Raw genomic sequence first — 56,449 nt, forward strand, 5'->3', positions numbered from 1 at the left:
CACTACCATCTATTGGAATTAATATTTTTTTCTTTTTCATAATTTTACACCCTCTCTTTTATATATTTTTCTATAATATATAGTATACATTAATAGTCTTAATTAAATATATACTAAATAATTTTATACTAACAATTAAAATTAATTTTAAAAAGTATTAATTTACATACTATTTCCTATATTATACATCTTATATTATTATTTATGTTTAATAGTATTATTATTTAATATATTGTTTAAAATACTAATTAAATAAATTAAATCTAAAAAAAAATCTCAAGGCAGATTATATATGCCTTGAGATTTTAATAATTTATATTTCTTATTTATCTTCCTTTGCAGCTGAAGTTGGAAGTATTACTTCAACTTCTGAATGTGGTCTTGGGATAACATGTACAGAAACTAATTCTCCAACTCTTTGTGCAGCAGCAGCTCCAGCATCTGTAGCAGCTTTAACAGCTCCAACATCTCCTCTAACCATAACAGTTACAAGACCTCCACCTACATATTCTTTTCCTATTAAATATACATTTGCAGCCTTAACCATTGCATCTGCAGCCTCTATTGATCCTACTAATCCTTTTGTTTCAATCATTCCTAAAGCATCATATTTCATTTTAAAATCCTCCTAAAATCTTTTTTATTTTTATTTATTAAATAATTTTTTGTTTTGCTATTTCATGTTTTACTATTTTAATTTTTGAATTTGAATTAAGTCCCATAGAATTTGCTTCTTCTATATCTAAGTGACATTCAAGGCTATAAGTATCATTTACTCTAATACTTACATTATTTAAGATTCCACCTCTTAATCCAAAAGCTTCTATTGAAACTAACTCTCCATCTACAACACCAAAATGTTTAGCATGTTTTGGTGCCATATGTATATGTCTTTGTGCAACTATTACTCCATCTTCAATTTGAACACTTCCTTTAGGTCCAATTAAAGTGATGCCTGAAGTTGCATTTAAATTTCCTGATAATCTTATATTTGGAGCTACACCTGTTTTAATACAATCACCTATTGATAATTCAACTTGTGTTTTACTTCTTATTGGTCCAAGAACTCTAACTTTTTCAATTGCACCTCTTGGTCCACATATTGTTATTGTTTCTTTACAAGCATATTGTCCTAACTGTGATAAATCCTTAAGCTTTGTTAATTCATATCCTTCTCCAAATAAAATGTTTACATGTTTTTGTGAAAGATGTATATGTCTATTTGAAATTCCAACTGGAATATCAAAAGATTCCTTAACTTCTTTTTTCTTTTCTTCATTTTCCTTAACTGCTTTTAATAACAGCTTTAATACTTCTTCTAAGTTTTCCATTAAAATCTACCTCTTTATAGTAGCTATTATCTGATTTACAAGATTTAATATTTCTTCATTATTTAAATTGTCTATTTTAGGCTCTTGTACTTCCTCATTATTTTTTGTAGCTGCTGCTTGAATTTCTGCTGGACTCATATTCATTGCTGATTTACAACTATCTTTAGTGCATTCTTTATGAGCTTCCTTTATAACATTATTTTTTCCTAATGTATCGCAGTCTACTAAGCCATAAGCAACTCTTTTTATATTTAAAAGATGCATTGGTGTAACATTTTCTGAAACTGAACTTCCACCCCAAGTTCCACAACCTAATGTGAATGATGGCATAAGTCCTGTACTAGCTCCAGTACCACCTTGAGCTCCTCCTGTATTAACTAAAATACGTGAAGCTGGCTTTCTTGCAAACTTTTTAACTATTTCAACATCTTCAGTATGAATACTCATTGTATGACCTATTCCATTTTGAAGTAATTCTATACTTAAATTACAAGCTTCATGCCAGTCATTTACTGTATAAAATGCAAGTACTGTAGTAAGCTTTTCAAATGATAATGGATTACCATTTCCAACTCCTTCTTGTCTTCCTATAAGTACCTTTGTTCCATCTGGTACATAAAATCCTGCTGCCTTTGCAATAACATCAGCTGATCTTCCAACAAAGTTAGCATTCATAGCATGACCTTGTTTGAAAAGTAACTTACAAACTTTATCTGTTTCTTCCTTTGTCATAAAGTATCCGCCTTGTTTTTTAAGCTCTTCTATTACTTTGGCTTCATTACAAGTTTCACAAATTATTGATTGTTCAGAAGCACAGATTGTACCATTATCGAAAGTTTTACTTGCAATAATATTTTTTACTGCCTTTTCAATGTTTGCTGTTTTTTCTATATAAGCTGGAGAGTTACCAGCACCAACTCCTAAAGCAGGTTTTCCTGAACTATATGCAGCCTTAACCATTCCTGGTCCTCCAGTTGCTATAATTAATGAAACTTCAGGTGATTTCATTAATTCATTTGTAGCTCCCATTGAAGTAAGTTCTATACAACCTACTATACCTTCTGGTGCTCCAGCTGCTACTGCTGCATCATGCATTAATTTTGCAGCTTTTGATGTACACTTAACAGCTGATGGATGTGGTGAAAATACTATTGCATTTCTTGATTTTATTGCAATTATTGATTTAAAAATTGCTGTTGATGTTGGGTTTGTAGAAGGTACAATTCCCATTACTAATCCAACTGGCTCTGCAATTTCTATTAGTTTATTTTCAGTATCTTCCTTTATAACACCAACAGTTTTCATATCCTTTATTGAATCATATAAAACTGTAGATGCTAAATGATTTTTAAAAGTTTTGTCACAAACTTTTCCAAATCCTGTTTCTTCCACTGCCATTTCTGCTAAACAAACTTCATGTTCACTTGCAACCTTAACCATATTTCTAATTATTTTATCAATTTGTTCTTCTGTATAATCAGCAATTATATTTGCTGCTATTTTTCCGCGTCTTGCTAAATTTCTTGCTTGTTGTATTGATTGTAAATCTCTATCGAAATTTTCCACTGTCATTTTCCTCCTTTTGCAAAAACTCTTTATTTATTTTTGTAATATTCTTTAAACTTTTTAATTAATGACTCTTTATCTAATTTTGAAATAGTTTTACTTGTAAGATCAAAGTCTTTAAATTCCTTAGCTAATTTTCTGATTCTTGATACTTTTAAATCTCTTAATAATTGAAGTGATTTTTCTATACCCTCTTCTTTTACTAGCTTATTTAATTTTTCTCTATCTAACTCAACTTCTATTTCAATATTTTCTATTTGGATTTCTTTATTAATATCCTCTTCATTGCTGTTTTCTAATGAAGTGTTAAGAGTTTCTTCAGTTATATCTTCCATAACTTCTAAAGTAGCTTCACAAGCTTCATCTTCTATAATTTCTTCCTCTATAGCTTTTTCTATAGCTTTCTCTACCTTTTCAACAGCTGGAGTAGTTTCTATTATGCTTTCTAAATCATAATGGGGTCTTGCGATTACATGACTAGAAATTAAGAAATTTTCTCCAAGTCTATTAACAGCTGATATACCAGCATCTATTGCTGACTTTACAGCACCAACATCACCTGTTATAGTTACTGAAACTAATCCACCACCAACATATACTTTCTCAAGGATATTAACATTTGCTGACTTTACCATTGCATCTGCAGCCTCTATGGTTGCTAATAATCCTTTAGTTTCTATTAATCCAAGTGCTTGCATAACAATTTAATCCTCCTTAAGTTAAAGTAAATCTGCCCAATTTGCTGGATATGTTGTATAAAATACCTTAGCCTTATTTGGTGATCCCCAAACTACTTTAGAACCTGATGGAACAAATAGTATATCTCCTTCATTTGCTGTATAAGTTTTACCATTTATTTCAATAGTTAAAGTTCCTTCAATAACATAATCAATTTCTTCATATGTTAGTTCCCACTCAAACTTTGAATCCTCTATAGTTAGTAATCCTGCACTCATTTTTGATTCATCTTTATTTACTAATTCTTGAAAATGAACATTAGCATCTGGATTTCCAGTATCAAATACATCCATCTTTACTGAGCTTCCTCTAACTACTTTAAGTCCACTTTTATCACATTCAGCATTAAACTTAGAAGAATTTGCATTTGTTAATGTCTTTAGTATTTCTTGAAGTAAACCTTCATTAATCATAGCTTTAAAAATATCAAGTATTTTTTCACCATCTAAATTTTCAATCTCTTTTTCATTAACCTTTTTAGTAGTAAATTCTATACCATTATTTTTTGCTATATCTTTTGCAGAAGGTGTTAATATAACATCCTCTTCTATAAAAAATGTCTTTTTACCACTATTTACAAAAGCCTCCATGTCATTTGCACAAACTAATCTTTTCATCAACTCACTTCCTTTCAAAACTAAATTTTTATAACTTATCCAAAATTACAGTCTTCATCAATTATTCCTATAACGGCTGCATCTATTGGAATATTATCATCTCCTAGCATTCTTCGAGCTGATGAGCCAGTACTTACAATAACCCTATCTCCTATGCCTGCTCCTATTATGTCAGCAACTATAAATCTTCTACCTTCTTCTTTGCCACCTAATTCTTCAGCAAGCATAAATTTTAACCCATTTAAAGTATCAGCTTTTCTAGTTGCCCAAACATTATCAATTAATTTTGCAGTTATCATAAGCACTTACCTTCTTTCATTTTCAATTTAATTTCTTCTATTGCAGATTCAACTGATGATGTATCTCCTAATATAGCTATTGATGTCATATGTTGTGGACAAATTCCTCTAATATCTTCAACAACTACATTTGCGGCTTTTTCTGCAATATCAATTGCACAAATCATATCTATAACTTTTCCTTGAACTAAACCAATTGCACCAGCTTCATTAAGAATATCTAATCCTTTTGGACTCATTCTCCTTTTAAGAGCTTCCTTTGTTCCTTTTGTTGGAGATTTTATTAATCTAAAATCCATATAATCATCTCCAATTATTCCATAATTTCTTGGGTACAACTAAGAGCTATACCTAATGGAGTTACAAACATAGGATTCTTTGGTTTGTGAGTATAGATTTTAACTTGTTTTTCTATAATTTCTTCTATTCCAGTTAAACAAGCAGTACCACCTACTAAAGATATTTCTTGTACATCATAATTTTTTATATGATTATTTATAATTGATCCAACCTTTTCAATAACAGGTTTTAAAACTGGTAATAGTTCTGCATGTTTTTTATTATCTCTTTTAAATTTATCTGCTTCATTAAAGCTCATACCATAAGCTCCTGAAATAACTAGTGAAAAATGTGTTCCCCCAGTTGGTTCATCTGCTACATATATAACTTTTCCATCTTTAATAATAGAAGTTCCTGTAGTTCCTCCACCAATATCTACAACTGCTCCATTTTGAATTTTTAAAACTTCATTTGCAGCTGTAGGCTCATCTAAAAGATTTGTTAATTCAAATCCAGCAGCTTGTACTACATTTTTAATTGCTCCTGAATCTAATGCATCTGTTCCTGGTGGAATTGCCGCTGCTGCATATAACAATTCAGTATTTAATTTTTCTTCTATTTCTTCTTTTAATTCTCTTACAATTTTAATTGCTCCTATATAGTCAACTACCATTCCATCACGAACTACATCAGCATATCTATATGCTCCAGCAACTGGTCTGTAATTTTCGTCAAGTACTGCTAGGACTACACAAGCAGTTCCTAAATCTACTCCTGTGTAATATACAGATGATTTTTCTAAAATAGGTTTTTCTATAACCTCTTCAAATTTTTGAACTAAGTTATCACAATATTCGAAAATCATTTTTTTATCTGACACTTCATACCTCCTGTTGCTTCACAAATCATTTCATATAATGTATTTATTATTGAATCTAAATTACTTAAAATCTTTTCTAAAAGCTCCCATTCTTCTTCAATGATTTCATATTTAAATTCTTTAAGTTTACAGAAAAGGTAATATAAATTAAAAATTTCTTTGCTATTTTCTAGGTGCATATAAATATCGGTAATCTCGAGGTCACATGATTTTAAATATTCTTTATTAATACATTCATTAATTACTTCTAATTCACATTTACCTTCTATAAACTTTCTAATATTTTTAATATTTCTTTCTATATCAACTACCTTTTGTGCTAGTATTAAATCTTCATTTAATAATTCATTAGCACAACTTAAAGTTAGTGACTCAATAGCTTTAAATTTATAGATAAGTTTTTTATTTACCTTATCTTCAGTTATAATTTTTTCTTCAGTCTTTTTTTCTGATTTTTTATTATCTGTAGGTAAGTTACTATTTATCTTTATTCCTTTATCTAATAAATATTGTCTCCCTCCAGGTGTAAGGCGCTCTCCAGTATTTAATTCATAAGTAGTAAAAGGTTCTTTTCTGTATGAATCTTTTAAATAATCTTCAGTTATAAATTTAGGCACTTTTCCATTCACCTACCTATTTAAGTAGATATTCTTTAAGTATTTTAATACCTACCTCATCATTTTTTTCAATTAAAAAGTAAGGTTCATTAACGCCTATCCTTTTTAATTGTTTTATACATTTCTCTTTATTTTTAGAATTTAAATCTAATTTTGTAATTACTCCAATAACAGGTTTAGAAAATAACTTTGCAAAACCTTCTGAATATACTTGTGTACAATTAGATCCATCTAATAATATTAAAATCTTTGAAGCATCTTGAGCTAAAGCGATTATATGTTTATACATCCAGGAATTTTCAATATATGAACTAGGGATGTCCATAGTGTTTTCACCATAAATAACATCTGCCGTTCTTCTTAAAGGGCCATTGTATCCGTTTAAATAATTAACTATTGTTGTTTTTCCACATCTACTTGGCCCAATAACCATTATTCTTTTCTTTCTCACGTTCTTGTTATAGGGGATACGGTGAATCCTAACATATTTTTTAAAGTTTCATTTACTGAACTTAATGCAGTTTCAACGCTATCTACATCTCCACTTATAAGTACTGATCCTGTGAAACGATCTAAAAATCCAATTTCAACATCTGCTACCTTAGTTGCAATATCTGCTGCAATAATTGCTGTTTCATAAGGTGTTAGAGTTAAAATTCCTATGGCTCCCCTTTCATCTATTCCTAATCTTTCATATATGTCTTTCATAGGTGAAGCAATAATATGTGATATTGTAATTTGTTTACCTGGCACTGATTCTTGAATTACCCTTTGAATATCTCTATTTTCAAAACTTTCCATCACTATCACCCTTTACATGTTTCTATTAGTGGCGAACTACTTTAACCTTTAAGTCATAATTTTTAATCCAAGATTCAATTTTATCTAAATCCTCATTAGTTAAACTTGGATCTCCTTCTATCTTATAATCAACACCTAATTGATTATATTTGTTTACACCCATTTTGTGATATGGCAGAAGATCTATTCCTTTAAAGTTTTTATAATCTTTATATGGCATTAAAAATTCCATAGTTTTTTCAATATACTCTCTCTTATCATTAACCCCTTTTAAAAGTGGCATACGAATTTGTACATTGTATTTATTTTGTAATAGCTTTTCAAGATTATATAATATTTGTTCATTTCTAACCCCAGTCCATTTAAAATGTTCCTCTGAGTTAATATGCTTAATATCAAAAAGAAATAAATCTGTAAATTCTGCAACCTTTAGTATATCCTCTACCTTTGCATAACCTGATGTTTCAATTGCAGTATTAATACCTGAATTTTTACATGCCATAAGCAAATTAGCTGCTGCCTCAGGTTGCATTAAAACTTCTCCACCACCTAAAGTAACTCCACCGCCAGAAAGCTCATAAAAAGTTCTATCTTCTTCTATAATTTCCATTAGTTCAGATATTGTTTTGGTTTCTCCAACAATAGTTATAGCTGAATTGCAGCATACATCTACACATTTTCCACAACCAATACATTCAATATTGTGATTAACTTCATGTTTATTAGTTATATTATTCATTGTATGAATTCCAACTGGGCAAACTTCTGCACACTGTCCACAATCTATACATAAATTACTTTTAAACATTACTCTGTTTTTCTTCATCATCCCTTCTGGATTAGCACACCATTTACAACGTAATGGACATCCTTGAAAAAAAATTATTGTTCTTACACCTGGTCCATCATACATATTATATTTTTGAACATTGAAGATCCTTGCCTTTCTTTCAATAATTCCATTTATGTTATTATTCATTTAAACTCTCCAGCTTTCTTATTAAAAATGTGTAAGTACTGTTCTACTTATAATTTCATCTTGAACATCTTTACATAATTCAACGAAGTATGCACTATATCCAGCAACACGAACTATTAAATCTCTATATGCTTCTGGATTCTTTTGAGCTTCAATTAATGTTTTGTTATCTAAATAGTTAAATTGTACTTCTCCTAATTGAAGTGCACATGCACTACGTAATAATGTAATTATTCCATTTTCTCCTTCTGGAGTATCAAGAAGTCCTGATATTAACTTAAAGTTATGAACCATACCTATATTCATATTGTCACAAGCCATTTTTGAAACTGATTTTATTATTGCTGTTGGTCCTTTATAGTCTGCTCCTTGTGTTGGACTAATACCATCTGATAATGGAGTCCAAGCTTTACGTCCATTTGCAGTTGCTCCTGTTAATTGTCCAAATGGAGTATTGTTTGATATTGATAAAGTACCATGACTTAAAACAGAATATAATGTTTTATATTTTCTGTGTTCCATTTCAGTGAAATTAATTAATTCAGCTGCAATGTAATCAACATAGTCATCATCATTACCATACTTAGGTGCTTCTAAACAATCTTTTCTTAATCTTTCATATCCTACAAAATCAGCTTTTAATGCTTCATTTAATTCTCTTAATGTATATTTCTTTTCTTCAAATACAAGCTTTTTAATAGCTGCCATTGAGTCAACATATGTTGCAAGTCCACTCCAAACAACTCCTGGTCCAAAGTTATACATTGCACCACCAGCTTCTACACCTCTACCTTTTTCCATACATCCTTCATACATAATTGACATAAGTGGCTTTGGTGCTAATTCTCTATGGACTCTTTGAGAAATTACTGTTGCAATACTTGTCCACTTAGTTATATATCTAATTTGCTCTTTAACTGCTTCTTCAAATTGCTCATATGTTTTGAAGCTATCTATATCTCCTAAGTCTGGACATACTTGTTTTCCATACCATTGTGGTACTCCATGATTTAATGCAAGTTCAATACATATTGGCCATTGAGTATATCCTGTTGAAGTCCATTGATAAAGTCTTCCTGACTTTTGTGGTTCAACACATCCCATTAAACAATAATCTCTAGCATCTTCTATTGAAACTCCCTTAGCTAACATCATCTTTATATGAACATCATCAAAGTGACATGCTGGGAATCCCATACCTGCTCTTATTACATCAACTATCTTCTTAAGATATTTTTGAGGTGATGCCTTATGTATACGACAAGCTAATGAAGGTTGATATATTTTTACATGTCTTACAGCATCCATTAATAAATAAGTTAAATCATTAGTGGCATCTCTTCCTTCTCTTGTAACTCCACCAACGCACATATTAACAAATGGTTGATAACCTGCAAAGAATTTAGATCCACCTTCACTTGTTATCCACATCATTTCTGACATTTTTATAAGCATACATCCTGCAAGTTCAAATGCTTCAAATTCAGTCATTCTACCTGATTCAATATCAGCTTTAAAGAATGGATACATATATTGGTCAACACGACCTATAGACATACCAGTTTGATTTTCTTCAACTACTAAAAGTGATTCTATTGTCCAAACTGCTTGAATTGCTTCCCAGAAAGTTTCTGGTTTATTTGCTGGAACTTTTGCATTTATTTCTGATATTTTTAATAATTCTGCTTTACGTTTAGGATTCGTTTCTTTGCTTGCAAGTTCAGCTGCATAATCTGACATACGCTTAGCATAAATCATTACACCTTCTGCTGTATCTATTACTGATTTATAGAAATAAATCTTTTCTATATCTTCTGGGTTTGCATAATTAAGTTCTTTTAACTTATCTTCTGCTTCCTTTTTAACGTCAAGCATACCTTTTTTCATTAAAATAACATCATATCCAGGATTTGAATCTCCACCACCATTTACTGCATGGTATGAACAATCTGAAACAAATGATTCCCCTGAAAGTTCCCAAACTCCAGCTTCTCTATATTGATCTTCACAATATTCATCAACTGATTTACCTTTCCAAAATGGGAATAATTCTTCTCTCATTACTCTTTTATCTTCTTCTGAAATATAAAATGGGTCTTGAGGTCTATTTGAAATTGTGTCAATTTCATCTTCCATCCATCTCCATGCTATATCTGGAGAAAATGCTCCTGCTCTTGGTGCACCATTTGGAGCTCCTACTATAAGTTCATTATCTTGAATTACAAGTGGTGCAGTTTCACAACAGTGTTTAAAACATTTTCCTCTTAAAATTGACTTTGGCATACCTGGATTTTCTTTAGCTATTTGTGTTATAGCTCTTGCTCTATGTGTTGTAATTGAAGGTACTTGTTTTAAATAATTTTCCTTTAATTTAGCTAAACGTTCAGTAATACCTTCTGGAACTTTTCCATCATTTTCACATACTACACAATCAACCTTTTGAGGCTTGTCTTCTGTTGTTATTTCATTTGAAACACTCTTAAACATTTTAATTAAAGCTTCACGCTCTTCTTGTGACATGTTTTGAGTAGCTTCCATAAATTTATTTGAAAATTCACGAATATCCATTTTATTTACTCCTTTTCTTTTTTTATTTTGATGAATCTAATATTTCCTTTAAAAGATTTTTTAGTAATTTAATATTTTCTATTGAAGCATCTTCTTCATTATCTTCTAAAGATAAATTTACATTCTCATTCATTCCTATACTTTTTAAAAGTTCTTCTTTACTTCTAACTTCATATCCAACTTTTCTTATATAAATTAAATTCATTGGAGATACATTGTCAGAGGTCATTCCTTTACCTACAGAACCACTTCCTAAAGTCATTGATGGAAAAAGGTTAGTAGTTGCACCTATACTTCCAAATACTCCAGAAGTATTTACAAGTATTCTTCCAACAGGTTTCTTTAAAGCAAACTGTCTTATTACCTCTTCATCCCTTGAATGTATAATTAATGTATGACCTTGTCTCTCACTTAATAAAAGCTCAATACATTTTTCACAGGCATGCATCCAATCATCTTCTATATAAAAGGAAAGTATTGGACAAAGTTTTTCTTTAGAATGAGGATTATCTAATGAAACATATTTTTGATTGCTTAATAAAACCTTTACATCAGATGAAATGTTAAATCCAGCTCTTTTAGCTAAAAATTGTGGGGATTTACCAATAAATTCTCTTTCAAAAATTCCATTTTTATCAAATAAAAGTTTTCCTAAAGCTTCTGATTCTTCATCAGTCATAAAATATCCACCATTTTTTACAAGCTCATTTTTAACCTCATTTGCAATTAAACTATCTACTACAATAGATTGTTCTGCTCCTGAAACAACACCATAATCAAAACTTTTGCTATCTATAATATCTTTTACTGCCTTTTTGATATCTGCTGTTCTTTCTATGAAGGCAGGTCCATTTCCAGCTCCTCCATAAATTATTGGCTTTCCTGATTTATAAGCTATTTCTAATATTTCTGAAATTCCTGTGTTCATAATAAGTGATGTATCTTTATGTCTCATTAATTCCTTTGAGCCACTAAGTGATATTGTACTTAAATAAGCTAATGCACCTTCTGGAAGTCCATATCCTTCTGCAGCCCTAATTAAAATATCCAAAGTTCTTTTCATTACTTTTTTTGCTCTTGGATGCAATGCAAATATTATTGCATTACCTGATTTAATAGCTATTGTTGCCTTATAAATTATTGTTGAAACAGGATTAGTTTCTGGACAAAATGCTGCTATTACTCCTATAGGTACACCAATATCCATAGTTTTCTTTGAATCATCTTTATTTATGATTCCTACACATTTCATTCCATTTAAATTATTCCTTAAATATGTACTTACAAATTTATCTTTTATTAATTTGTCTTCTACTTTACCGCAATCTGTTTCCTCAAAAGAAGTTCTTGCAAGTTCATTACTATATTTTTCAATTTCTTCAAGCATACGATAAACTATTTCATCAAGTTTTTCTTGTGAAAATGTTGCTAGCTTTTTTTGAGCTTCATGTGCATTTTCAACAAGAATTCTAGCTTCTTGCATGGAGAGTAAATCATTATCTATAATATTCATTTTCTTCTCCCCTTTTTGTTAAATTTTAAATAGATTCTATAGCATATTTATCTATTATTTTTTGAAGATCATTATGAGGTCTTGCAATAACTACTGAGCTATAAAGATTTCCATCTTCCATTTCATTAACTGCTCTAATTCCAGCATCCACTGCTGCTTTGCATGCCCCAACATCACCTGTTACTATAACTGAAATATATCCTGATGCTACATTTTCATAACCAACTAATTCAACATCTGCCGCCTTGCACATAGCATCTGCTGCTTCTAAAGCAAAAACTAATCCGAAAGTTTCAATTAATCCAATTGCTTCACGTCTAATCATAAATAATCATTTCCTTTCTTTATTCATCAATATCATGAACTGATACTATTTTTCCAACTTCTCTAATTGGTCTTGGCATAACATTTTTAGCTGTTAATTTTCCTATAGCCGCTGCTGCTTCTGCTCCAACTTCTACTGCTGATTTAACTGCTGCAACATCTCCCTTTACCATTACAGTAACAAGTGTTGATCCTATATTTTCATATGAAACTAATTCAACATCTGCTGCCTTTAACATTTTATCTGCTGCTTCAAGTGCTGGAACTAACCCTATTGTTTCTACTAATCCTAAAGCCTCATCTCCATAATATTTCATTTAAAATACCTCCTATTTTAAATCACATTAAAATTTATTAATCTTTTATAAAGCTATTTATTGTAGCCTTACTTTCTTCATTAGCATGATAATAAATAACTAATTCATCATTATGATCTAAATCAATTGCAGTCTCTTCAATTAATCCGTTTGCCTCTGCTGTCATTAAGGCATTAATAATAGACTTTTTAGTAAATGCTTTAAATGTAGAATAATCTTTTTCTAAAGCTTTCATAACATCATCAGCTGAAGCTTCTTTAACTGTTGTAAAATATTTTAATATTGCATAGTTAAGTGGTTTCATATTATTTAAGCCTCCTTTTTCTTTCTAAATAAATCTAAAGGATTCATAGCTATAGTTAATATACCTAACATCATTATTACAGCTCCTATCCATGCAACTGTAGGTAATGACCATCCATCCATTCCTGAAATAACTCCTAAAACTATATAACAGAAAAATGGACCAAAGAATGAATATGTACCATTACAAGCTGTTCCAAGTCCAGCTCCACACATACTGTTTCCTGCATACCATGACATAAATGTTAAAAATGTTAATAATCCACTTAGAACAAACCAAATCATTGCAGGTCCACTAGTAAAAGCTTGTATTACTAAATTATTTGATATTTCTAATCCACCTGCCATTAATCCCATTATTGGAACAACTATAAATAAGTTTGCTATTCCTGAAGATAATTGACGTATACAAATTCCAATTTGAGGATCAACCATTGTTGAAGCATATCCTGCAACACAACCTTCAAATCCCCATCCTAAAGCTGCTATAACTGCTATAAAAATTCCAAGTAATATTGTTCCTGAAATTCCTCCTGAAAATCCTGTACTTCCTATTAAGAAACTTGCACATATACAAATCACAATTCCTATTGCCATTCTTTTACTTATTTCTTGTTTATATAATATTTTCCCAAGGATTGCTGCTATTGCTGGACAAAGAGCTGATATTGGAACAATTATAGGTCCTGCCATTTGAAGAGCAACAACATAAGCAGTACCAGCTACTGGACCCCCTATAAGAGCTGCAATAATAATTGTTCTTCCAGGTTTAGTATTTAAGCATCTTATAAAATCTTTAAACTTTCCTTGTACAACAGAATTACCTATTGCCCAAAATGCACTACAAGTATCATTTATAGCGTTACCTAATGCCGCAAGTAAATATACAACTACAAATGCTGATAATCCAGCAGTATTTGCACCATACCAATCAGCCCAAACACCTTTGCTCATTCCCATAGTTAAAAATGCAGTATAAAGTCCATATGCAATACCTGAGAATAATGCTATTGATACACCTTTTTTGAAAAATTTAGTTTTCATTTTTTCTTTCATCGCCATAGCTCTTTTGTGTTTATCTCCATTAGAGCCATTTTTTATATCGATTCCTACTGAAACTTCAGCCATAAATAAAAACTCCTCCCTTTTAATTTTTATAAATAAATTGATTGTCTTAAATTTTTATTTTTTACTTAAGAAATCATTTTATTTTAATAATTAATAAAAAACTTTACTTTAGTTGTAACCTTTAAAAACTATTATCAAATTTATTATCTTTTGGAAACACTAAATAATCTTTTTACATCTTCTATTCTTGTTGTTTAAATTATAATCCATCCAGTTAACTTTAAGGTCAATATACAAAATAAAACATTTACATATTGATAATTTAATAATATTTCATGTATTTTATTGATATTTTTCAATAAAAACATTTATTTATAAATTTTATTTTATAAATAACTAACTAAATAGAAAAAGTATGCAGTTTTTAACTACATACTTTTTTTAAAATCTTACAGTATAGTATAAGGTTTTCAATTTTTAGTTTTGCATTTATTTTTTATTTTTATCATAACTTCTGTTACAAAATTTTTATGATCTTTACTTGTCCAATAATCAACTACATATCTTTCATAACATTCATCTTCATGTTCATAATTATGTTCTTTAATCCAATCTTTTATTTTTTTATATGTATCATTAATATTATCATGTGAACCTATGTGATAACAGGACGCTACTAAAGTTCCACCAAACTCAATTGTTTTTTCAGGTTCACATTTTATAAGACCCTTTTGAATTATTCTCATTTTTTTGCATTTTCCGTTAATCTTTTCTTCATGGGATGGAAATTGTATTATAACAGGTCCTGTAATGGCATTCTCTATACTCTCTATGTAATTTGTAAAATCTATATTTATTATTGAATCCATATAGTCATAATTAAAATCTTGATCTAGAAATAACATTTCACTCTTTTCAATATATTTTACACAAACATCACAAAGATTATTTTCAATAACCATATTAGCTTCTTTAACTAAAGAGTGCCAGTCTCTAATTGATTTCTTTTTTAGATTTAAATTTCTTTCTATTTCTTCCAATTCCTCAATTTTCTCTCTAAAATTTTCTTCAATATCATTACATTCAAGTTCATAAAGTAAATTTTTAATTTCTTCAAGTTTAAATCCACTTTGTTTATAATACTTTATTACAGGTATAGACAATAAGTTATCTTTACTATAGTATCTGTATCCGTTATCATTTTGTACCTCATCAGGAGATAATACACCAATCTTATCATAGTATCTTAAAGTCTTTTTACTTATCTTGCAGATTTTTTCCACCTTTCCGATATAATACTTTTCATTTTTCATTTGTTTTCCCCCATTCTTTATTAACTTAGCAACTTCTTGTATATATGATTATCATATTGATATTTTTTTGTCAAATTATCATTAATAAATATATATAGTAATTTTTTAAATTAAAGTAAAAAAATAGAAGTTAGAAGTGTTATACTTCTAACTTCTTTTATTTAAATTCCTATAATCTTATCTAATAATTTTTCTAAATCAGCTTTTGAAACAGCTCTTGGATTAGCTTTTGTGCAAACATCCTCTAAGGCTGCAGTAATAATTTCTTCTTTAACTTCATTAGTTAAATCAATATCTACATTAAGTTCTTTCAAAGTTGACGGAATATTTAATTCTTTTTTAAGTGAGATAATATTTCTTACTAGATTATTAACACCTATAACAACACTACTACCATTCATATCTAAATTCTTAGCTAATCTTTGATATTTTTTAGCAGCTAAATCATATTCTTGCATATAACAATTATTATTTATATTAGCATTAAACTCTATAACATAAGGCAATATTATAGCATTTGCTTTACCATGTGGTATATGAAGTTTTCCTCCTATAGCATGTGCTAAACTATGAGTGATTCCAAGTCCAGCAAAATTAAATGCCATTCCAGCTAAACATGAAGCGTTATGTAATTTTTCTCTAGCTACCAAATCTTCACCATTTGTATAAGCATCTTTTAAATAATTAAAAGCTAAACTTAAAGCTTTTTCTGCTAAAGCATCTGAAAAATCTGTAGCATTATTAGAAACATACGCTTCAATCGCATGAGTAATTACATCCATACCTGTATCAGCTGTTATACTTTTAGGTACAGATTTTACAAGTTCAGCATCTAGTATTGCAACATCTGGTAAAAGATCTTTATTTGTTAAAGCATATTTTAAATTTTCAGCTTTATTAGTTATAACTGCATATTCAGTTACTTCAGAACCTGTCCCACTAGTAGTTGGAATAGCATAGAATTCTATATTTTTATTAGAATCTCCAGATAAATTTTTATAAAACTCTCTTATTGTCTTTGCTCCATCAATAGAAGAACCTCCACCTAAAGCTATTATAATATCACCATCACATTCTCTAAGTTTTTGAACTCCAGAAGCTACAATTTCTACACTAGGATCTGGAACTATATCGCTAAAAATAGAAACTTTACATTCATTTAATTTTTCCTCTACTTTTTTAGCCATTCCAGATGTTTCCATGAATTTATCACAAATGATTAAAACTCTTTTATTGGATATTTCACTTAATTTATTTAAAGCTCCTTCACCAAAATAAATTTTAGTTTTTAAACTAAAGTCTTTCATATTTACATTCTCCTTATTTATAAATAAATTGAAAGTGTAAATAAGATATTCAGTATACGTTTTCCATATTGATAATAAATTTGATGTCTTTATTGTATCATGTTTTTCAATTTGAGGAAATATAGAAATATTATAAATTAAAATAAACATATAATATTAAAATATTAATTTTAAACAACAAAAAAAGCTAAAAACTTAAGTTTTTAGCTTTTTAAATTAATATTGGCAGGGGCACTAGGACTTGAACCCAGAACCAATGGTTTTGGAGACCACTACTCTACCAATTGAGCCATACCCCTTTAAGACAATATTGATTATAATATATCTATTATAAAAAAGCAACAATTTTATTTACTTTTTATTAATCAATGACTCTAATTCTTTCATATTATCATTTATTACCTTTTTAAATTGTTTATTATCATTGAAAGAATCTAAACTTATTGTCTTTACATCATCTTTTACTTTATATTTACTATCTTCACTCTTTACAAAAATAATATCTTTAATATTTAAATTATTATCTTTAACATAATCTTCTAAACTTACTTTTTCAGGTAATACTTTAAAGCTTATTCCAACACCTTTAAAGAAATACTCTAGTTTTCTATTTTCTAATACAAAAGTATATTTATCTATTCCTTTTGTATTTTTATCAAAATTACTCTTTAATTCATCAATACTCTTAACTAACTTATTATAATTTTCTTCATAATAATCTCGATTTGCAGGATCCTTCTCTTGAAGAGCTGACTTTGCATTGTAAAGCATTATTTTATATTCAGGTATTCCTAAATAATAATAAGGATTTTGTATGTCTTTTCCATCATCTTTATATTTTAATTCTCTTATTCCCCTTGATAAGTTTACAACTCCTAAACTACTTTTATCTAATTCATTTATCATACTAGTAATTGTACTATTTTCGTTGCCTGCTCCTGAATAAAAGAATAAATCCATATTAGATATATTTTTTAATGTATTATTATCATATTTATAATCTTTTTCATCGCTTAAATTTTTAAACATATATTCTATATTATGTTTATTTCCAGCTAATTTTTTTATCATTTCATATTCTGGTTTATTAACTGTCATTATATTTAGATATACATCTCTATTATTTTTATTTTCTGATGTATCTGCCATTAGAGTTTTAGAAACTCCTCCAATTCCTAAAAAAAAGGCTGCTGTTATTATTAGCATGGCAGCTGTTAACTTTTTCATGTCTCCACCTCTTTATATACCCTCTCTTTTATAATATATATTTTAATTTCGACCTATATTTTGTAAATATTTTACGTTACTTTATTTTACACTTTTTACATGTATAATGCAATTACTTTTATGTTACTTTTACTTTTCTTTTTTTTAATTTTTGGATAGAATATAAAGATAGGTTATATTTTAAAGAAAGGAGCATTTAATTTAATGGAATTTGAAGTTAATAGTATTTATGAAACTACAAACCTTGGAAATGCTTTAGGGAAACTTTTAAATCCTGGAGATATTGTTTGCTTAACTGGTGATTTAGGTACTGGTAAAACCCATATTACTAAAGGTATTGCTAAAGGTCTTGGAATAAATGAAAATATTACTAGCCCAACTTTTACTATTGTAAATGAATATGATTCAGGAAGAATTAAATTATATCATTTTGATGTTTATAGAGTTAGTGATCCAGATGAAATTTATGCGATTGGTTTTGATGATTATATTTTTGGTAATGGAGTTTCAATTATTGAATGGGCAAATTATATAGAAGAGATTCTTCCAAAAGATTATCTACATATTTATATACAAAAAGATTTAACTAAAGGAGAAAATTATAGAAAAATAATTATTACTCCTTATGGTGAAAAATACAATTATGTAAAGGAGCTGACTTTATGTTAGTTTTAAGTGTTGACTCATCCTCAAAATGTGCAACTGCTGCATTAATAAAAGATGATATGCTTTTAGCAGAATATACTTTAAATAACAAAAGAGAACATTCTGTTCTTCTTATGGGAATAATCGAAAAATTATTAAAAGATTCAGATTTATCTATAGATGATATAGATGGTTTTGTTGTTTCTAAAGGACCTGGATCATTTACAGGACTTCGTATAGGAATGGCAACAATTAAAGGCCTTAGCTTTGGAAGTGGAAAACCTTATGTTAGTGTTTCCACTCTAGATGGGTTAGCTTATTCCCTTTCATCCTTTGATGGAATCATATGTCCAATAATGGATGCTTTAAGAGATAATGTTTATACTGCAATGTATAAATCAATAAATGGAAAACTTGAAAAAATAGTTGACTTCACTTCAATGGATCTTTCTGAACTTAAAGAAAAACTTAACTCTTTAGGAGAAAAGGTTATTTTTACAGGTGACGGAGTGTATAAACATAAAAATTATTTAGTAGAAAACATTAAAAATGTTTCTTTTGCTCCAGTTCATATAAACACAGTAAGAGCATCTCAAATAGGAGAAATAGGCTTAAATCTTCTAAAAAACGGTATTAAAGATGATGAAAACTCTTCTCCACTTTATTTAAAGAAACCTCAAGCTGTTAGAGAATTAGAAAAAAGGCTTCAAATGAACAATGGCGAATGTAATTCTTAAAAAAATGGAAAAGGAAGACATTGAAGGTGTCTATAAGGTTGGTAAACTAAGTCTTAAAGAAAGTTGGAGCTTAGATTCTATAGAAAAGGAGCTTTCTAATAAATTCGCTACTTATATTATATGTAAAATTAATAATGAAGTTATAGGTTTTGCTGGTGCATGGATAATTGCCTATGAAGGTCAAATTACTAATGTAGCTGTACATCCTAATTTCAGAGGACAAGGCATATCAAAAAAGCTAATGGAAACATTACTTTTAGATTTAGAAAAAAATAATTGCAAAGATATAACATTAGAAGTTAGAGAATCAAATGAAATTGCAATTAATCTTTATAAACAATTTGGATTTATTAGTGAAGGTTTGAGAAAAAACTTTTATGAAAATCCTAAAGAAGCTGCAAATATAATGTGGTTACATAAATAAAATAAATTTAAAAAGCAAAATAATAAACTAAGTAAAAATCTTAAGATTATATTACTTATTAATCGTTTATTACTTTGCTTTTTTTTATATAAAATTTCAAATTATATTATTTCAAATCTGTAGCTACTAAGCTATCTTTTCCTTATGATTTTTATTTCCTTCAAAATTTGGTTCAACTTTAAAAATAGATACTGACACCTTTTTGTATAAAACATATGTTAGTCCTGATACTAATATTCCCTTAATTCCATTAAAAGGTAATAGACCTATTGTCACATATTGCATAAGAGCTTCAGGAGCCATTTTCATACCATAAACAGGTAATAAAAAATAAACGTTAGCTATTATTCCTATAACCTCCATTACTACCACACCAACTATCATTCCTAAAATAGCAGTTTTCTTTGATTTATTTTTTAAATAAATCCATGCAGCTGGTGCAACAAATGATGCTCCAATAATAAAATTTGCAAGTTCTCCAACTCCACCAGTTGAACTACCTTGTAATAAGAAATTCATTGTAACCTTTAAAAATTCAATTAAAATTCCTGCAAGTGGTCCAAAAGCAAATGCTCCCATAAGTGCTGGCACATCGCTTAAATCAATTCTAAGCCATGGAAACATTGGTAATACTGGAAAATCAAAGAACATAAGTATAAATGCAATACCTGTTAATAATGAGACTTTAACCATTTTGTTTAAATTTGATGTCATTTTTTAATTCCTCCCCCAAATTATCTTCCTTTGGTGGGTAAGTATTAGTAATTTTAAAATAAAAAATCCCGATACATACAAATATATCAGGACGTAAAAATTCTAAATTACAATTACTAACATGTTACCTTCTTTCATCCAGACTATACTGTCGGCTTCGGAGTTTAACCGAATCATACTAAAAACTTAGCTCGCGGGCTTTACCGCCGGTGGGGAATTGCGCCCCGCCCTGAAGATATTTTATTAATTTTACAAGTAAATGTTAACATTTTAAACTAAAATAGTCAATATAGTTTTATTAAATACTTGCAATATAATATTAAAAGGAGTAAAATTTAATTAAGTAATTACTTAATTAAAAATTTTTTGAGGTACTTATGGATAATATAGTAAGACTTTTTAAAGCCTTAGGAGATGAAACTAGGTTAAAAATACTTTTTTTACTTGCTAGAAAAAATGTGTGCGCAAAAGGTATATCTAAACATCTTAATATATCTGAAGCAGCTGTTTCTCAGCATATTAAAATACTTAAACAATTAGGTATTGTTGAAGGATATAAAAATGGATATTTCATTCATTATTCAGTTAACCATAACACATTAAATGAATTAATAAAATTTATAAGTAACCTTCAAAATCCTAATATTAATGTACTAAATAATTTCAATTCCTTAAACTTTAATTGTGAAGGAAAGAAAAATTGTAAAAAAAGATGTAATAATTCAAATTGTGAAAGGGGAAATTAAAATGAAAATTTGTATTCCTGTAAAAGAAAATAATGGTTTAGAAAGTATTCCTTACAATCACTTTGGTTCTGCTCCATTTTTCTTAGTAGTAAACACTGAAAATAATGAAGTTACTCCTATTAATAACGGAGATTTAAATCATGAACATGGAAAATGTCAACCAATAAAAGCAATAGGTGGCGCTGATATTGATGTAGTTCTTGTACTTGGAATAGGAGCTGGTGCTATAAACAAATTAAATTCTATGGGTGTTAAAGTATTTAGAGCAGAAAATACTTCATTAAAAGAAAATATAGAATTATTTTCAAATAACAAATTAGTGGAATTTAATCCTTCAAATTCATGCACTGGTCATAATTGTGGTCATCACTAAAAATATTAAAGAAGTGGATTTTTAATTCACTTCTTTTTCTATATTTAAAAAAATTAATAATTCTTTTTATAAAAATTATCTTTTACTTTATAAAAGGTATTTTTTTATTTTATTAAATTAACTTGAAAATTTATAATAAAAGCTAATAAAAACTAACAAAAAAATATAATTATTTAATTATATTTTTTTGTTACAAATTTTAATTTATAAGTTATAATAAATACTGAATAATATATACTGAGGTGATATGTGATGAGAGGAATCTACAATTCAGTAACAGATATACGAAGAAAAGTATTTACTGAGATAGCCCGCCTTGCTTATGAAGGTGGAGATTATGCAAGTAAAATAGAGGAACTACCTTTTAAAATTTTACCTGGAGAAAGAGCAACTTACCGTGATAGCATATTTTTAGAAAGAGCTATAATCGGTGAGCGTTTACGTTTAGGTATAGGACTTCCCCTACGTAAAATGGATGAACATGCCCCATTAAGTAGAGGAATTAATGAAAGTGCAATTGCTGAAAAATATTATGATGATCCATTAATTAATATTATTAAATTTGCATGTAATGCATGTCCAGAGAAGAAAGTAGTTGTTACAGATACATGTCAAGGTTGCTTAGCACATCCTTGTAAGGAAGTTTGCCCAAAAGATGCTATAAGTATGGTAAATGGTAAATCTTATATCGATCAAGAAAAATGTATTAAGTGTGGACGCTGCCAAACTGTTTGCCCTTACGGTGCTATTAATAAACTAGAACGTCCATGTGCCAAAAATTGTGGTATGGATGCAATAAAATCAGATGAATTTGGTCGTGCCGAAATTGATTATGACAAATGTGTATCTTGTGGTATGTGTCTTGTAAATTGTCCATTTGGAGCTATAGTTGATAAAGGTCAAATATTCCAAATAATACACGCAATGAAAACACAAGAAGAAGTTATTGCTGCAATTGCACCAGCTTTTGTTGGTCAATTTGGTCCTACTGTAACTCCTGAAAAGGTAAAAGCTGCTTTAAAGGAATTAGGATTTTCTGATGTAGTTGAAGTTGCTGTAGGTGCTGACTTATGTACAGTTGAAGAAACAGAAGATTTCTTAGCTAAGGTTCCAAAGGAACAACCATTTATGGCTACATCATGTTGTCCTGCATGGTCTGTTATGGCTAAAAAATTATTTCCTGAATTTAAACCATACATTTCTATGGCTTTAACTCCAATGGTATTAACTGGTCGATTAATAAAAAGACAAAAACCTAATTCAAAAGTTGTATTTATAGGACCTTGTGCTGCGAAGAAATTAGAGGCTAGCAGAAAAAGTGTTCGTAGTGATATAGACTTTGTTCTAACTTTTGAAGAAGTTATGGGAATGTTTGAAGCTAAAGGAATTGATATGTCTAAATTACAAGCTGATACTCCATTTGAAGAAGGAACTTCAAATGGTAGAGGATTTGCTGTAAGCGGTGGAGTTGCTAACGCTATAAAACAATGTATAAATGACAAATATCCTGAAAAAGAAGTTTTAATTGACTCTGCTGAAGGATTAAAAAATTGCAGAACTATGCTAACTCTTGCAAAAGCAGGTAAGCGTAATGGATATTTACTTGAAGGTATGGCATGTCCTGGTGGATGTGTTGCTGGTGCAGGTACCCTACAAGCAGTACCAAAATCCAGTACATTAGTAAAGAAATATACTAGCGAAGCTAAAAAGAAACTTGCTTTTGAAAGTGAATATTTAGATAATCTTGACTTATTAACAAAAGAATAATATAAGAATAAAACTTAAAACATAAATTATATTATATGAATTTATTATTTTATGTAAAATCCTTTAATATCTAAATTTATTTAACAAAAAAGGAAAATGAAACTTATAAAAGTTCATTTTCCTTTTTCTCTTTATTTTACTGCAAATATATAATCATCTATATATTCACCAATTCTATCTTTTAATAGCTCCTTTGGGTTTAATTCTAACTTGCCATCTCTTATTTTTTTATATTGAGTATGCATATATTGGCTAACTAATGTTATAGGAATTTCAACCTTACTTAAATTATCAAGCATCTTTTCTAATGCAAAATTTACATCTTCCTTAGGCATATAATATCTGCATCTATCTGAAAGACTGTATTTCCTATCAAATTTAATTTTTTCACTACTTCCAGAGTAATGTTTTATCCAATCCTTAGGTTCTTTTACCATGTTAAAATCTAAAACATCTATAAACTTAGATAATTCTAAATTAGGATTATATTTTAATAATTCATTTTCCATTTCATTTAAAGCAAAAGCTCCTTCTCTAAAACCAAAAGTTAAAGCAGGTCCAACTTTTAAGATTATATATCCATCCTCTACCATTTCTTTTAAAGCTTCTGGAGTTTGATAATCTGTTGAATGAGCTTCAAAAACTACATCATCATATTCTTTTAAAGCTTCTGTTAAATCCTTTGCAGCTTCTCTATTATATTCCCAAACATAATCACTACTAAATTCTACACCAGGTTGTACAACAACTCCAACTACATATTGAAGGGCATCATAAACACCAGCTTCCTTAAAAGCAGCTTTAAATGTTTCTAATGTATTTTTAAAATCTATAACTTTAGTTACTGAAATACCTTCTTCATCTTCCTTATCTTCTTCAGCCTGTGCTCCTCCTGGAATTGGAACTTCACTACCTATTACATAAACAGGATGAATTGCATTGGAATTTTCCTTTAATAATTCTTTATACGCATCTTCTGCTACTTTACAAAGAGTAGCTGCTCTTTTAGCTATTATCTCATCTCCAAAATTTCCAGATTCCATATCTCCCTTTATTGGCATACTTGTATCTATATGAATTTTAGTAAATCCTGCAAGAACATACTCTCTTATTAAATTTTTAGAATTTTCCATTGCAACTTCTGGATCTAAATTAGTCCAAGTAAGCGGACCTAAATGGTCTCCTCCTAGAATTATTCTATCTTCCTTGAAGTTATTATCTTTAGCTAATTTATATATATAGTTTATAAAATCCTTTGGTTTCATTCCTGTATATCCACCAAATTGATCTACTTGATTTGCTGTTGATTCTATTAAAAGATACATGTTTTCATCCTTTAATCTACTCATTGCAGCTTCTATAACATATTGATTTGAAGTACATACTGAAAATATTCCTGCATGTTCTCCATTTTTATACCTTTTTACAATATCTGTAATAGGATGGACCATATAATTTTCACCTCTTTAATTAAAATTAAGCTCTATTATTACTTCCACATACCATTATTTTATGTTTAACTATTTCTTTCATAGCTGCCTTTCCTGGTGTCATATATTTTCTTGGATCATTAGCATCTGGATTTTCTATAAAATATTTCTTTACAGCATCTGAAAATGGTATTTTTAAGTCAGTAGCTACATTTACTTTACATATTCCAAAGGAAATTGCCTTCTTTACTAATTCATCTGGAACATCTGATGCACCATGTAATACTAATGGAACATCAACAGCTTCTCTTATTTCTTTTAATCTATCAAAGTCAAGCTTTGGCTCTCCTTTATATAAACCATGAGCAGTTCCAATTGCAACTGCTAAAGAATCTATACCTGTTTTTTCAACAAAGTCTCTTGCTTGTTCTGGATTAGTGTACATTGCATCTTTTTCATTTACAACTAAGTCATCTTCTTGTCCACCTAATCTTCCAAGTTCAGCTTCAACTGTTGCATCATATTTATGAGCATAACTAACAACATCTTTAACTATTTTTATATTATTCTCATAACTTTCATGTGATGCATCTATCATAGTTGAATTAAATCCAATATCTACATAATGTTTTATAGCCTCTTTATCTTCAAAGTGATCTAAATGTATTGCTATTGGAATATCATATTTTTTTGCAGAAACTTCAGCCATTGCTACAATATATTCTCCACCTGCATAATTTATTGTTGATGGTGTACCTGCTAAAATAACTGGTGATTTAAGTTCTGCAGCTGTTTCTACTACAACTTGTAATGTTTCTAAATTGTGTATATTAAATGCAGGTACTGCATATCCTTCCCTTTGCGCCTTTTTTAACATTTCTCTTGTTGATAAAATTTTTCCCATTTTATGTTACCCTCTTCCTATTAATAATCTTTTTAAATTCCATCTATTTCGTATAATTCTTCTTCCTCTTCATCTTCTTTAATTACATCAAAAGGTTTTATTGAATTAACTCCTGAATTTTTTGCAAATTCTATAAGTTCATCTACTTCCATACCATCTCTACATAATGACACTTCAAGTATCATTCCTAAATTAGTTCCTGAAATAACTCTTATCTTCTTGTCTTTAATAGTTTGACTTAAAACTACAGATACTTTAAAAGGTGACCCTCCTGCTAAGTCTGAAAGAACTATTATTTCATTGCAATTAAGTTTACTTATAGCTTCTTTAAGTTTATTTTCTAAAGTTTCAGTGTTATCATCAGCTGTAAAATTTACACCTATTAAATTTTCTTGTTCTCCTGCTATTAATTTAAGTGAACTTAACATTCCCTTTGCAAATTCCCCATGTCCTGTTACTATTATCCCTACCATAAAAAACTCTCCCTTTCTTTAATAATTATTTATTATATGGATGTATTATTACTCCTTTTACCACTCTATTTACAGTTCCATCTGGTCTTGGGTTATCTGGTGAAATTCCAAGATGTAATGAACTGAATAATCCAAACATTTGACCAAATAACATATAATTAAAAACTGTATAAATTTCTGGAATATCTTGTCCATCTATTTCTAAATATTTATTACAAAGTGATTTTAATTCATCATTTTTCTTATAACTAATTACTGCTAATTTATGATTTCCTGTATCTCCATGAATTTCTTTAATTAAATCCATATCATAAAGATTTGTATATTCATTAATTGAATTCATAAATATTACTAAAGTATTATCATCAATAATTGATTTTGGACCATGTCTAAATCCTAAAACTGATTCACAAACTGTAATTATTCTTCCGCTAGTTAATTCCAAATTTTTAAGAGCCATTTCTTGGCATAATCCCTTTAAAGCACCTGATCCTAAATAAACAACTCTCTTACAATCTAAATTTACTAATTCATTAACATCTTCAAAATTATTATCTAAAATAAAATCTCCTTGAGTTGCTACTGCATCAACATATTTTTTATTTTCTTCTAAATTTTCAATATCAAATGCTAAAAGACTTGCAAGTAACATACAACTAAAGGAACTTGTCATTGCAAAACTCTTGTCATTTGATTCTTCTGGCATTAATAAACAAAGTGTATTATCATTTTCTTCTGCCTTCTTAGCAAGTTGTCCATCTTTATTACATGTAATAACCAGTTGTGATATATTTTTTACATTCTCTTGGAATATATTATAGGCTCCAACACTTTCAGGACTATTTCCTGATCTTGCATAAGATACTAATATTGTTTTAGTGTCTTCTTCTAAAAATTCATGAGGATTTGATACTAAGTCTGTTGTAGCTATTGCTTCCACTCTTGTATTTAGCATTTTAGCTAAAGCAAGATATATAGTATCCCCAACATAATCTGAAGTTCCTGCACCAGTTAAAATTATTCTAGTATTACTATCTAAATTTTTATTTAAAAATTCTGAAATATTATCCTTATTTTCACTTATTATTTCATAAGTTTCTCTCCAAAGCTTAGGTTGTTGCCTAATCTCTGTAGCTGTAAATGTTGCACCTAATTCTCTTAATCTTTCCTTTGTTAATCCAAAAATCATTTTAATACCTCCTACAACTGATAATGTTGTAATTACCAGTAATTTTAAAAATTTTTTATTTATATTTTTTTATTATTAACTATTTTTTAATTGAACCCTATATTTAAATTTATCCCCTCTAGCTACTCCAATTGTATACTCTATAAGTCTAGTATTTTCTAAAGTATATCTTTCTATCTTTAAGCTTGGATCCCCTTCTTGAATATCTAAATATATACTTTCTAATTTATTAGTTAGTATAGGTTCAAAGTATTCTTCTGCAAAAGTTAATTTAGTATTATACTTATCCCTAAAAATATCATACATAGGGCTTTCTTCTAATTCTTTTTTAGTTAAATTTTCAAATCTACTAAAAGGTAAGTATGTTATTTCATACATCATTGGTATATTATCTGCTTTTCTTATTCTTATAATTTTATACATTAAGTCCTCTTCTGAAACTTTAAATGTATTTGATAATTTTTCACCAGCTTCTATAATCTCAAAACTAACTATTTCTGAAGAAGGTTTTTTACCTATTTTTTTCATTTCTTCAGTGAAAGAATAAAATGAAACTAAATCTTGATTAACTCTCTTTGGTGCTACAAAAGTTCCTTTTCCATGAACTTTATATATATAACCATCTCTTTCAAGTTCATCTAATGCTTGCCTTACAGTTGTTCTGCTTACATCATAAATTTCACAAATTTCTCTCTCTGAAAGTAATTGTTCATTTTCTCCTAAACTTGAATTTATCTTTTCTATTAAAATATCCATTAACTGTAAATACAATGGTATCTTAGAATTTTTATCTATTACCTTCACTTGTTATTACCGCCTTATTTTTTTATTTATGAGAAGAATACAAATATATGAAAAATTCTAAAATAGAATATTCTTTTATTTAATTATAATCAATATTAACTCTATTATGCAATAAAAAATTAAATTTTCTTTTAGACTGGTAATTACCAAGAAAATAAAAAGGATCTATAAAAAATTTTTTATAGATCCAAAATTTTAATTATTTTTTAAATTATAAAAATTATAATATTTTAAATGCCTTTCCTAATATGCCTAAAACAACTGTAACAACTATTAACATAACAGGTGATTTACCTTTCTTAAGTAATTTATACATTAAGAAAGTATAAGCTAATGGTAAAATATTTGGCATTACAGCATCTAAAACTCCTTCTTGAAGTTTTACTTCTGCTTGTCCTGCTGTTATAACTAATGTAGTTTTTAAATTAACCATTGAAGCTATAAGTCCACCAACAACTGTTAATCCAACTATTGATGCAGCATGTGAAATCTTTTTAGTTTGCTCTTTTAAGTTTGTTATAGCTTTTACTCCAGTGTTATATCCATATTTCATTAAGAAGAATCTTAAGAAGAAATGAAGAGCATTAAATAAAACTAAAAATACTATTGGACCTGCAACATTTCCTTGACTTGCAAGAGAAGCTCCTATTCCAACACATATTGGAAGAGCTGTTAGCCAGAATAATGCATCACCAATTCCTCCTAAAGGTCCCATTGTTGCAACCTTTATTGCTCTAATTGTATTTCTATCCTCTTTATTCTCTTCCATAGCAATTATTAGTCCCATTATAAAGGTAACCAAAAATGGATGAGTATTGAAAAATTCTAAGTGATCTTTCATTGCATCTGAAAGGTCTTTTTTATTTGTATGAATCTTTTTAAGTCCTGGTAATAAACCATATAACCATCCACAGGCTTGCATTCTTTCATAGTTAAATGAAGCTTGAAGGAATAATGATTTCCAAACCATAACATTAAGATCTTTTTTATTTATTACTTTTTCAGTGCTAGCATTTTTATATCCTAATTCTGATGTAGTATCTACATTTGCATTTTTATATTCTACCTTAGATGCCATCTTCATACTCCTCCTTTACTACAACTTTTGCTTCTTGGTTACTCTTTGAATAATAATCATAAAGTGCTATACATAATCCAATTAAAGCAAGAGCTAATATTGGAATCTTGAAGTAAGTTACTAATAAAAATCCTGTTATTAAGAATGCAACATATTCTTTCTTAAGCATTATCTTAAGAAGCATTGCAAATCCTATAGCTGGCATAACACCTCCAGCTACTGCTAATCCATCAATTATAACTGTTGGAATCATATTTACTATATCTGCTGCTTTGTCTGCTCCAAAGTATATTGGTAAAAATGCACAAATAAAGTAAGATATAAAAAGAATTATCATTCCAAAGTAATTTATTTTATTAATTCCACTTGTGTTGGCCTCTTCAGCAAATTTATCTGCCTTATGCATGACAGGTGAAAATGCTGTAAATAATAAAGTTATTCCAGCCTGTGCTGCTACTGCAAATGGTACTGCTACTCCAATTGCAGCTTGTGGATCAAGTTTAGTTAAAATTGCAATACTTGTTCCAATTATTCCTCCTATAACAACATTTGGTGGTTGTGCACCAGCAAGTGGTACCATTCCCATCCATACAAGTTCTAGAGATGCTCCTACAATAAGTCCAGTTGTCATATCTCCAAGTATAAGTCCAACAATAGGTCCTGTTACTATTGGTCTGTGTATGTGAGTTAATCCATTAAACATGTCTATACCCGCAATACCTGCCCAAATAGCAATTAATAGCGCTTCTACTAACATTTTAGTACACCCTCCCCTTTATTTAATTTTTATAAATATATGAAATAAATTAAAAATGAAAACTAATTAAACAAATTTTTCTATATCTATTTCTACCCTTTCATCTGGAACTCTTCTAACCTCAACCTTAACTCCAAGATCTATTATTTTTCTTATTGTTTTTTTATCATCATCATCTAAAGATACAGTTGATGAAACTTGTTCTTTTCCTTCACTAAAGTGCATATTTCCAATATTAACTTCACTTATTGGAACTCCACCTTCAATAAGTCTTAAAACATCCTGTGGTGTTTTGCAAACTAAAAAAATCTTCTGTCTATCAGCAGCTTTATGAATTACTTTTATTGTTTTATCAATTGAAAAAAATCTTGCTTGTATTGCATCTGGTAAAACCATTTCCATTAAACTTTGTTGTACTTTATCCTTTGAAACTTCATCATTAGCAATTAAAATTAGATTTGCTCCTAAGTGATTTACCCATGTTACCCCTACTTGTCCATGAATTAATCTGTTATCTACTCTTGTTAATAATATATTTGGCATAACGAACACCTCCATAAATTTCTATAATTTTAAATTAACTTTTGTAAAAAATTTACTTTTTAATTTAAGTGTAAGTGTTTTTTAACTTTATGTCAATATTTTCCTTTTTTATATTTTATAGATTATTTAAATTAATTTTTCTTAGTATTATTATTATTTATAAATATCATTAAATATTCCAAGCACAAAAAAAAGATGCAATAAAAAATTGCATCTTTAAATTTAAAATTATTTATTATTCTATTAATTTTGATCTTCTAAAGAAAATTCTATAACATATTAAATTTGATAAAGAAATTATAGTTAGAAATATTAAATTAAAATCTACATCTATAATTTTCATTATTAACATATATAAAATACAAGTAATAATAAACATAATTATTAACGTTATTATATTTATTTTTTTTTGTGATTCTTCAATTATTTCCATAATTTCTTTTTCATTTAAATTTTCGTTTTTGTATTTATTTGCAAAAATAATAGGTGCTAGTGTTGCTAATAATTGTTTACTTGCTAAATCACAAATAAATATAATAAACACTCCAATAATGGAAATTATAAAAATATTAAAAGTTGAAATATTTATAGGCATTATTACTTCAACTAATTTAAAAGTTAAAAATAATGTCCCTCCTACTAAAGAAATTATAGGTAAAGTAACTGTCATCATCATAATAGTAATTTTTAAGTTTTTGTTTACACTATTCTTTCTATTAATAAAAATTGTAAATGTAAAAATACATAAAAACATAATTGATAATAATAAAATAACTAAAGCAACATATCTCATTTCCCAATCCCCTTACCCTTTGAATTGTATTACAGTTATTGTATCATTTAGAAATAATTTTATACAAGTAATTTTATTCTACAATCTTTAACAAAATATTTTTAAACTTCTTTCATTGATAATGCTATTCTTTTTCTCTTTTCGTCCACTTCTAAAATTTTAACCTTTATAACATCTCCAACTTTAACTATATCTAAAGGATGTTTTACAAATTTATTTGCCATTTGACTTTTGTGAACTAAGCCATCTTGATGAACTCCAATATCAACAAAAGCACCAAAGTCAGAAACATTTCTAACAGTTCCCATAAGCACCATGCCTGGCTTTAAATCTTTAAGTTCAATAACTCCTGTTTTAAGTATTGGCTTTGGCATATCTTCTCTTGGATCTCTTCCAGGTTTTTGAAGTTCTTTTATTATATCCTTTAAAGTAAGTTCTCCAACTTCAAGTTCATTAGAAAGATTTCTAATACCTTTTAACTTAACTCTATCTTCTATATCATATAATTTTTTATTTTTTAGATCTTCCATTGTATAACCTAAAACTTCTATAAGCTTTTTAGCTACATCATAGGATTCTGGATGAACTGATGTATTATCTAATGGATTTTTACTTTCCATAACACGTAAGAAACCTGCACATTGTTCAAAGGCTTTTTGTCCTAATCTCTTTACCTTTAAAAGTTCTTTTCTTGATTTAAACTCTCCAACTTCTTCTCTATATGCTACTATATTATCTGCAATACTCGAATTTATTCCTGATATATGAGTTAAAAGACTTGGTGTTGCTGTATTTAAATCAACTCCAACTTTATTAACTGAGTCCTCTACTACACCATTTAATGATTCCTCTAATCTTTTTTGAGTTACGTCATGTTGATATTGTCCAACCCCTATCGCCTTTGGATCTATTTTTACAAGTTCTGCTAAAGGATCTTGTAGTCTTCTTCCTATAGATATTGCACCTCTTACTGTAACATCTAAGTCTGGATATTCCTTTGTTCCAAGCTTAGAAGCTGAATAAACTGAAGCTCCAGCCTCTGATACTATAACATAAGATACTTCTTTGCCTGTTTCTTCTTTTATCTCTTTAATCATTTCACTTATAACTTCTTCTGATTCCCTTGAAGCTGTTCCATTTCCTAGTGAAATAACATCAACATCATATTTTTTAATTAATTCTTTAAGCTTATTTTTAGTTCCTAAAACATCATTTTTAGGTGCTGTTGGATATACTGCTGTATTTTCTAAAAACTTACCTGTACTATCTAATATTGCAACTTTACAACCAGTTCTAAATCCTGGGTCAAAGCCCATAACTACCTTACCTTTAATAGGTGCTTGAAGTAATAGAGCTTTAAGATTTTCTTTAAATATATTAATAGCTCCCTCTTCTCCCTTATCTGTAAGTTCACTTCTTATTTCTCTTTCAATTGATGGATATATAAGTCTCTTTAAAGAATCTTTAATAGACTCTTTTAAAAGTTCATCTGTATTGCTATTTCCTTTTAATATATTTTTTTCTAAATATTCTATTATTTTATCTTCATTTGAAGTTATTTTTACAGAAAGAACTTTTTCCTTCTCTCCTCTATTTATAGCAAGTATTCTATGAGGAGGTATCTTTTTAACTTCTTCACTATAATCATAGTACATTTCATAAGGTGTTTGTTCCTCACTACTTCCCTTTGTTTCTATTTTGCCTTCATTAAAAACAAAATTTCTTATCCATTTTCTATATTTAGCTTCATCAGAAATTATTTCTGCAATTATATCTAATGCACCTTTAATTCCTTCTTCTTCGTTTTTTACGCCTTTTTCTTCATTTATGAATTTCTTAGCTTCCTCATTAATATTTCCACTAAAGTTTCCACTTAATATAATTTCTGCTAAAGGTTTTAATCCCTTCTCTAAAGCAATTGTTGCCCTTGTTCTCTTTTTTGGTTTATAAGGTCTATAAATATCTTCAACTTCAGTTAAAGTTTCTGCTTTATTTAAAGCCTTTTTTATTTCTTCTGTAAGATTGCCCTGTTCTTCTATGATTTTACTTACAGCTTCTTTTCTATCTTCTAAATTTCTTAAATATGTTAATCTTTCCTCTAAATTTCTTAAAACTTCATCAGAAAGACCACCTGTCATTTCTTTTCTATATCTCGCAATAAAAGGAACAGTATTTCCTCCATCTAATAGTTCAATAACATTATTAATAACATCTAATTTAAGTACAAGCTCCTTGGCTAGTCTTTCATTAATATTCATTTTTTAACCTCCAAAACTAATTTATCCATATTTCATTATACCCTTCTTCTTAATAGCAATAAACTTTTTTAAATCATTTTAATTATTACATATTGTAATTATGTTAAGTTCTAGTATAATTTAAATTGTAAATATTTTCCATAAGGTGGTTTTACTATGAACAAATATATACAAAAAATAATTTCTTTATCTTTAATTATACTAATTTTTTTATTATCTCTTAATCATTTTAAAATAATTGAGTTTTCTAAAATATTAAAAGAATCCTTTTCTTTTATAACTTTGATATTAATAATTATATCTTCTATATCCGTTGTAAACAGTAAAAAACCAGGTATTTATAAGTTTATAAATTATATTATATTAATTACTGCAATACTTGGAGGTATTCTTGTAATAATATATTCAAAATTAAATCTAAGTGTATATTTATGCATTTTATTTACATTAATTTATGCACTTATAGATATGCTATATAAAAAAGCTTAAGTTAAATCTTAAGCTTTTTTTATCATATTATAAGAAAAACTATAATAAAATTAAGTGAAATAATTTTTAGGAGTACTAAATGAAATCAAAATTTTATAAAATTTGTACTATTATATCTGGAATAATTTTTATTTTTTTCTTATGTCTTAGATGTTCAATATACCACTTTAGTCCAAAAGATGTAAAAGAAAATATAAAATTTTTATCATCAACAAAATTTAATGGAAGGCTTTGTGGTACTTTAGAAAATGAATTAGTATCAAATTACGTATCTGATGAATTTGAAAAATTAAATCTTGTTCCACTTAGTAAAACTTACAAAGAAGGCTTTCAAGTTATTGCACCATTAAAAAATGATAATAAACCTTTGTTAGAACTAAAGAAAGACAATAAAACAATAAAGAAATTCGATTATGGAAAAGATTTTAAAGAAGATATGCTTAATTTTAAAACTTCTGAAATAAATTTATCCTCTGAAGATAATTTAAACATATTTCCATCATCAATTTCGTTTAAAAAAAATAATGAACTTTTTTTGCTATATGTAAGTAAGGAAGATAACTTTAAATTCAGAAGTTCCTTTGTTTATGAATCTCCTGTATCTTTTGCAATAGCAATTACTGAAGATACATATGAAAAAATAATTAATAGTATAAAAAATGGTGCTGAAATATCAATATCTCTTCCTTATAAACTAATTAAAACAGAGGTATTTAATGTTGTTTCCAAAATTGAAGGTAGAGATCCTAAAAAGCCTCCATTAATCTTAACAGCCCATTTTGATCATATGGGACTTGATTGTTTAAACAATATATACTGTGGGGCATTAGACAATGCATCTGGAACATCCTTTTTAATTGAGCTTGCAAAATATTTATCATCTCTTCCAAAACCTGATAGAGATATTATTTTTGTAGCTTTAAATGGAGAAGAATTTGGACTTATTGGTTCTAATGAATTTGCCTCAAAATATAAATCAATTCTAAAAGGTGCAGAGGTTATAAATTTTGATATGATTGGTGCAGATAACTTTCCTATAACTTTTATGAGAGGACAAAATTCTCAAAATAAAGAATCACCTCTTCTTAATTCTCTCCAATCCATCTGTAAAAACCTAAAATTAGATTTTAATGTTAAATATGAAGATTCAAGTGATCATGCTAGTTTTAATAATAACGGCTTTGACTCTTTAACAATTTCTCATGGCGATGTATCCAAAATACATACACCATTAGATACTGTAGAATTCATTTCAGAGGATGCTATTGCTAGAGCATATACTTTATGTGATAGTTATATAATTGATAGTATTTATAATCCTTTTATAAAAATATTGTTAAATAATAATATACATGCTCTTTCTTTTATTATCTTTCTAATATTTATTAGTTATCCTGTATTAAAAAAAATAGATAATCACAAAAAATCATCTTAATTTTAAATTTAGCTATGTTTTTAACTAATTTTAGTTTTAGTTAAAAGCATAGTTTTATATTCAAATAAACTTTTATATTAAATATTTAATAAAAATATAGGAATAATAGAAATGTTAATATATAATGTATTTATTATATTTAAAAAAGGTGCAAAAGAAATGACTAGAGAAACACATTCATCAGGTGGATTTTTAATTGCTCTTACTACTTTAAATCCATTTATAGAAAAATTTTTAATAGGATTTAATAAAAGTTATATATTACTATTAATGTTTGTATATTTATACTCATGTCATATCGGTTCATTTTCTCCAGATATAGATATGAAAAGTTCATATATAAGCAAACGTCACCCTTTACTTTCAAAATATTTTGGAAGTAAATTTAAACATAGGGGATTTACCCATAGCTTATTGTTTTTAATAATATTATTTTTAATTTGTAAAATTCTAATAACTAAAACTAATGAAAATGTGCTAGTTATAACAATTTGTTATGGTTTTTTAGTAGGTTATATATCTCATTTAATATTAGATTTAATTACAAAGGAAGGTATAGAATTACTTTATCCAATTAAGTTTAATTTTAAAATATTTTTTATAAAAACTAATTCTAATGGAGAAAAATATTTTAATAAAGTCTTAAAACTATTTATATTCGTTTTAGTAATATATAATATTTTTATATTATCAAAAAATTTATTTAATTTTGATATAGTAACCTATCTTAATTTAAATAAATTCATAAAATAATATCATAATAAAAAATTCAATCTTATTTATTTTGTCAATTAAAACACCATTTTATTGTATAAAAAAGGACTATATAAAATACTATATAGTCCTTTTATTATAATATTATGAATTTAATTCATTCTTTTTCATTCTTTCTCTCTCTGCAAGTTTAGGCATTATTAATCCTAATCCTACTAGAACAAAAGGAGTAATTATATTTAAAACTAATTGGAATGTATTTTTTGAATACATACCTCCAATACAAGCAAATGCTGTAAAGAAGAAGCACCATGCACCTAAAATAATTCCTAATGTTTTGCTCTTTGTAAAACGATATTCAGCATGGAATTTTTCTCCAGCTTTCTTTAATGCAATATAAGCTACGAATACCCATAAATAACGTAATGGCATACATACTGCATTTAATTTTACTAGCCATCTAACTATTGCATCAACATTTCCTATACCAAATGCTGGAATTATAATTAATATAGATACAACTACACCTATTAACTTGTTACCATTTTTAAAAGAACCATGTTCATTTTTTTCAAATAACTTTTCAGGTATAAATCTCTTATCAGTAGTTTCAAGTAAAATACGTAAAGGTGCATCAATAGATAATATTAAAGTAGATATTTGTCCAATAACATTTGTAATTGCATATATTACAACAAAAGTATTTCCTACATTGTAGTACTCTCCTAATCTTTGGAAAGCATAATAAGCACCGTTAGTCAATAAGTCTTTAGGTACATTATCTGAACTAAACATCATTCCTAGTGATATAGTTCCTAATATAGCACATACTGCAACCATAATTGCAAGTACAATCATACCTTTTGGGAAATTTCTTTCAGGATCTTTCATTTTATTTACATATGGTGAAATTTTTTCACATCCACCAACTGCAAATACTAATATAGATAAGCTTGTAAAATATTTAACATCAAATGTTGGTAAAAAAGTTTTAAATGACCAATCAATATTTAATAATTTAGCATCTGTAATAGCAGGTGCAGCTATCATAAGTATAATAAATAATATTGACATAACAAACATTGATGTACCAGCTATTGTTGTTATCTTTTTAAGCGGCTTAATACCTCTTGAAGCTACCCAAAGTCCTATTAAGAATATTATTAAACATAATAATTGCAATAACTTAGGATTCAGACTACTTACTGTATTATTTTGGAATATAGTCCAGCATCCAGCAATGATTGCCCCTTGAGGTTTTTGTGAAATATATGGAAGATGAACAACCCAATAAGTCCAACCAGCATAATATGCAAGCTTAGGTCCAATTGTTTCATCAATCCATGAACTTACACCACCACCTAAATCTTTAAATGCAGAGCCAAGTTCTCCTACCATTAATGTGTAAGGAACAAAATAAATAGCAAAAATTAGAACCCATGATACAATAGCTTTTAGCCCACCAAACTCTGAGAATCCGTTAACTACATTACCAAATCCCCATACAGCTGAAAAAGCCATAAAAGCTAGGCTATACCACATTATTTTTTTACTACCTTTATTGTCATTCATGTGTATATCTCCCCTTTGTTTTTAAATTTCAATCTGCTAAATTAATATATTTTTACAGTTTTAATATTTGAAAATATACTAAAAATTCATTTAATAGGTTAATCAAAAATATTAATTATAATAAAATCTAAGTTAGATGGAAACTTAGTTATTTATTATTTTTAAGTACATCAACTTAAACAAAGGGTTTATAAATTATTTCAATCAATATTTAACTACTAATTAATATCTTCAATTAACCTACAAATGAACTTTTAAATAATGAATATATAATTTCTTTAATATTTTAAATATTTATTAAATTAACAGATTTAAAATACAATGTACTTGTACACTAAGTTTAATATAAACTATACTCTTAGTCAATAATTCCTATATATTATACATAGTAGTATTAATATATATATATTTAAGATAAATATTATTTTTTCTAATAAAAAATTAGGATATGATAAAAATATCATACCCTAATTAATTATTCATTAATATCATTTTCAAATTATCTGAATTTTCTTAAAAAAGATAATTTTGCTAAAAAACTTTAATATAATTCTCTCTAACTTTTTATTAATACTTATTAAAATAAACAAACTTTCAAACATTTTATATGATTTTTAAACATTTAACTCACTAGAAAGATAAGCATTTATAAATAAATCTATATCTCCATCCATTACACTCTGAACATTTGAAGTTTCTTGTAAAGTTCTATGGTCTTTAACCATATTATATGGATGAAATACATAAGATCTTATCTGACTTCCCCATCCCATATCTTTAAGTTCTCCTGTTAAATCTTCTATTCTTTCCTTATGAGCTCTTTCTTTTAATTCTATAAGTTTAGATTTAAGCATTTTCATTGCTGTATCTCTATTTGAAAATTGACTTCTTTCATTTTGACATTGAACAACTATTCCAGTTGGAATATGTGTTATTCTAACTGCTGATTCTGTTTTATTAACATGTTGTCCCCCTGCACCACTAGCTCTATAAGTATCTATCTTTAAGTCATCTGTTTTTATTTCTATATCTTGATTTGTTGTAAGTTCTGGAAGAACTTCTACAGATGCAAAGGATGTTTGCCTTTTTCCATTTGCATTATATGGAGATATTCTAACAAGTCTATGAATTCCCTTTTCAGCTTTTAAATATCCATATGCAAAATCACCCTTAATCATTAATGTTACATTTTTTATTCCTGCTTCATCACCTTCAATTAAATCTAAAGTTTCCACAGAAAATCCTTTTTTTTCTGCCCATCTTGTGTACATTCTTAATAACATTTCAGTCCAGTCATTTGCATCTGTTCCTCCAACTCCAACATGAAGTGTTAATATTGCATCATTTTTATCATATTCTCCTGATAAAAGTATTTCTATTTTATAATCATCCACTAACTTTTCTAAAGTTTTTGTTTCTAATATTATCTCATTTATTGAATCATAATCTTCTTCATCTGCTTCAATAAGATCTTTTAAAATTTCTATATCTTCTAATTTTCCTTCTATATCCTCAAACCTTTGAAGTTTTGATTGTAAAAATTTACTTTCTTTAGTTATCTCTTCAGCCTTTTTTATATTATCCCAAAAGCCTTCTTCTTGCATTTTTAAATCAAGTTCTTTAATTTGTTTTCTTAAAAAATCTTGGTCAAAGTGAAACCCTCATTTCATCTATTTTCACTTTCAAACTTGGAATTTTACTTAAAGCCTTTTCAAGCTCTATTCTCATATAATCACCTCTATATTAATTTTAATAGAGCATCGTTATAAACAAATAACGATGCTCACTTTAAATTTATAAACTTATTATTTTTTATAAATTAATTTTAACATAGTAATCTTATTTTAATTTATGTTAAACTTCTCTTCCACAACAATTTTTATATTTTTTTCCACTACCACATGGGCAAGGTTCATTTCTTCCAACAGTTTCTTTCTTTTTTATTGGTTGTTGTTTTTTAGATTCTTCTCCATTACCAGAATTTATATGAATAGCAGCTGTTTCTCTTACAACTCTTTCTCTTTCTTCTGGAGCTTTTTCCATTTGAACATGGAATAGGTATTTTACAGTGTCAACTTTGATTGCCTCTATCATTTCTTCAAACATTGCACTACCTTCCATTTGATATGCTTGAACTGGATCTTGTTGCTTAAATGCTCTAAGTCCTATTCCTTGCTTTAAGTGATCCATATTATCTATATGATCCATCCACTTCATATCAACATTTTTAAGAAGAACAACTCTTTCAATTTCTCTAAGTCTTTCTTCTCCAAACTCTTCTTCTTTTCCTTTATATATTTCTAATGCTATATTTATAAGCTTCTCTTTAATCTCATCATTAGAAAGATCAGTTAAGTCATCAATAGTTACTCTATTTGCAGGAATACAAATATCATCTAAATAAAGAATTAAATTTTTAAATTCTTTCTTATAATCTTCTTCCATTCCAGTAACGTGGGCATCAACTGCTTCACTTATTACTTCTTTAATCATTTCTTCTATTTGTTCTTTTAGGTTCTCACCTTCAAGTACTTGACTTCTTTGCTTATAAATGACTTCTCTTTGCATATTCATAACATCATCATAACCTAAAAGATTTTTTCTTATATCAAAGTTATGACCTTCAACTTTCTTTTGAGCACTTTCTATTGATTTAGTAATTATTTTACTTTCAATAGCATCATCTTCATCTAAGCCCAATTTATCAACCATAGCATGTGTTTTTTCTGACATAAATATTCTCATTAAATCATCTTCTAATGAAATAAAGAAAGTTGATTCTCCAACGTCTCCTTGTCTACCAGAACGTCCTCTAAGCTGATTGTCTATTCTTCTTGACTCATGTCTTTCTGTTCCAATTATTTTAAGACCACCAGTTTCAATTGCTCCTTCTCCAAGTTTAATATCAGTACCTCTACCTGCCATGTTTGTTGCAATAGTTACTGCTCCAACTTCTCCTGCATCTGCTATTATTTCTGCCTCTTGTTCATGATATTTGGCATTTAATACTTTATGCTTTATTCCTTTTTTCTTTAATAAAGCTGATATTATCTCTGATTTTTCAATACTTGCAGTACCTACTAAAACTGGTTGACCTTTATCATGTGATTTCTTTATTTCTTCAACTATAGCCTTATATTTTCCTTTTGCAGTTTTATATACAATATCATGATTATCTACTCTTTGTATTGGTTTATGTGTAGGAATAACTATAACATCTAATCCATAAATTTCTCTAAATTCATTTTCTTCTGTTAAAGCTGTTCCTGTCATACCAGATAATTTGTTATACATTCTAAAATAATTTTGGAAAGTTATTGTAGCCAAAGTTTTTGATTCTCTTGCAATCTTAACTCCTTCTTTTGCTTCAATAGCTTGGTGAAGACCATCTGAATATCTTCTTCCTTCCATAAGTCTTCCTGTAAACTCATCAACTATTATAACTTCTCCATCTTTAACCATATAGTCTTTATCAAGTTTCATTACATAGTTAGCTTTTAATGCTTGAGTTACATAATGTTGAAGTTGCATATTTTCAGCATCTGCATAGTTTTCAACCTTAAAGGCCTTTTCTGCCTTTTCTATTCCTTTTTCTGTAAGCATTGCAGCATTTGCCTTTTCATCAATTGTATAGTCTTCCTCTGCAACTAATGTTTTTACAAAGTAATCTGCAACCTTATAAAATTCTGTAGATTTCTCTCCAGCTCCTGAAATTATAAGAGGCGTTCTAGCTTCATCAATTAATATTGAGTCAACCTCATCCACTATAACAAAGTTTAATCCTCTTTGAACTCTTTCTTCTTTATAAACAACCATGTTATCTCTTAAATAATCAAATCCAAATTCATTATTTGTTCCATAAGTTATATCCGCGTTATAAGCTTCTCTTCTTTGATCATTATTTAGATCATGAACAATAACTCCAGTTTTTAATCCTAGGAATTCATATATATTATTCATCCAGTCTCTATCTCTTGAAGCTAGATAATCATTAACTGTTATTACATGGACACCTTCTCCTGATAAAGCATTTAAATAAGCAGGTAATGTTGCAACTAATGTTTTACCTTCCCCTGTTTTCATTTCTGCAATTCTTCCTTGGTGAAGAACTATACCTCCTATTAACTGTTCTCTATAAGGCTTCATTTGTAATGTTCTCCATGAAGCTTCTCTTACAACAGCAAATGCTTCAACAAGTAAATCATCTAATGTTTCTCCATTTTTATATCTTTCTTTAAACTCTTCTGTCTTACCCTTTAATTCTTCATCACTAAGCTTAGCCATTGCTGAATCTAGATTTTCTATCTTATCAACTAATGGTTTTATTCTCTTAACTTCTCTTTCGCTATATGTGCCAAATAAAGCTTTAAATATTCCCATATTTTCATCCTTTCAAATGCTATAAAATTAATAAGCATCTTTTCTTTATATCTCAGTATACATTTATAAATTATACCATTTTTAATTAATATATTTCAACTTTATCACAATTTTATTACGTTTATACTTATTTTCTCTATATTATATTTTTAACATTTATATAAAATATAATCTATATATTAAAATAAAAACTCCATAAAGTATATGAAAAATCATTGTCTTTATGGAGTCATAAATTCTTATTTAATTTTTATTTGTAATCTGGTTCTAGTAAACCATAATCTCCGTCTTTTCTCTTGTATAATACACTTATATTATTTGTGTCTGCATCTTTATAAACGAAGAAATTATGTCCTATAAGCTCCATTTGCAAAATTGCTTCATCAACATTCATTGGTTTTACAGCAAATTTCTTTGTCTTAACTAGTTTTCCTTCATTTTCTTCTATAACATCATCTGCTGCAAGTTCTGCAAATCTTAATGAATTATTTTGTCTCTTAGAAAGCTTTGTTCTTTGCTTCCTAATTTGTCTAACTAATTTTTCTTCTACTTTATCTATAGATTTATACATATCATCTGTTATCTCTTCTGCCCTTAATAGCACTCCATTAAATGGAATTGCCACTTCTACTCTATGTCTATTTTTTTGTACAGACAATGTTGCCTTAGCACTTACATTGTTTTCAAAGTATTTATCAAGCTTTGAAACCTTTTTTTCTACCATTTCTTTTAAAGCAGGAGTTAATTCCATATTTTTTGTTACAACTGTTACCTTCATAAGTCCAGCCCCTCTCATATGTTCTAAGTTTAACTTAGAAGATTTCAAATGATTTGTTTATCTATTTCTTATTTCTATTGTACTCCTTTTCACAGTAAAACACAAGATTAATTTATACTATATAAATATAATAAAAAAGACCCTAAAATTTAGCGTCTTTTTTTGAAAAGTTAGCTGACCTGATTTTTGCCCCCACACTCGCCTACTGGAGATTTCGCTACCCGGAATTACCCTCTCACTACTAACCCTCTCAAGTTTAATTATCTTGGTAGGACTTACTTCTATACCGCACCATGCTCACTAGAATCTTTGCCTAGCTTAAGTGGATCGTTTTGCCTGCGACTAGCATCGACTTTCAACCACAGACCTAACTTTACAATAATATTATATACGACTTTTAGCAATAGTCAATATTTTTATTTCTAATGCTCCATTTTCCTTTAATACTTTTACTCCTTCTTTTAAAGTAGCACCTGTTGTAACTACATCATCTATAAGTATAAATTTATTTCCTTTTATTAATTGTAAGTTAGTAATACCAAAAGAATTTTTAATATTTTCTATTCTTTCACTTTTACTTAATTCCTTTTGTACTTTAGTTTCTTTTATTTTTATTAATGTATTATCACATCTTAAATCTAATTTTCTAGAAAGTTTTTTTGCTATGTATTCACATTGATTAAAGCCTCTTTTTCTTTTAGACTTTTTCCCAATTGGAATATAAGTTAATATATAATCTTTATCTATGTGATTAATTTTTGATTCAAGCATATTAACTAATATTTCTCCTGCTAAAAAATCTTTTTTAAATTTAAAAAGATGTATTAATTCTTTAAGGACGCCACTATAATATCCGTAATACTCTTCCTCTTCACAAAGTTTTATAGATTTTATACAAGACTTACATATTCCTTCTTCTTCATATCCACATATTATGCAATGTGGAGGATTTGGGAATATAATTTCTAATATACAATCTATTAAATAATTTATTCTTTTTAATAGCTTTCCTCCCATAGTATTTTATTAAAACTCCTAGTTACATTACGTGCTATTTCTATATTTTCTGTTTCTTCATTACAAACTAAGATTACTTCTGAAAATTCATTAAGATTTTTACAAACCTTACTACACATAAATATAATTTTTTTATAATCAATATTTTTATTATCAGCAGATAATACAATTATTCCATGAATATTTGGAGTTTTTAAAACCTCCTCTATATTATTTGTTATTAAAAATATTGACTTCTCTCTAAAATTAAATACATTTTTATTTAATTTTTTATTTGATCCTCTAATTAATCTCACTTCTTTTAAGTTTATTTTATTGTCATAATAATCATATACTTTATTAATATCCTCTTTATTCGGTACATAAGTTATTACATTCTTTTTATTATTTTTAAACCACTTTATATATTCATACAATACATAAGGTATATCTGAATTTAAATTTATTCTAGTCATTATTAATCTAGGTTCAACTAACATAGATCTATTTCCTATACTTAATGTGCTAATTACATTATTACAATTATCAATATTAATTGAAGAATAAAATATTATCTTTTTAGAAAAGTTTCTTAATTTATAAAATAAGGCTTCAAAATCATCTTTTGATAATTTTGAATAAAATGATATATCATCTACAATAATAAGGTCATAATTTTTATTTATGTTATATAAGTATTTAAAATTCATAAATATAAGATTCTTATTTAAATTATCCTCTCTTGTATATCCATAATAAATTTCTTTATTTATATGAGAAATAATACCTTTATCAATACTTTCATCTCCCCATATATATAAAACTTTTTTACTTTCATCAGAAAAAACTTCTTCTAATATATCATAAAAAATCTCATTACTATCAAGAGGTCTCCCTAAAACAGTCAATAACTCATCTTTACAATAAAAAAAATTACTTATTTTCTTTTTTAAATAAATTAACTCTTTATTAATTGAGTTATCCACATAATCAACTCCTAAATTTACTTTTCTATAATATCTTTTGTTATAATATCCTTTATTCTATATTGAAGAGCAGAATATCTTTCCATACTTCTAGTATTGCTAACCATATATTTTAGTGCCTTTGGCATTCCAACTACTACAACTAAACTTTTTGCTCTAGTTATTCCTGTATATAAAAGATTTCTGTTCATAAGAAATGGCGATCCCATAAATGCAGGTATTATTATTACTTTAAACTCACTACCTTGGCTTTTATGAATTGTTATAGCATAGGCTAATTCTAATTCATCTAAATAAATATAATCATACTTTACTCTTCTCTCATCATCAAATATTACAGTTACAATTTTTTCTTCTTCATCTATACTTTCTATAAAGCCCATATCTCCATTGAAAACTCCAACACCTTCAGGTTCCCCCTCACCAGAAATTCTAGTCCATTTAAGAGAATAGTTATTTTTAGTCTGCATAACTTTATCCCCTTCTCTAAAAATCATTTCCTTAACTTTTTTTTCTTTTTTATAGTTTGCAGGAGGATTTAATACATTTTGAATACTTTCATTCATGTTAAGTACTCCTAAAGTTCCTTTTCTCATAGGTGTAAGTAACTGAATATCTCTTAATTTATCCCAATCTTTATTAAAGGTTGGAAGCCTTCTATTAATTAAATCTATTATTGTTGTAAGTATTTCATCTTGAGAATCTTCCTTTATAAAATAAAAATCATTTCCCTTTTTATTAAGATAAGGCATTTCTCCATTATTAATTCTATGGGCATTAACTGTTATTAAACTTTCAGATCCTTGTCTAAATATCTCTTTAAGCCTAACTACCTTTATTAAGTTACTATTTATTAGGTCTCGTAATACATTTCCAGGACCTACAGATGGTAATTGATCTACATCCCCAACTATTATAAGCCTAGTCCCTAATTTTATTGCCTTTAAAAGATTATGCATTAATATTATATCAATCATTGATGCCTCATCTATTATTACAACATCAGCTTCTAGTGGATCTTTATCACCTTTACCAAAAATGGACTTTTCCTCTTCATCACTCGAAACTCCCATATCAAGAAGTCTGTGTATTGTTTTAGCTTCTCTTCCTGTAGATTCAGTCATTCTTTTTGCTGCTCTTCCTGTTGGTGCTCCAAGTAAAACCTTCATTCCATTTTTTTCATATATATCTATAATACATTTTATTATTGTTGTTTTACCTGTTCCTGGACCTCCAGTTATAATCTCTATCCCCTCTGAAAAAGCAGCTAAAATTGCTTCTTTTTGTGATTTTGCTAATTGTATATTGTACTTTTTTTCAAATAATTCTATTTCATTTTCTACATCTGTATTTATTGTTCTAAAATTTTCTATTCCAAGAGTTATTATTTTATTTGTTATACCAAGTTCACAATAATAATATGGAAGAGTAAAAATTCCATCTTCATCTTGAACTTTTTCACCTATAATTCTTCCCTCTAAAATAGCATTATATATATTTTCCTCAATTATTTTTTTATCTACTACTAAAGTGTCACAGGCTTCTGCTATAAGTTTTTCCTTTGGCATATATGTATTTCCTGCAGCACAAAATCTATTTATAACATACTCTATACCACTTTTCACTCTAAAAGGAGATACTGCCTCTACGCCTAAACTCATAGCTATTTTATCTGCTGTTTTAAAACCTATTCCTGATATTTCTTTGCATAATATGTAAGGATTTTCTGAAACTATATTTTTAGCTTCACTTCCAAATTTTTTATATATTTTTAAACATTGATTATTACTAACTCCATGAGATTGAAAAAACATTATTATATCTTTTAAGTCCTTTTGTTCTATATAAGACTCATATATTATTCCAAATTTCTTTTTTCCTATACCATCAACTTCCATAAGCCTTTCTATATTATTTTCCATAATATTAAATGTATCTTCACCAAAATGATTAACTATTTTTTTTGCAGTTACAGGTCCAATACCATATATTACTCCCGCACTTAAATATTTTTCAATCGCTTCTACTGAAGTTGGAAGTATTTCCTCAAATTCTTCTATTTTAAACTGCTTTCCAAATTGTTTATGAACTATCCACTCACCTTTTAATTTTACATTTTGGCCTTCCTTAATAAAAGGAACTGTTCCAACTGCTGTAATTGTTTCTTTATTAAAATTTATTTTTGAAACTGTATAACCAGTATCATCACTTCTAAAAACAATAGCTTCAACAAAGCCAATAATGTTTTCCATATTATCTCTCCAAACCTTACATTTTTTAATTTTAACTATATACTTTTAAAATATATAATATATAATTATATCATAGAAGATTAAATATATAATTTTATGTAGAGTATTTTTGAAACAAATTTAAAGGAGGAAATTTTTATATGTTAATAACTAACTGTAATATAATTTTTCTTGATAGAATTGAAAAAGGTTCTGTCTTTATTGAAAACGGTAAGATAAAAGAAATAAACCCTAAAAGTGTAAATGATAATGAAGTAATAGATGCAAAAGGAATGTATCTTTCACCTGGATTTATAGATGTTCATATTCATGGAGCAAGTGGTTATGATACAATGGATGGAACAAAAGAAGCTATAAATGAAATAGCTAAAACAATATGCAAATTTGGTACAACTTCCTTTACACCAACTACAATGACTGTAGCTGTAGAAGATATTAGAAAATCAATGGAAGTTATAAAAAATGCTAAGCTTAATGGTACAGATGGTGCAAACGTATTAGGTGCTCATCTTGAGGGACCATTTATAAATGAAAACGCTATTGGAGCTCAAAACCCTAAGTTTATAGAGGCTCCTTCAATAGAAACTTACAAAAAAATGGTTGGAGATTGTGAAGATGCTGTAGTTTCAATAACAATTGCTCCTGAAGTAGAAGGTGCAAAGGAACTTATTGAATATTTAAGTAATAAAGGAGTTCTTTGTTCTATTGGACACACTAAAGCAACTTATGAAGAAGCTATTGAAGGAATTAAATGTGGATGTTCACATTCAACTCACCTTTTTAATGCTATGACTCCTCTTCATCACAGAAATCCTGGAGTTGTTGGTGCTACCTTTGATTCAGATATAACAACTGAAACTATTTCAGATGGAATTCACATTGCATATCCAGCACTTAGAATTGCTTACAAACAAAAAGGAACTGATAAAGTGCTTTTAGTAACTGATGCAATGATGGCCTGTGGAATGCCAAATGGTGTTTATTCATTAGGAGGTCAAGAAGTAAATGTTGTAGATGGTGCAGCAAGAATTTCAACTGGATCTCTTGCAGGTTCAATATTAACTCTTGATAAGGCTGTTAGAAATGTATATAACAATACAGATTATCCATTATACGAAGTAGTTAAAATGGCAAGTTTTAATGGTGCTAAACATTGTAAAGTTGAAGATAGAAAAGGACTTATTAAAGAAGGCTATGATGCTGATTTAGTAATTTTTGATAATGATATAAATGTAAAGAAAGTTATAATAAATGGAAAAATAGTTCACGAAGCTTAATTTATAATAAATTATACTTTCCTAAAAAAGTATTCATATTTATTTAATGACTTTACACAACAAAAAAAGATACCAAATTAATGGTATCTTTTTTATTTATTTAATATTATGCATTTTCTTTTAATGGTTTCTTTAATATAGCTAGTAAGAACATTCCAACTATAGAACCTACACCTAATGCTATAAGGTATCCTAAAGGATTTCCTATAACCGGTACTACAAATATTCCACCATGTGGTGCTCTAAGTGAACATCCAAACATCATTGAAAGTCCTCCAGCTACTGCTGATCCAACTACACAAGCTGGTATTACTCTAAGTGGATCTGATGCTGCAAATGGTATAGCACCTTCTGTTATAAATGATAATCCCATAATGTAATTTGTAATACCTGATTGTCTTTCTCTCTTTGTAAATCTGTTTTTAAAGAATGTTGTACATAAAGCTATTGCAAGTGGTGGAACCATACCTCCAACCATTACTGCTGCCATTATATCAAATTGACCACTAGCAAGTCCTGCTGTACCAAATACATAAGCTGCTTTGTTTATAGGACCTCCCATATCAACTGCCATCATTCCACCAAGTATTATTCCTAGTACAACTTTACTGCTTTCACCCATTGAGTTTAAAGTATTAGTTAATCCAGCATTTATAGCTGATACTGGAGGATTAATTACAAAAATTATAATTGCACCAATTAAAAGTATTCCAAAGAAAGGATATAATAAAACTGGTTTTAAACCTTCTAAATCTTGTGGTAATTTACTAAATATTTTCTTTAATAAAAGAACTAAATATCCAGCAATAAATCCTGCAAGTAATGCACCTAAAAATCCTGAACCACCTTGGTTTGCAAGCATACCCCCAACAAAACCTACTGCAAGTGCTGGTCTATCACCAATACTCATAGCAATGTATCCAGATAATACTGGTAACATAAATCCAAATGCTGTTCCACCAACTGTTTTTAAGAATGCTGCAAATGGTGTGTTCATACCAAAGTTTGCTGGGTTTATACTATAATCATCAAATAAGAATGCTAATGCTATAAGTATTCCTCCACCTATAACAAATGGTAACATATGAGATACACCATTCATTAAGTGCTTGTATATTATATGACCTACTCCTTCTTTTTCTATGCTTTCATCTCCACCTTGACTTTGTCCATCAGCATGATATATTGGAGCTTTTCCACTTGTTGCTTCTTCAATAAGTTCTTGTGCCTTATGAATTCCATTTGCAACTTTAGTCTTTATTAATCTTTTTCCATCAAATCTTGCCATATCAACATTTTTATCTGCTGCTATTATTATACACTCTGCCTTTTCTATTTCTTCTTTAGTTAAAACATTTTTAGCTCCACCAGAACCATTTGTTTCAACCTTTATTGAAATTCCCATTTGTTTAGCTTTTTCTTCTAAACTTTCAGCAGCCATATAAGTATGAGCTATTCCTGTAGGACAAGCTGTAACTGCTAATACTCTATAGCCTTCTTCATTTTTTTCTTCGATTTTTTCTGTTTCAAACTTTTCTTTTTCTTTTTCATCTATAAGTTTTAAATATTCTTCTTTACTATTTGCATTAATAAGTTTATTTCTAAAATCTTCATCCATTAATATAGTTGATAATCTAGCAAGTACATCAAGATGTAAATTATTAGCTTCCTCTGGTGCAGCTATCATAAAGAATAATTTAGCTGGTTGCCCATCTAATGAGTCAAAATCAATACCATCTCTTACAACTATTGAACTAAGGCCTGCTTTTTTTACTGCCTTTGATTTTCCATGAGGTATAGCTATTCCATCTCCTATACCTGTTGTACTTAATTCTTCCCTTTTAAGTACAGCTTCTTTATAAACTTCTTTGTCAGATAAGTTTCCCTCCTTATCCATAAGATCAACTAATTTATTTAAAGCTTCTTCTTTTGAATTTACTTTTGAGTTTAATTCAATTCCTTCTTTTTTTAAAAGGTCTATAATACGCATATCTTTCCCTCCTATTTTTTTAACCTATCATTTCAAGTATTTCAAATACTTTTTCTTTAGTAGCTAAATCTTCTGAAAAAGCACTGGCACTCCCTGTTGCTATTCCAAATTTTAGGGCATCTTTATAATCATTTTTCATAATATACCCTGCAACGAAACCTGCAACCATTGAGTCCCCTGCTCCTACAGAATTTTTAACTTCTCCTTTCGGAGCTTTATGTCTTAAGACTTCACCATTTTCATTTATTAATATAGCTCCATCTCCAGCCATTGATATAAGAACATTTAAAGCCCCCATATCTTGTAGTTTTTTTGCGTAATCAATAATTTCATTTTCTGAATTTATTGTTACTTTAAACATTTCTTCAAGTTCATGTTTATTAGGTTTAATTAAAAATGGGTTGTATTTTAATACATTTAGCAGTAAATCATTTGTTGCATCTACAACAACTTTTATTTTTTTATTGCTTAAGTATTTCATAATCTTTTCATACATATCTGATGGTAATGTATTTGGAATACTTCCAGCTAATACTAATATGTCACCATCTTTTATTTCATCTAATTTTTTATATAAATCCTCTATAGATTTTTCATCTATTATAGGACCTTGTGCATTTATTTCACTTTCTTCTTCACTTTTAAGCTTTACATTTATTCTTGAAAGACCTTCCTTCAATTTAATAAATTCTGCTCTACATCCTGATTTTTTTACTTTCTTTTCTATTTCTTCTCCAGTAAATCCAGCTATGAATCCAAAAGCCTTATTTTCTATCCCTAAATTTCCAAGGACTATTGAAACATTTATTCCTTTTCCACCTGGAAATATAGATTCTTCATAAGTTCTATTTACCATTCCTAAATCAAATTTTTTAACTTTCATTATGTAATCCAAAGAAGGATTAAAAGTCATAGTATATATCATTTTTAATTGTCCTCCAATATTTCTGCATATTCCTTAAACTCTTTATGTTTAAGATTTGTTGTTACTATTGTTGCTCTGTCTATTTCTGCAAATGTGACTGCTGATATATTATTAAATTTAGAGTCATCTGCAAGTATGTAAGCTTCATTGCTTCTATTTACAGCTTCTCTTTTTACTAATGCTTCTTTTATATCAGGGGTTGTAAATCCTGCGTTTTTATTTATTCCATTTGTTCCAAAAAAACCTTTAGTAAAATTATATTTTTTCAAACTATCTATAGCCTCAACTCCTATTATTGCTTCTGTAGATAATTTTAGCTCGCCACCTATTATATATACCTTGCATTTTTTTTGAATTAACTTCTTAGCGTGTACAATTCCATTTGTTATATATATTGCTCTATTTTCTGTTATGTAATCTATCATAAGTTCAGTTGTGGTTCCTGCATCTATATACACAAAATCATCTTCGTTTATAAGACTAGCTGCATATTTTGCTATTTTCTTTTTTTCATCTACATTTAGAGTTTGTCTTACAACTACTTCATCATCTTTAGTTGCATAAGTCATATTAATAGACTTTGCACCACCATGAACTTTTTTAAGCTTTTTCATTTTGTCCAAATGATTTAAATCTCTTCTTATTGTAGATTCAGAAGTATCTAACTCCTTTACAAGTTCTGTAACTGTAACTGTATTCTTTTCTTCCAAAAGTTTTAATATTCTTTCAAACCTTTCTTCTGATAACATTTACACCACCTCTTTAATTATATGATACAATCAATTCCATTCAAAGTCAATCATTTTCAATCAAAATAATTCATTTTTTATTTAATTTATTTTTCAATTAAATTATTACAATAAATATTTATATATTTTATAAATTAATTAATGATATACAAAAAAGCTCTAGACAAAAATTCATATGTGTCTAGAGCTTTTCACTATTTATTTAATTTTAAACTTTATAATATAAGTCTTATTATTTTTTTCTTTCAGTTACTAGTGTATTATTAAAATTACTATTCATTTTTTCAGAAATAAACGTATTATTGAAATAGTTACTCTTAGTACCAAAACCTTCTTCTACTGTTTTTAGTCCATCTCTTTCAATTAATGTCTTTTTATCTGAAAATAAATTAGTTCCAAGTCCTAATCTATCCCCTTGAATTTGAACTCCCATACTAGCTAATATAGTTGGATACATATCAACAGGAGAAAATTTTCTATACTTTGTATTATCGGTTGTAACTGCTGAATTAAGTATTAAATTATATATTGTTCTATGGTATGATTTATCAAAATCCTTAAAGAATTTCTTATCCATACTTAAATGATCTCCAGTTATTACAACAGTAGTATCTTTATAAAATGGTTGTTTTTGAATCCATTTTACAAACTTAACTGTTTCTTTTGTTGAATAAGCAATAACATTTGCGTAATGTGAATCATATTTTTTCTTTGCATGTTTTGATAAATACCCATCTGGGAAATGAGTATCTGCTGTTTCCATAGTAAAGTTAAATGGCTTTCCTTCCTTAGATAAACGAGTTATTTCATTCTTAGCAAACTCATATAATTTATCATCTTCAAATCCCCACCAAACATTATAATCCTGTGGTATTAATTTCTTATCTTTAGCTGCTTGGAAATCAAAAATATTAAAATTACCATGAGTTGTGAAGAAAGTATCTAATCCACCAAAACCAGCATATGCTCCAAACATTATTGTCTGATTATATCCTTGTGCCTTTAAAATATCTCCTATTGCAACTGCACCTGGTAAAAATGTACCTGATTTTCCATATGAGTTACCTCCCATAGGTATTTTAAGTGGAAGACCTGTACTCATATTAACCATAGATGCTACTGACCAACCAGAACCATATGTTTGATATGGTCCACCAAATTTGTCAGACTCTGAAAAATGGATACCTTCTTTAGATAAAGCTGTTAATTCTGGCATTAAGTTAGTGTTCATATAGCCACCTAAATCTTTAGACATATATGAATTTTCCATAGATTCTAAATAAATGTGAATTAAATTTCTCTTTTTAGCTGGAAAAGACATTTTTACATCACGTGGGCTAACATAATTATCCTTTATGTAAGGTGAATCTTTAACATATGCTGCATAAACTTCTTGTAGACTTAATTTTTTAATACCATATGATACTCCCCCTACAAAGAATATGCAAGAAAGTACAAACATTATTATTCTTAAATATTTTTGATTTAATATTTTTCTTTTTATATTATTAATATTTAAAAATATTTCATAATGGAAATTTAAAAATATTAGAAATATTACTAATGTAGCTATAATAGAAAATACTGGTGACATCATAATTTCCATATACATTCCAGAAGCTGTACCTTTTATTGGTGAGTTTAAATTGAATAAAAATTGTTCTGGAGTCATCTGTCCAAAATAATCTATAAACCAATTTGAAAAGCATATAAAAATCATTCCTATTACAAAAAATAAAATTGATATTATTTTAATTAATATAACTTTCCAACTACTTTTGTCTTTTGAAGGAGCAAATGTAACTTTAGAATTAACAACCCCTTTTATAAATAGATATATTATCCCGCATATTAATGCAAAAATAATATATTTAATGGAAAATGTAACTGTATACATTGAATACTTAAGAATATTCTTTTTTTCAAAAATAAATTTTAATATACTTAATGTTACTATATTAAATAACACTATATATATTAATAAGTTCTTTATAACAGATAAAAAATTTTTCTTCTTTTCAAAGAAAATATAATTTGCAAAAGCTATTATAACTCCTACAATTAAGTAGCTTATTATTTGCATAAAATCCCCCCATAAAATAATAGTTTATTATCATTGTAAAATCTAAATATATTTATAAATTTCAATAAAATAAATTATATTTAATAATAATAATTTTGATTATCTATTAATAAGTTTATTAAAAAAAACACTATATTTCCCTGAAAAAGTTTTATAAAAGTTATTTATTATCAACTTATAAATTCATTTAAATAAACATGTAGATTTTACAATAGTAATATAATATCATATTTTTTTATAATATAAAACTTATTATAAAATGATTTTTAACCGTAGTATTAAATTTTAATTTAACCAAAAAGAGTGCGGATTTTTCCACACTCTTAAATGTATAAAATATATTTTTGTTATATTATAATAATTTTTTAATTTCTTCTACTTTGTTTAATTCTTCCCATGGAAGCTTAACATCTGTTCTTCCAAAATGTCCATAAGCTGCTGTTTGCTTATATATTGGTCTTCTTAAGTCTAAATCTCTTATTATAGCTCCTGGTCTTAAATCAAATATTTTTTCAACTATATTTACTATAGTTTCTTCATCAATTTTTCCTGTTCCAAATGTATCTACTTGAATTGATACTGGCTTTGCAACTCCAATAGCGTAAGCTAATTGTATTTCTAATTTATCTGCTACTCCTGCTGCTACTAAGTTTTTAGCAACCCATCTTGCTGCATATGCTGCTGATCTATCAACTTTTGTTGCATCTTTTCCTGAGAATGCTCCACCACCGTGTCTTCCCATTCCACCATATGTATCAACTATTATTTTTCTTCCTGTTAATCCACTATCTCCTTGTGGTCCACCAACAACAAATCTTCCAGTTGGATTTATAAAGTACTTTGTATTTTCATCTAATAATTCTGCTGGAATTACAGCCTTTATAACATGTTCTTTTAAATCCTTTTGAATTTGTTCTAAAGTTGCACATTCATCATGTTGAGTTGAAATTACTATAGTATCAATTCTCTTTGGCATATCATTTTCGTATTCAACTGTAACTTGAGTCTTTCCATCTGGTCTTAAATACTCTAAGGTTCCATTTTTTCTTACTTCTGTAAGTCTTCTTGAAAGTCTGTGTGCCATTGCTATTGGAGTTGGCATAAATTCTTCTGTTTCATTAGTAGCATATCCAAACATCATACCTTGATCTCCAGCACCTACTGCTTCAACTTCATCCTTTTCTCCTTGTTTTGACTCAAGTGCCTCATCAACACCCATAGCTATATCTCTTGATTGTTCATCAATTGTTGTCATTACTGAACATGTATCACAATCAAAACCATATTTTGCTCTGTCATATCCTATTTCTCTTATTGTTTCTCTAACAACTTTAGGTATGTCAACATAACAATTAGTTGAAATCTCTCCCATAACCATTACCATACCAGTTGTTGTGCATGTTTCACAAGCAACTCTCGCATTAGGATCTTTTTCTAATATAGCATCTAAAACTGAATCTGAAATTTGATCACAGATTTTATCTGGATGTCCTTCAGTAACTGACTCTGATGTAAATAATCTTTTCATTTTCATTTCTCCTTCCAAATTTCTTTTGTTTTTTTGCAATAAAAAAACTCTTCGATAAGAAGAGATTGTGTTCTAATCTTTCTTATCTTGTAGATTATTCTACTGGAATTAGCACCACACACAATAACTTCACAAAAGCTATTTGTAGGTTGCTGGGTTTCAAAGGGCCGTCTCCCTCCACCTCTCTTGATAAGAGTTTATAATTATTTAATTTATGTAAAACATTTTAGCATATATAAATTTCATAGTCAACATGTTTTTATTAATGTAAAAGTATACTTTATTATTTTTAATAATTTTTTAAATAATAAAAAAAGCATTAAGAAAATCTTAATGCAATGGTGGTGGAGGAAGGATTCGAACCTTCGAAGTCAACTGACAACAGATTTACAGTCTGCCCCCTTTGGCCACTCGGGAACTCCACCTTATTTTTTTGGAGCTGATGATCGGACTTGAACCGATAACCTGCTGATTACAAGTCAGCTGCTCTGCCAATTGAGCCACATCAGCTTATATTTTTTTAAAGTTTGTGGTGGGCACAACAGGGTTCGAACCTGTGACCCCCTGCTTGTAAGGCAGGTGCTCTCCCAGCTGAGCTATGCGCCCACAAAAA

55 protein-coding genes, 4 tRNA genes and 2 riboswitches (1 of these 61 running past the window's edge) are annotated in these 56,449 nt (G+C 28.1%); of the genes, 10 read left to right on the forward strand and 49 right to left on the reverse strand.

Annotation, left to right across the window (positions count from 1 at the left end; all coding sequences use genetic code 11):
- From J2Z53_RS10355 to J2Z53_RS10465, 23 genes are all read right to left on the reverse strand, one after another.
- Positions 1–40, reverse strand: the 5' end (the start) of a protein-coding gene (locus J2Z53_RS10355) for a universal stress protein (protein ID WP_209797419.1). It extends 377 nt beyond the left edge of the window; 40 of the gene's 417 nt are visible here — the first part of the coding sequence; the start codon lies at positions 38–40; its stop codon lies off the left edge, out of view.
- A gap of 282 nt (positions 41–322) precedes the next feature.
- Positions 323–616: an ethanolamine utilization microcompartment protein EutM gene (gene eutM, locus J2Z53_RS10360; RefSeq protein WP_209797420.1), complete on the reverse strand. Its 294-nt coding sequence runs from the start codon at positions 614–616 to the stop codon at positions 323–325.
- 37 nt (positions 617–653) lie between these two features.
- On the reverse strand, positions 654–1,331 hold the full coding sequence (locus J2Z53_RS10365) for a phosphate propanoyltransferase (protein WP_209797421.1): 678 nt from the start codon (positions 1,329–1,331) through the stop codon (positions 654–656).
- A gap of 6 nt (positions 1,332–1,337) precedes the next feature.
- Entirely contained in the window at positions 1,338–2,897 is a 1,560-nt protein-coding gene (locus J2Z53_RS10370; protein WP_209797422.1) for an acetaldehyde dehydrogenase (acetylating), read from the reverse strand.
- Between the two features lie 29 nt (positions 2,898–2,926).
- Entirely contained in the window at positions 2,927–3,595 is a 669-nt protein-coding gene (locus tag J2Z53_RS10375) for a BMC domain-containing protein (RefSeq protein ID WP_209797423.1), read from the reverse strand.
- A gap of 21 nt (positions 3,596–3,616) precedes the next feature.
- The gene (locus tag J2Z53_RS10380; protein WP_209797424.1) at positions 3,617–4,252 is read right to left on the reverse strand and encodes a cupin domain-containing protein; all 636 of its coding nucleotides are present in this window, start codon (positions 4,250–4,252) and stop codon (positions 3,617–3,619) included.
- A gap of 35 nt (positions 4,253–4,287) precedes the next feature.
- Positions 4,288–4,551, reverse strand: a complete 264-nt coding sequence (locus J2Z53_RS10385; RefSeq protein WP_209797425.1) for a EutN/CcmL family microcompartment protein — start codon at positions 4,549–4,551, stop codon at positions 4,288–4,290.
- Positions 4,548–4,850 (reverse strand): BMC domain-containing protein, encoded by a 303-nt coding sequence (locus J2Z53_RS10390; RefSeq protein WP_209797426.1) that lies wholly within the window; start codon positions 4,848–4,850, stop codon positions 4,548–4,550. Before J2Z53_RS10390 ends, J2Z53_RS10385 begins: the two co-directional genes overlap by 4 nt.
- A 14-nt stretch (positions 4,851–4,864) precedes the next feature.
- Positions 4,865–5,695, reverse strand: a complete 831-nt coding sequence (gene eutJ, locus J2Z53_RS10395) for an ethanolamine utilization protein EutJ (protein ID WP_234925843.1) — start codon at positions 5,693–5,695, stop codon at positions 4,865–4,867.
- The gene (locus J2Z53_RS10400; protein ID WP_209797428.1) at positions 5,692–6,327 is read right to left on the reverse strand and encodes a cobalamin adenosyltransferase; all 636 of its coding nucleotides are present in this window, start codon (positions 6,325–6,327) and stop codon (positions 5,692–5,694) included. Before J2Z53_RS10400 ends, eutJ begins: the two co-directional genes overlap by 4 nt.
- A gap of 16 nt (positions 6,328–6,343) precedes the next feature.
- A complete protein-coding gene (locus J2Z53_RS10405) occupies positions 6,344–6,778 on the reverse strand; it encodes a EutP/PduV family microcompartment system protein (protein WP_209797429.1) in 435 nt (144 codons plus the stop codon).
- Positions 6,775–7,128 carry a BMC domain-containing protein gene (locus J2Z53_RS10410; RefSeq protein WP_209797430.1) on the reverse strand — a complete coding sequence of 118 codons (354 nt, stop codon included), beginning with the start codon at positions 7,126–7,128 and terminating at the stop codon, positions 6,775–6,777. The genes J2Z53_RS10405 and J2Z53_RS10410 overlap by 4 nt, the downstream gene beginning before the upstream one ends.
- Positions 7,129–7,153: 25 nt before the next feature.
- The gene (gene cutD, locus J2Z53_RS10415) at positions 7,154–8,107 is read right to left on the reverse strand and encodes a choline TMA-lyase-activating enzyme (RefSeq protein ID WP_209797431.1); all 954 of its coding nucleotides are present in this window, start codon (positions 8,105–8,107) and stop codon (positions 7,154–7,156) included.
- A gap of 21 nt (positions 8,108–8,128) precedes the next feature.
- Positions 8,129–10,675 carry a choline trimethylamine-lyase gene (cutC, locus tag J2Z53_RS10420; protein WP_209797432.1) on the reverse strand — a complete coding sequence of 849 codons (2,547 nt, stop codon included), beginning with the start codon at positions 10,673–10,675 and terminating at the stop codon, positions 8,129–8,131.
- 22 nt (positions 10,676–10,697) lie between these two features.
- Positions 10,698–12,188 (reverse strand): aldehyde dehydrogenase family protein, encoded by a 1,491-nt coding sequence (locus tag J2Z53_RS10425; RefSeq protein WP_209797433.1) that lies wholly within the window; start codon positions 12,186–12,188, stop codon positions 10,698–10,700.
- 25 nt (positions 12,189–12,213) lie between these two features.
- Complete coding sequence (locus J2Z53_RS10430; protein WP_209797434.1) at positions 12,214–12,513, reverse strand: BMC domain-containing protein; 300 nt, start codon at positions 12,511–12,513, stop codon at positions 12,214–12,216.
- Between the two features lie 19 nt (positions 12,514–12,532).
- A complete protein-coding gene (locus tag J2Z53_RS10435; RefSeq protein ID WP_209797435.1) occupies positions 12,533–12,829 on the reverse strand; it encodes a BMC domain-containing protein in 297 nt (98 codons plus the stop codon).
- Between the two features lie 37 nt (positions 12,830–12,866).
- Complete coding sequence (locus tag J2Z53_RS10440) at positions 12,867–13,133, reverse strand: hypothetical protein (RefSeq protein WP_209797436.1); 267 nt, start codon at positions 13,131–13,133, stop codon at positions 12,867–12,869.
- A 5-nt stretch (positions 13,134–13,138) separates the two neighbouring features.
- Entirely contained in the window at positions 13,139–14,194 is a 1,056-nt protein-coding gene (locus J2Z53_RS10445; protein WP_209797476.1) for a hypothetical protein, read from the reverse strand.
- A 476-nt stretch (positions 14,195–14,670) separates the two neighbouring features.
- Positions 14,671–15,513: a MerR family transcriptional regulator gene (locus tag J2Z53_RS10450; RefSeq protein ID WP_209797437.1), complete on the reverse strand. Its 843-nt coding sequence runs from the start codon at positions 15,511–15,513 to the stop codon at positions 14,671–14,673.
- 161 nt (positions 15,514–15,674) lie between these two features.
- The gene (locus J2Z53_RS10455; protein ID WP_209797438.1) at positions 15,675–16,820 is read right to left on the reverse strand and encodes a 1-propanol dehydrogenase PduQ; all 1,146 of its coding nucleotides are present in this window, start codon (positions 16,818–16,820) and stop codon (positions 15,675–15,677) included.
- A gap of 223 nt (positions 16,821–17,043) precedes the next feature.
- Positions 17,044–17,119: transfer RNA gene (locus J2Z53_RS10460), tRNA-Trp, on the reverse strand.
- A 52-nt stretch (positions 17,120–17,171) separates the two neighbouring features.
- Positions 17,172–18,047: a metal ABC transporter substrate-binding protein gene (locus J2Z53_RS10465; RefSeq protein WP_209797439.1), complete on the reverse strand. Its 876-nt coding sequence runs from the start codon at positions 18,045–18,047 to the stop codon at positions 17,172–17,174.
- 204 nt (positions 18,048–18,251) lie between these two features.
- On the opposite strand from J2Z53_RS10465, the gene tsaE reads away from it, so the two are divergent.
- The 3 genes from tsaE to rimI are packed head-to-tail and all read left to right on the forward strand — an operon-like array spanning position 18,252 to position 19,853.
- On the forward strand, positions 18,252–18,716 hold the full coding sequence (gene tsaE / locus J2Z53_RS10470; protein WP_209797440.1) for a tRNA (adenosine(37)-N6)-threonylcarbamoyltransferase complex ATPase subunit type 1 TsaE: 465 nt from the start codon (positions 18,252–18,254) through the stop codon (positions 18,714–18,716).
- Positions 18,710–19,429 (forward strand): tRNA (adenosine(37)-N6)-threonylcarbamoyltransferase complex dimerization subunit type 1 TsaB, encoded by a 720-nt coding sequence (gene tsaB / locus J2Z53_RS10475; RefSeq protein ID WP_209797441.1) that lies wholly within the window; start codon positions 18,710–18,712, stop codon positions 19,427–19,429. Before tsaE ends, tsaB begins: the two co-directional genes overlap by 7 nt.
- A 4-nt stretch (positions 19,430–19,433) precedes the next feature.
- On the forward strand, positions 19,434–19,853 hold the full coding sequence (gene rimI, locus J2Z53_RS10480; RefSeq protein ID WP_234925841.1) for a ribosomal protein S18-alanine N-acetyltransferase: 420 nt from the start codon (positions 19,434–19,436) through the stop codon (positions 19,851–19,853).
- 126 nt (positions 19,854–19,979) lie between these two features.
- Here the strand turns inward: rimI and J2Z53_RS10485 are convergent, their stop codons facing one another.
- On the reverse strand, positions 19,980–20,567 hold the full coding sequence (locus J2Z53_RS10485) for an ECF transporter S component (RefSeq protein ID WP_209797443.1): 588 nt from the start codon (positions 20,565–20,567) through the stop codon (positions 19,980–19,982).
- A 122-nt stretch (positions 20,568–20,689) separates the two neighbouring features.
- Positions 20,690–20,808, reverse strand: a riboswitch (FMN riboswitch).
- 136 nt (positions 20,809–20,944) lie between these two features.
- Here J2Z53_RS10485 and J2Z53_RS10490 point away from each other — a divergent pair.
- The 3 genes from J2Z53_RS10490 (at position 20,945) to J2Z53_RS10500 (ending at position 23,453) form a co-directional block, all read left to right on the forward strand.
- Positions 20,945–21,313: an ArsR/SmtB family transcription factor gene (locus J2Z53_RS10490; protein ID WP_209797444.1), complete on the forward strand. Its 369-nt coding sequence runs from the start codon at positions 20,945–20,947 to the stop codon at positions 21,311–21,313.
- A 1-nt stretch (position 21,314) separates the two neighbouring features.
- Positions 21,315–21,686 carry a NifB/NifX family molybdenum-iron cluster-binding protein gene (locus J2Z53_RS10495; protein ID WP_209797445.1) on the forward strand — a complete coding sequence of 124 codons (372 nt, stop codon included), beginning with the start codon at positions 21,315–21,317 and terminating at the stop codon, positions 21,684–21,686.
- A 252-nt stretch (positions 21,687–21,938) separates the two neighbouring features.
- The gene (locus J2Z53_RS10500) at positions 21,939–23,453 is read left to right on the forward strand and encodes a 4Fe-4S dicluster domain-containing protein (RefSeq protein ID WP_209797446.1); all 1,515 of its coding nucleotides are present in this window, start codon (positions 21,939–21,941) and stop codon (positions 23,451–23,453) included.
- Positions 23,454–23,584: 131 nt separating this feature from the next.
- Here the strand turns inward: J2Z53_RS10500 and J2Z53_RS10505 are convergent, their stop codons facing one another.
- From J2Z53_RS10505 to J2Z53_RS10550, 10 genes are all read right to left on the reverse strand, one after another.
- Complete coding sequence (locus tag J2Z53_RS10505) at positions 23,585–24,904, reverse strand: class II D-tagatose-bisphosphate aldolase, non-catalytic subunit (RefSeq protein WP_209797447.1); 1,320 nt, start codon at positions 24,902–24,904, stop codon at positions 23,585–23,587.
- A gap of 25 nt (positions 24,905–24,929) precedes the next feature.
- The gene (locus J2Z53_RS10510) at positions 24,930–25,787 is read right to left on the reverse strand and encodes a tagatose bisphosphate family class II aldolase (RefSeq protein ID WP_209797448.1); all 858 of its coding nucleotides are present in this window, start codon (positions 25,785–25,787) and stop codon (positions 24,930–24,932) included.
- A gap of 32 nt (positions 25,788–25,819) precedes the next feature.
- Positions 25,820–26,260 carry a PTS galactosamine/N-acetylgalactosamine transporter subunit IIA gene (gene agaF / locus J2Z53_RS10515; RefSeq protein ID WP_209797449.1) on the reverse strand — a complete coding sequence of 147 codons (441 nt, stop codon included), beginning with the start codon at positions 26,258–26,260 and terminating at the stop codon, positions 25,820–25,822.
- A gap of 25 nt (positions 26,261–26,285) precedes the next feature.
- Positions 26,286–27,449, reverse strand: coding sequence for an SIS domain-containing protein (locus J2Z53_RS10520; protein ID WP_209797450.1), 1,164 nt, complete (start codon positions 27,447–27,449; stop codon positions 26,286–26,288).
- 75 nt (positions 27,450–27,524) lie between these two features.
- Positions 27,525–28,253: a GntR family transcriptional regulator gene (locus J2Z53_RS10525; protein ID WP_209797451.1), complete on the reverse strand. Its 729-nt coding sequence runs from the start codon at positions 28,251–28,253 to the stop codon at positions 27,525–27,527.
- A gap of 220 nt (positions 28,254–28,473) precedes the next feature.
- Positions 28,474–29,331, reverse strand: coding sequence for a PTS system mannose/fructose/sorbose family transporter subunit IID (locus J2Z53_RS10530; protein ID WP_209797452.1), 858 nt, complete (start codon positions 29,329–29,331; stop codon positions 28,474–28,476).
- Positions 29,321–30,088, reverse strand: coding sequence for a PTS N-acetylgalactosamine transporter subunit IIC (gene agaW, locus J2Z53_RS10535; protein WP_209797453.1), 768 nt, complete (start codon positions 30,086–30,088; stop codon positions 29,321–29,323). Before agaW ends, J2Z53_RS10530 begins: the two co-directional genes overlap by 11 nt.
- A 66-nt stretch (positions 30,089–30,154) precedes the next feature.
- Positions 30,155–30,631 (reverse strand): PTS N-acetylgalactosamine transporter subunit IIB, encoded by a 477-nt coding sequence (gene agaV, locus J2Z53_RS10540; protein ID WP_209797454.1) that lies wholly within the window; start codon positions 30,629–30,631, stop codon positions 30,155–30,157.
- Positions 30,632–30,866: 235 nt separating this feature from the next.
- Positions 30,867–31,424 carry a hypothetical protein gene (locus J2Z53_RS10545; RefSeq protein ID WP_209797455.1) on the reverse strand — a complete coding sequence of 186 codons (558 nt, stop codon included), beginning with the start codon at positions 31,422–31,424 and terminating at the stop codon, positions 30,867–30,869.
- 101 nt (positions 31,425–31,525) lie between these two features.
- Positions 31,526–33,682, reverse strand: a complete 2,157-nt coding sequence (locus J2Z53_RS10550; RefSeq protein ID WP_209797456.1) for a Tex family protein — start codon at positions 33,680–33,682, stop codon at positions 31,526–31,528.
- A 156-nt stretch (positions 33,683–33,838) separates the two neighbouring features.
- Here J2Z53_RS10550 and J2Z53_RS10555 point away from each other — a divergent pair, with 156 nt between their 5' ends.
- The 3 genes from J2Z53_RS10555 to J2Z53_RS10565 all read left to right on the forward strand — a co-directional run bounded on the left by J2Z53_RS10555 (position 33,839) and on the right by J2Z53_RS10565 (position 36,359).
- A complete protein-coding gene (locus J2Z53_RS10555) occupies positions 33,839–34,171 on the forward strand; it encodes a hypothetical protein (RefSeq protein ID WP_209797457.1) in 333 nt (110 codons plus the stop codon).
- A gap of 79 nt (positions 34,172–34,250) precedes the next feature.
- The gene (locus J2Z53_RS10560) at positions 34,251–35,606 is read left to right on the forward strand and encodes a M28 family metallopeptidase (RefSeq protein ID WP_209797458.1); all 1,356 of its coding nucleotides are present in this window, start codon (positions 34,251–34,253) and stop codon (positions 35,604–35,606) included.
- Between the two features lie 111 nt (positions 35,607–35,717).
- The gene (locus J2Z53_RS10565) at positions 35,718–36,359 is read left to right on the forward strand and encodes a metal-dependent hydrolase (protein WP_234925842.1); all 642 of its coding nucleotides are present in this window, start codon (positions 35,718–35,720) and stop codon (positions 36,357–36,359) included.
- A gap of 105 nt (positions 36,360–36,464) precedes the next feature.
- Here the strand turns inward: J2Z53_RS10565 and J2Z53_RS10570 are convergent, their stop codons facing one another.
- From J2Z53_RS10570 to recD2, 7 genes are all read right to left on the reverse strand, one after another.
- Entirely contained in the window at positions 36,465–37,892 is a 1,428-nt protein-coding gene (locus J2Z53_RS10570) for an amino acid permease (protein WP_209797459.1), read from the reverse strand.
- A 614-nt stretch (positions 37,893–38,506) separates the two neighbouring features.
- A protein-coding gene (gene prfB, locus J2Z53_RS10575) for a peptide chain release factor 2 (protein ID WP_209797460.1) occupies positions 38,507–39,620 on the reverse strand; the annotation gives its coding sequence in 2 pieces (ribosomal slippage) (positions 38,507–39,553 and positions 39,555–39,620; 1,113 coding nt in all).
- A gap of 126 nt (positions 39,621–39,746) precedes the next feature.
- A complete protein-coding gene (secA, locus tag J2Z53_RS10580; RefSeq protein ID WP_209797461.1) occupies positions 39,747–42,272 on the reverse strand; it encodes a preprotein translocase subunit SecA in 2,526 nt (841 codons plus the stop codon).
- A 250-nt stretch (positions 42,273–42,522) separates the two neighbouring features.
- The gene (gene hpf, locus J2Z53_RS10585) at positions 42,523–43,050 is read right to left on the reverse strand and encodes a ribosome hibernation-promoting factor, HPF/YfiA family (RefSeq protein ID WP_209797478.1); all 528 of its coding nucleotides are present in this window, start codon (positions 43,048–43,050) and stop codon (positions 42,523–42,525) included.
- Positions 43,051–43,434: 384 nt separating this feature from the next.
- On the reverse strand, positions 43,435–44,067 hold the full coding sequence (locus J2Z53_RS10590; RefSeq protein WP_209797462.1) for a ComF family protein: 633 nt from the start codon (positions 44,065–44,067) through the stop codon (positions 43,435–43,437).
- Positions 44,049–45,032, reverse strand: a complete 984-nt coding sequence (locus J2Z53_RS10595) for a hypothetical protein (protein WP_209797463.1) — start codon at positions 45,030–45,032, stop codon at positions 44,049–44,051. Before J2Z53_RS10595 ends, J2Z53_RS10590 begins: the two co-directional genes overlap by 19 nt.
- Positions 45,033–45,049: 17 nt before the next feature.
- Positions 45,050–47,284 carry an SF1B family DNA helicase RecD2 gene (recD2, locus tag J2Z53_RS10600; protein ID WP_209797464.1) on the reverse strand — a complete coding sequence of 745 codons (2,235 nt, stop codon included), beginning with the start codon at positions 47,282–47,284 and terminating at the stop codon, positions 45,050–45,052.
- 140 nt (positions 47,285–47,424) lie between these two features.
- Here recD2 and nagA point away from each other — a divergent pair, with 140 nt between their 5' ends.
- Positions 47,425–48,561: an N-acetylglucosamine-6-phosphate deacetylase gene (nagA, locus tag J2Z53_RS10605; protein WP_209797465.1), complete on the forward strand. Its 1,137-nt coding sequence runs from the start codon at positions 47,425–47,427 to the stop codon at positions 48,559–48,561.
- Positions 48,562–48,667: 106 nt separating this feature from the next.
- On the opposite strand, the gene J2Z53_RS10610 is transcribed toward nagA, so the two are convergent.
- From J2Z53_RS10610 to J2Z53_RS10645, 8 genes are all read right to left on the reverse strand, one after another.
- Positions 48,668–50,551 carry a PTS fructose transporter subunit IIABC gene (locus tag J2Z53_RS10610; RefSeq protein WP_209797466.1) on the reverse strand — a complete coding sequence of 628 codons (1,884 nt, stop codon included), beginning with the start codon at positions 50,549–50,551 and terminating at the stop codon, positions 48,668–48,670.
- A 19-nt stretch (positions 50,552–50,570) separates the two neighbouring features.
- The gene (gene pfkB / locus J2Z53_RS10615; protein WP_209797467.1) at positions 50,571–51,476 is read right to left on the reverse strand and encodes a 1-phosphofructokinase; all 906 of its coding nucleotides are present in this window, start codon (positions 51,474–51,476) and stop codon (positions 50,571–50,573) included.
- A 2-nt stretch (positions 51,477–51,478) separates the two neighbouring features.
- Positions 51,479–52,225, reverse strand: a complete 747-nt coding sequence (locus tag J2Z53_RS10620) for a DeoR/GlpR family DNA-binding transcription regulator (RefSeq protein WP_209797468.1) — start codon at positions 52,223–52,225, stop codon at positions 51,479–51,481.
- A 232-nt stretch (positions 52,226–52,457) separates the two neighbouring features.
- Positions 52,458–54,308, reverse strand: a complete 1,851-nt coding sequence (locus tag J2Z53_RS10625; RefSeq protein WP_209797469.1) for an LTA synthase family protein — start codon at positions 54,306–54,308, stop codon at positions 52,458–52,460.
- Between the two features lie 352 nt (positions 54,309–54,660).
- A complete protein-coding gene (gene metK, locus J2Z53_RS10630; RefSeq protein WP_209797470.1) occupies positions 54,661–55,836 on the reverse strand; it encodes a methionine adenosyltransferase in 1,176 nt (391 codons plus the stop codon).
- 79 nt (positions 55,837–55,915) lie between these two features.
- Positions 55,916–56,032: riboswitch (SAM riboswitch) on the reverse strand.
- 143 nt (positions 56,033–56,175) lie between these two features.
- A tRNA-Tyr gene (locus J2Z53_RS10635) sits at positions 56,176–56,261 on the reverse strand.
- Positions 56,262–56,270: 9 nt separating this feature from the next.
- Positions 56,271–56,346, reverse strand: a tRNA-Thr gene (locus tag J2Z53_RS10640).
- 20 nt (positions 56,347–56,366) lie between these two features.
- Positions 56,367–56,442 (reverse strand) — tRNA-Val (locus tag J2Z53_RS10645).
- Positions 56,443–56,449 lie beyond the last annotated feature (7 nt).

This window comes from Clostridium moniliforme (assembly GCF_017873235.1).
GTDB lineage: Bacteria > Bacillota > Clostridia > Clostridiales > Clostridiaceae > Clostridium > Clostridium moniliforme.

Coding starts and splice junctions, on each gene's coding strand:
- eutM (WP_209797420.1), bottom strand. CDS start 616: ATGAAATATGATGCTTTAGGAATGATTGAAACAAAAGGATTAGTAGGA.
- J2Z53_RS10365 (WP_209797421.1), bottom strand. CDS start 1,331: ATGGAAAACTTAGAAGAAGTATTAAAGCTGTTATTAAAAGCAGTTAAG.
- J2Z53_RS10375 (WP_209797423.1), bottom strand. CDS start 3,595: ATGCAAGCACTTGGATTAATAGAAACTAAAGGATTATTAGCAACCATA.
- J2Z53_RS10380 (WP_209797424.1), bottom strand. CDS start 4,252: ATGAAAAGATTAGTTTGTGCAAATGACATGGAGGCTTTTGTAAATAGT.
- J2Z53_RS10385 (WP_209797425.1), bottom strand. CDS start 4,551: ATGATAACTGCAAAATTAATTGATAATGTTTGGGCAACTAGAAAAGCT.
- J2Z53_RS10390 (WP_209797426.1), bottom strand. CDS start 4,850: ATGGATTTTAGATTAATAAAATCTCCAACAAAAGGAACAAAGGAAGCT.
- eutJ (WP_234925843.1), bottom strand. CDS start 5,695: ATGATTTTCGAATATTGTGATAACTTAGTTCAAAAATTTGAAGAGGTT.
- J2Z53_RS10410 (WP_209797430.1), bottom strand. CDS start 7,128: ATGGAAAGTTTTGAAAATAGAGATATTCAAAGGGTAATTCAAGAATCA.
- cutD (WP_209797431.1), bottom strand. CDS start 8,107: ATGAATAATAACATAAATGGAATTATTGAAAGAAAGGCAAGGATCTTC.
- cutC (WP_209797432.1), bottom strand. CDS start 10,675: ATGGATATTCGTGAATTTTCAAATAAATTTATGGAAGCTACTCAAAAC.
- J2Z53_RS10425 (WP_209797433.1), bottom strand. CDS start 12,188: ATGAATATTATAGATAATGATTTACTCTCCATGCAAGAAGCTAGAATT.
- J2Z53_RS10430 (WP_209797434.1), bottom strand. CDS start 12,513: ATGATTAGACGTGAAGCAATTGGATTAATTGAAACTTTCGGATTAGTT.
- J2Z53_RS10435 (WP_209797435.1), bottom strand. CDS start 12,829: ATGAAATATTATGGAGATGAGGCTTTAGGATTAGTAGAAACAATAGGG.
- J2Z53_RS10440 (WP_209797436.1), bottom strand. CDS start 13,133: ATGAAACCACTTAACTATGCAATATTAAAATATTTTACAACAGTTAAA.
- J2Z53_RS10445 (WP_209797476.1), bottom strand. CDS start 14,194: ATGGCGATGAAAGAAAAAATGAAAACTAAATTTTTCAAAAAAGGTGTA.
- J2Z53_RS10450 (WP_209797437.1), bottom strand. CDS start 15,513: ATGAAAAATGAAAAGTATTATATCGGAAAGGTGGAAAAAATCTGCAAG.
- J2Z53_RS10455 (WP_209797438.1), bottom strand. CDS start 16,820: ATGAAAGACTTTAGTTTAAAAACTAAAATTTATTTTGGTGAAGGAGCT.
- J2Z53_RS10465 (WP_209797439.1), bottom strand. CDS start 18,047: ATGAAAAAGTTAACAGCTGCCATGCTAATAATAACAGCAGCCTTTTTT.
- tsaE (WP_209797440.1), top strand. CDS start 18,252: ATGGAATTTGAAGTTAATAGTATTTATGAAACTACAAACCTTGGAAAT.
- tsaB (WP_209797441.1), top strand. CDS start 18,710: ATGTTAGTTTTAAGTGTTGACTCATCCTCAAAATGTGCAACTGCTGCA.
- rimI (WP_234925841.1), top strand. CDS start 19,434: ATGGAAAAGGAAGACATTGAAGGTGTCTATAAGGTTGGTAAACTAAGT.
- J2Z53_RS10485 (WP_209797443.1), bottom strand. CDS start 20,567: ATGACATCAAATTTAAACAAAATGGTTAAAGTCTCATTATTAACAGGT.
- J2Z53_RS10490 (WP_209797444.1), top strand. CDS start 20,945: ATGGATAATATAGTAAGACTTTTTAAAGCCTTAGGAGATGAAACTAGG.
- J2Z53_RS10495 (WP_209797445.1), top strand. CDS start 21,315: ATGAAAATTTGTATTCCTGTAAAAGAAAATAATGGTTTAGAAAGTATT.
- J2Z53_RS10500 (WP_209797446.1), top strand. CDS start 21,939: ATGAGAGGAATCTACAATTCAGTAACAGATATACGAAGAAAAGTATTT.
- J2Z53_RS10505 (WP_209797447.1), bottom strand. CDS start 24,904: ATGGTCCATCCTATTACAGATATTGTAAAAAGGTATAAAAATGGAGAA.
- J2Z53_RS10510 (WP_209797448.1), bottom strand. CDS start 25,787: ATGGGAAAAATTTTATCAACAAGAGAAATGTTAAAAAAGGCGCAAAGG.
- agaF (WP_209797449.1), bottom strand. CDS start 26,260: ATGGTAGGGATAATAGTAACAGGACATGGGGAATTTGCAAAGGGAATG.
- J2Z53_RS10520 (WP_209797450.1), bottom strand. CDS start 27,449: ATGATTTTTGGATTAACAAAGGAAAGATTAAGAGAATTAGGTGCAACA.
- J2Z53_RS10530 (WP_209797452.1), bottom strand. CDS start 29,331: ATGGCATCTAAGGTAGAATATAAAAATGCAAATGTAGATACTACATCA.
- agaW (WP_209797453.1), bottom strand. CDS start 30,088: ATGTTAGTAGAAGCGCTATTAATTGCTATTTGGGCAGGTATTGCGGGT.
- agaV (WP_209797454.1), bottom strand. CDS start 30,631: ATGCCAAATATATTATTAACAAGAGTAGATAACAGATTAATTCATGGA.
- J2Z53_RS10545 (WP_209797455.1), bottom strand. CDS start 31,424: ATGAGATATGTTGCTTTAGTTATTTTATTATTATCAATTATGTTTTTA.
- J2Z53_RS10550 (WP_209797456.1), bottom strand. CDS start 33,682: ATGAATATTAATGAAAGACTAGCCAAGGAGCTTGTACTTAAATTAGAT.
- J2Z53_RS10555 (WP_209797457.1), top strand. CDS start 33,839: ATGAACAAATATATACAAAAAATAATTTCTTTATCTTTAATTATACTA.
- J2Z53_RS10560 (WP_209797458.1), top strand. CDS start 34,251: ATGAAATCAAAATTTTATAAAATTTGTACTATTATATCTGGAATAATT.
- J2Z53_RS10565 (WP_234925842.1), top strand. CDS start 35,718: ATGTTAATATATAATGTATTTATTATATTTAAAAAAGGTGCAAAAGAA.
- J2Z53_RS10570 (WP_209797459.1), bottom strand. CDS start 37,892: ATGAATGACAATAAAGGTAGTAAAAAAATAATGTGGTATAGCCTAGCT.
- secA (WP_209797461.1), bottom strand. CDS start 42,272: ATGGGAATATTTAAAGCTTTATTTGGCACATATAGCGAAAGAGAAGTT.
- hpf (WP_209797478.1), bottom strand. CDS start 43,050: ATGAAGGTAACAGTTGTAACAAAAAATATGGAATTAACTCCTGCTTTA.
- J2Z53_RS10590 (WP_209797462.1), bottom strand. CDS start 44,067: ATGGGAGGAAAGCTATTAAAAAGAATAAATTATTTAATAGATTGTATA.
- recD2 (WP_209797464.1), bottom strand. CDS start 47,284: ATGGAAAACATTATTGGCTTTGTTGAAGCTATTGTTTTTAGAAGTGAT.
- nagA (WP_209797465.1), top strand. CDS start 47,425: ATGTTAATAACTAACTGTAATATAATTTTTCTTGATAGAATTGAAAAA.
- J2Z53_RS10610 (WP_209797466.1), bottom strand. CDS start 50,551: ATGCGTATTATAGACCTTTTAAAAAAAGAAGGAATTGAATTAAACTCA.
- pfkB (WP_209797467.1), bottom strand. CDS start 51,476: ATGATATATACTATGACTTTTAATCCTTCTTTGGATTACATAATGAAA.
- J2Z53_RS10620 (WP_209797468.1), bottom strand. CDS start 52,225: ATGTTATCAGAAGAAAGGTTTGAAAGAATATTAAAACTTTTGGAAGAA.
- J2Z53_RS10625 (WP_209797469.1), bottom strand. CDS start 54,308: ATGCAAATAATAAGCTACTTAATTGTAGGAGTTATAATAGCTTTTGCA.
- metK (WP_209797470.1), bottom strand. CDS start 55,836: ATGAAAAGATTATTTACATCAGAGTCAGTTACTGAAGGACATCCAGAT.